A 56193-nucleotide genomic window follows, 5' to 3' on the forward strand; every position below is an offset into this window, starting at 1 on the left:
TAGAGATGGGCAGTTTTGCCATGGAACTCAGGCGCGACTTTGATTGTGACATGACTTGACACAGTTAGTGAATCTGCCGCTTTTGAAATGCGATAAACGGAAGTTTCAGAGATAAAGTGTCGCGTCTCTTCGGTGTATTTAAGTGCCCAAGATAGATATTTTTATACCATCAATTGTGGGCTTGTTTTTTCACTGCTCTGATACATCTTGATGGCTCTTATTTGTAAGAGGCTTTACGTATCATGGGGATTTAGTGTTTACCTTTACTAAATGATTATCCCATAAGCGTTGTGTCGCTCTTATAGGTTTTAAGACATCTCTATATAATTGAGATATACGACCATTACCGTCAGTTGTTAAGAAGCCTGTTTGATTTGCGGATATACCACTAATATCCGATCTGCTGACAGATTTTTGGAATTTAGAAAAGTTTGAATATATATGAACTTTACCACCTCTGGGGGCTGTAATCCCAATATTTCGGGCAGATATTGCGACACTGCCAATATAACTTTTTAAAGCGACTTGGTATTCAATAGGAGCTGATAAGAGTTCTATTTCGCGTGAATCATTCATGACACCTAAGAGGGGAACGATTTCCGTTTCATCACCTTCCCACTGCATGCCAAAAGCCACCTTACCATCGGTGCTGACATCTAAGTGGCGGATTGAGTTGTGGCGCAGCTCTTTATCAAGCTCCAGGTTTTCGATGATACTGCCATTGAAATTGATGATGGATAGGTTAGGGCACATCGTTTCTAGATTTAGTTTTTCACGCCCAGAATCTGGATGTGTTCGAATGCCGCCATTGGCAATCACTATCGTTTGATCGTCTGGCATTGTTTTTAATTCATGTGGGCCAATGCCGCCTGAATAGAATTCACCGATACGGCGATAATTTTCTGAACGTGCCCATAGGCCAACAACGCCTTTGCCTGTTTCTATATTATTCTCGCTTGTGCAAAGTATTTCGCCATTATTTATGAAAGCGCCGTGGCCATAAAAATGTCGTTCTGAAGGAGCATCTAATTTTTGTATCAATTGACCTGTTGCGCAATTGATAACCAAAGCAAAACGCCCTGGACGTCGAGCAAAGGCCACTGCTTCTGGCCTTATGGGATGTACCGCAGCGGCATGACCGCGCGCAGGGAGTGGAATTTGGAATATATCTTGCCCTTCGTTTGATAAGCCAAACAAAGAGAATGTACCGTCATGTAATTTAGCTGCTGCCAAATAAGAGGGACTTCCTGCATCTGCCCATGTTAGTTTAGGCGTTGTTGATGCTGCCAGTAATCCTGCAAGAAAAGTTCGCCTGTTGGTCATATCAATCACCATCTAATGCGTTGAAACCAGTGGTGACGCCTAAATGTAAACTGAGCTCTTCTGTTGCGGCTTCTTTGATATTCTTGACCATTTGTAAAAGGCTTTCAACTTCGAAACGAACTGAGTTTTCCGAGATTGACTGGAAGTTGTCATCTTGCATAGAAGAGATGAACTTTAACGCTGTGGCGAGCTCCTCTTGCGTAATTGGTGCTTCATTTTCAGTTAAAGCAATGACCAATTTATTAACGGCGCTCAAAGCGATCTCTATATTACGCAAAGGACGGTCGGAACGCCAAGCTTCTGCACGTTTTGGACGGGCCCGTTCAAATGTACCTAATGGGCGTTTCAGGCGTGCTGTTTGTGTAAACTCCAAAGCACCAATGATGGTTGTAAGATAAGATTGCGCAGCTTCTTTTTGGGATAGGAAAACGGTGTTGTTTTCTTGTCCTGCCGTTACAATGAAATCAGCAAAACTTGTTTGCCATAAAACATTCATCCGATTTGCTTTTTGTGCGATATCCTGCGTTATAGCCTGAGCCAAAACACAAGCTGTGCTGTCTGTTGGATAAGTGTTAAATTCAGGATCAAAGAGCAGTAATTCAAGAGCCATCAAGCCTTTGCCTGCTATGGACACTTCTGTAAATTGGGTGGGATCTTCAATGACAGATTTATCTTCTTGAAGAAGTCGTTTGAGTGTTTTTACTGTAAAGCCTTTTTTATCGGGCCAAAAGGTGATGGATAAAGAGCCACCAATGTCTTCTATCGGTCCAAACTGTATAGTGCTTGCAGAAACCCATGCGTCAAAAGTTTTATGGTAAGAGGCTTTTAGTGTTGAAGCTGTGCAATTGTTTGCTGCACTTTGTACAAGGTATTCTGCTTGTGTTTCAAATTCTTGGTAGAATGTTTTTGTTAAATCAACTGCGCGATATATATCCGCGTTTGCGGGAGCAGAGACTAAACATATCAATAAGGCTATGACGCGCATTATAAACTCTCCAAGAATTGAATTAGCGCATCTCGATCGGCTTTTGGTAAGTTCACAACATGTGTTTTTGCGGTTTCTGCTTCGCCGCCATGCCAAAGAATTGCTTCTAATAAATTACGTGCGCGTCCATCGTGCAAAAAACGCGTATGTCCGCTGACTTGCTGTGTCAGACCAATGCCCCAAAGGGGTGGTGTGCGCCATTCTTGGCCTGTCGCGCGTGCAGCTGTGGTATTGTCTGCTAAGCCTTCACCCATATCGTGCAAAAGCATATCTGTGTAAGGCCAGATTAACTGAAAACTTTGTTCATCTTGGTTGTCTAAACGGTTGGTTACAAACTTTGGTGTGTGACAGGCAATACAGCCAGATTTGTAAAACACTTCTTTGCCGCGCAAAATATTCGGTTCTTCGTGGTTGATACGAATAGGAACGCCAAGGTTACGAGCATAAAAGTTTACCAAATCCATTCCGTCATTTGATATTTCGACACCATCGTGCACGTCCGTATTGCCGTTAGGTGCCAACTGACATGCTTTTTGTGCATCTGTACAATCCCCCCATCCTTCGGGATGAAGTGGCGATGAAATTCCAATATCATTTAGAAATGCAGCGGATGATTGATCCATTATGGTGGCGTTATGCGCTTTAAGGCCGAAACGACCCAAAGCTAAATCGCCAAGTTGACGGGAATATACGATGTTAGCGCGGCCAGAAATTCCATCGCCATTTACATCATCTGGATCAGCATTTGCCATGATATCAGCTGTAGGGATAGCTTCTAATAAACCTAGTCCAATCATTTGTGGGGCAATGCGTGGAGCCACGACTGTGTCTGGATGCAATGCGCCATAAGCAAGATCTTCTAAGAGATATGTTGGCGCTTTCAGTGTTACAATCAAACCATCTGATAGTGTGATTTGTTGATCTGTATAACCTATCTTAAATCGCCCCTCGGCCGCATGACCTGGGATTGCAAAATCTTGGAATTGCCCGCCGTATGTAGGATCAGGCAAGGATTCTAGATAATCTTTAATTTCATCGACATATGGATTTTTATTACCAGGGCGGGCAAGACGCATAACCAGTGATACAGGGCTGTCATCTGCGTTTTCTGGTGGGTGCCCACGCCCATCTTTTAAATGGCAACGCTGACATGATCGGGCATTATAAAGTGGGCCTAATCCGTCGGATGCTAATGTAGATGACGGAGAAGATACCCATAGTTTGCGAAACAGAGCATTGCCCAGTTTGAAATTCAACTCACCTTCAAAGTCGATATTTCCAGATGGTAATGAGAATGCATTGTTGGTCTTGCTATACCGTACAGTTGCGGCACCTGCGGAAAAAGTTTCAAAGGCTTCTGCTTGTGAAAAATCATCTGTAGGCGTTGTGATTTTTTGAATACGTTCGATTTCTTCCGCTGTGCGTGGCACAATATTATCCAATGTTGGCTCTAATGCTAATGCAGCAGAGACTGACACACTGAGTGATAGAAATGTGATCATAAGTTTCATGGTGTAGCTTGATTCTAAGTTATTACCTGATAGATATACTCAGGAATTGACTTTTACGAGTCGTCATTATGAAGCATGGATCAAAAACATGTCAGCAGTTCTGAAATATAAATCGACTGAAGATCGTGAAATACAACAAACACCGTTTTCACCAGAAGCCATACAGTTTCTGAACAAATTGCGTATGTTGTCTATGCGGTGCCGCAGTTCGGCGCATGTTGATATATTCGAAGCTTGCCGCCTGTTGATCCGTGACGATGATGCAATGGCGGAACAATTTGCAGATGCGCTATTGCGTACGATGAAACAGGGACTAAGTCGGGCACCTGTATTTTACTCTCCAAATTCAAAAGATTTTTCATTTGATGAAACTTGGTTACTGCGCGCTTTGATGCGTGCAAAACACAATGACAGGGCCTCTGTTCGGTTTTTGGTGCAAAGTCGTATTGACCAACCGTATCGTAGATCGATCACGTTTTTAATCGGTAATGTGTCCGAGCAAATTAATCGAATTTAGAATCATTCTAAAAACTCTAGACAATCGTTTTCTCTTGGTTATATTAACATTAGGGAAGCCAGCCTAATTGCAAGCCACCCGCCCATTAGCGAAAGAGATTGTAATGACCCAGACAGCGGCAAACCTTGCCCCATCCCAAAAAGAAGCAATTGCAGATGCTTTAAATCAATGTGTTGCAGAAACTGCAGTAACGACAATGCTGGCACAGAACTTTCATTGGAATGTGACGGGAATGGCTTTTGGCCCATTGCATGATTTATTCCAAAAGATTTATGAAGATCACTTCATTGCCCAAGATGATTTGGCCGAACGTGTGAAAGCATTAGGTGAACATGCTGAAGGTACTTTGGCTGGTATGATCAAGCGTTCGAAGGTTTCGGAGTTTGAAGGCAAAGCATCTGACAAAGAAATGATCAAGATGATGCTAGATGCCCAAGAAACGGCTGCAGCAACTATTGCTGGGGCAGGAGGGTTAGCTGCGGAGGCTGGTGATACGTTGACAGAAGATTTGTGTATTGCCCGTGGTCAAACACATGAAAAATTCGCTTGGTTCCTAAGATCACATCTTGGCTAAAGGATTTTTAACGCCTTTCTTACGGCATTTTTTGGCATAAGCATCATGCCAATGATCGAATTTACCTAAACGTTCTTGTTGAAGCACCAGCATGTCTATGTAGGCTTGTTGGTGTTTTGGTTTTTTCAACTCTTTAAACAGTGATTTTTGCGCTTTGGTCATGGAGCAAGCAATACAATGCCCTTGGCGTTTGTATTTGCAGACATCAACACATGGTGATGGGATTTTTGCCATTTTTATCTGCCTGCTGGTTGTGCTCACATATTGTGATTTAACTTGCATAGAGAGTTTTGAAAAGTGCGGCAAGACGAAGCCCTGCCGCACATAAGGTTGGGATTATCCTCCGAAAGAGAATGCTTTATAAAGAGATAATGCAACTGAGTTTGATTTTTGATCAGCTTCTTCGAATTGGCTTAGACCAAATGATGCAACAAGGTCATTACCAAAGTCATAATCTACACCAACAGATGCAAGATAATCGCTGGCATCTGCAACGCCATCACGTGCTGTGTAGCTGCCAGAGAATGTCCATTTGTTCATTGTATATGACCCGCCCAATGTACCATATGTTACATCGTCTGCGGTTCCGTTGAAGTTTTCAAAGCGTGCAACTTCACCTAGGGCTGTAAAGTTACCAAAGCTATGTTGCAAACCAAATGAAGCACCTCTGTCATCATCAACATCACCTTCACCTGCTGATAATTGGCGGAAGCTTAGGTTATATTCTGTATCGCCAAAAGCACCTGCGAATTGCAATGCGAAATTGTCTAGCTTCTCAGTATTACCTGCGCCACCATCAGCCGTTGTTGTACGACCACGCTTTGTGATGATTGAACGACTTAGCAATGTTGTATCCAGATAGAATACCGCTGCTGAAATAGAGTGTTCGCCGCCAGCTAGATTGAAAGGAACTTCCACTGCAGCACCAATTGAATCACCCAATTCGTAGTCTTCAGCAACATCAGCACCGAAGAAACCGGGTGCTGCGTCCCATGCCAAACCAAAGGCTGGGCTGATTTTACCAGCTGCAACTGAGAAGTTATCATTTGCATAAGCAAGACCGATTTCGCTTACAAAAAGGCCGTGGTTATCAAAGAAAACATCATCAGTTGGATCTACAACAGTTTCCAATAGAACTTCTGAGAAGATCGAAAAACCACCACCCAATTCTACTTCGGCAACCAAAGTAACTTCGGCATTTACATCTGTAAATTCTGCTGTGGGGTCATCTGCAGAAAAAGTTGAAACAGCATTTGTTTCGATTTCCAAGTCTATGGTAAAGCCAGAACTGCCTTCTGCTTGTGCCAATTGCCCAACAGATATCAGAGCAGTTGCGGCAAGCGCACCTGTTAGTTTTGTCATTTTTTTGTCCTCGTCTTAAAAAGGGGCATGACGCCCCTTTGTTATGTTATAATATAACATTTATTGAAACACAGCATTCGGATTGTCCAGACTATCAGAGCCTTCGAACGCAATTTTTTCTAGCCCAAGCACATTTGTCACACGTTCAATGGATTTTGTTTGGGTCACCAATGCATTCACTGCATCTGTAATAAGTGCTTCACCTTCTTTATTGCCACGTTCCAACATTTGATCGTATGCAAACCCGTTATCCGCAGCTGCTTTTAAATCGCCCAGTTCAGTCATAGTAGCGACCAATTCAGCTTTAAGCACATTGTCTAACTCTGCATCAGTAGCAGCAACAAGACCTGATAACGATGCACCACTTACAACACTGCCGTCTACACGTGTGTATGTGCCCAAATATACATTCTGAACACCCAAACCATCATAGAAGTGGCTGTTATGTGTGTTGTCAGAAAAACAATCATGCTCTTCTTCTGGATCGTTCAATAACAAACCCAGCTTCATGCGCTCGCCAGCTTGCTCACCATATGAAAGTGACCCCATACCTGTGAGTATTGCAGAAATACCAGCACTTTCGTTTTCCATTACTTCAGCACGCGCAGCACCGCCATCTTGCCATTGTGCAACCATCCATTCCAAATCAGAAACCAACAAGTCAGTTGCCGCTTTCAGGTATTCGCCACGACGATCGCAGTTGTTATTTGTACAAGCCTCGCCTTGCGCATAATCGCTCCATGGGCGGTTGCCAGCACCTTCGCCGTGACCATTTAAATCTTGGCCCCAAAGAAGGAATTCAATTGCATGGTAACCCGTTGCAACATTGCTTTCGACTTCATCAGCCTCATGCAAAGCACCTTCCAATAATGCTGGTGTGATTGAAGATGCATCAATGTCTTTACCTGACAATGTGATCTTTGGGTTAGCAATCACATTCAAAACTGCATAAGCGTTTTCATCTGTTGCACCGCCATAGTCGGCATCTACATAATCGATCAAACCTTCGTCTAATGGCCATGCATTCACTTTGCCTTCCCAATCATCAACGATGGCATTACCGAAACGATAAACCTCTGTTTGTTGGTAAGGAACACGAGATGCTAACCATGCGGTTTTAGCATCATCCAAAGTTTGTGCAGATGGCGATGCTATCAAAGCATTTACAGCCGTTTGTAACGCTTGTGCTGTAGAGAGGCTATCTTCGAATTTAGCAGCTGCAATATTTGAATAATTATCCAATACATCAGCTTTATTTGCCAAAGCAGGAACAGCTGTTAATGCTGTTGTCATAAGGCCAATCACTAAAGTTTTCATGTGGTATCCTTTTTGGGAGTTTAGTGTTTTGATTTAGGTATTTTATGTGTGGGCATAAATTTCGTATGAAATTGACCAAGCATTTGATCGAATGCCAAACCGATTTCCTCGGCGGATTTTACGAGTTCTTGTGCTGTTTTAGATGGTACTAAATGCGAAGCTAATAAAAGCGCATCCTCGATGTCGCCTGCTGCGGCCGCAGCGATCATGTTTGCCACGGCGCTTTCATCACCACCGAAACACTGACAGCACGCCTGATGGCGCATGATTTTGCGGCGTGATTTATGAATAAGCAACAACATAAAAGATGAAAAGGTTGCACTATGGGTCGATCCAATGGAATGACCAAATGCTAGAATAAAATCATCATGGACTTGTTCGCGTGACGAACCGCCTTCGCACCACATTCGCAGATAGACAATTGCTGTCATCTCTAATGGTGGCAACTCATCTATATGTCCGACTGGGGCAGCACCCCGAGATTGTATGGGAGATATCATTTTGTAAGCAGCAACTTGTTTTGACGGGTTCTTCGAAGAAAATATACCTGCGACCCGAAAACAAGGCGTGCCGTATTGGCGCGTCCAAGAATATCATCAACGTCAAAAGTTGGGATGTTTTCCAACTCTTCCTTTTGATATTCATCGAGTTCTATTGTCGCAAGCTTATCCACGATATATCCGTATTGTTTAAATCTGACTAAAAGATTCGGGTATTGCTTACTTCAATAGTTATAATGAAGATAAATGCAATACTTGACTTTTTTTATTGGATTTATGGTGGCATGCTATAATTAGATAATGCGACGAATTTAATACAAGATAGGTATGAAAAAGCGTAATGATGTTTTCTTTAATAAATTAAGGCTTGTTCAACTGTTTGGGTTTGCGCGATACAAGTTTAGGATTTCATTTTACAGCATGATTTTAAATAGGAATGTTCAAAGTGGTTGACGTTATAAAAGTTTTTAATGGAGTTGCTACATTAGGTTCAATGAACCAAGCATTGCAAGATCCTTTGTCATTTTGGACCCCCGAAATGCGCCAAAATGACATCGCTGTTTTTAAATTTATGGGGCGTCGATTTGTAGTTGTTTTCACCCCGGATTTGGCTGCTCAAGTTCTACAAGATAAGGATAATCGATTTGGGCGGTCTGAAATCGCCAACCGAATGCTTGTTCCTGCTATGGGTGAAGGGTTGTTGACCTTGCATGGTGATCAATGGAAGCAACATCGTAAAGTTGTTGCGCGGGCATTTCGTCATGAAGCACTTTGCGAATTGATTCCAGGAATACACCAGTCGGCTACGGATCTCGTAAAACGACTGAATATGGCGGATGGGAAAGATGTCGATATCTTACCTGAAATGATGCACACCACTTTTGAGATCATTCAAGGGATGTTATTTGGTAAGGCCATAGTTCATTATGATCAGGACGAGGTATTAAATGATGTGTCGTCATATCTTGGAACATTGGGATTGCTCAATATCTTTGATTTTATGCCCGTTGTCAGTTTGTTTGCTGGCATACGGCATATGAAGGGTTATGCTGCCGCACGACGTTTTCGAAACCTTACACAAGATGCCGTTGACGTGATCCGAGCGCAGCCTGTGCAGGAACGTGAGCCGACACTTGCCTCTATGTTAATCGAGGCACAGGAAGATGGGTTTGAAAACCACCACATCATCGACAATATCGTAACTTTTGTTGGAGCTGGTCATGAAACGACATCTCTAGCATTAAGCTGGGTTCTACATTTGCTTTTAGAACGGCCAGAAACTTGGGCCGCTCTGCAAGACGAAGTAGAGGCCATTCCATCTGAGCAACGTGGAACCGTTGATAGTTTAAAACAACTTGATTTGCATGAGCGTGTGATCAAAGAAGCCATGCGACTTTACCCTCCTGTACCGCAAGTTGGCCGGACAGTAACAGATGCTTGTTGTTTGGGTGGTGTAGCGGTCTTACCTGGAGATCACATAACCGTTGCGATTGAGCCGATCCATCAGGACCCAAAGTATTGGGATAAACCTGATCAATTTAACCCAGATCGATTTTTGCAGGGTGCTGAAGGATGCCATCATCGTTATCAATTTTTACCATTTGGAGGCGGGCAACATACATGCGTAGGTATGCGACTTGCTTTGTGGGAAGCGCAAATAATATTATCAGGGTTGGTCGCAAATTTTGATCTTGCCTTACCTAAAAATCCAGTTCTAGTGGAAAAATCTGTGAGAGTTACTATGCGCCCAAGTCATGGGTTGCCACTTCGATTTATTCCGAAGAAACAACAGGCAACTTAATAGGGCAAGTTTTAGAGCGTCGAATTTTACAACCACGTCTAAAGTCAAATTTACTCGGACTGGATTTGTGTCTCAAATAGATCGCATTCAACTTGATTTTTATATTGTTATTTTCGAAGTGCGTTATTGCCCCGCGAGGTCTCTGTTATTGGTTTGTCAAAAATGAATTTTGGTTAGTGATTTGATCTTATTGAATATTTATGAGTGCGCGTTCCATGATTTTGGTATACGGTCATATACCGTTTTAATTTAAATATAAAACATCTGTTATTATTAGACAAATATAGTTTGATATGTTTTTGTGCGAAGAATCAGCGCCTAAGCTGATCGCTTTCATAATTTATAAGGATAAACGCGCATGGCACGTGTACAAGAACCCTCGTTTCGTAAATCAGTTGATATGATGTTTGAAAAAGCAGTTTCTTTGATGGATTTATCTCCTGGGTTAAGGGAAAAAATCCGCGTATGTAACTCTACATATACAGTTCGATTTGGTGTAAAATTACGTGGTGATATCCATACATTTACGGGGTATCGCTCTGTGCATTCTGAGCACAAAGAACCTGTAAAAGGTGGCATTCGCTTTGCAACATCTGTGAACCAAGATGAGGTAGAAGCTTTAGCAGCTTTGATGACCTATAAATGCGCATTGGTAGAGGCACCATTTGGTGGTTCAAAAGGTGGTTTACACATTGACCCAACGCAATGGGAAGAAGATGAGATGGAACGTATCACGCGCCGTTTTGCATATGAACTTATGAAGCGTGACTTGATTCATCCCTCTCAAAATGTTCCTGCACCCGACATGGGAACTGGTGAGCGAGAAATGGCCTGGATTGCAGATCAATTTCGTCGCATGAATACCACGGAATTAAATTCCGAAGCTTGTGTTACTGGTAAGCCATTGAACAAAGGTGGTATTGCTGGTCGCGTCGAAGCGACAGGTCGGGGTGTGCAATATGGTTTGCAAGAGTTTTTTCGTCATCCAGATGACATTAAAGCGGCAAATATGTCAGGTACGCTTGATGGTAAACGTGTGGTTGTTCAAGGGTTTGGTAACGTGGGGTATCATGCCGCAAAATTCTTGGCCGAAGAAGATGGTGCATTGATTACGGCCGTTATCGAGCGCGACGGGGCAGTTATTAATGATAAAGGAATAGACGTTGAAGAGCTTGTTGCACATATGCGGGCAACAGGTGGTGTGAAAAACTTCCCCGGCTGCGAATATGTTGAGAACGGTTCCGCAGTATTAGAAAAAGATTGCGATATTTTGATCCCTGCGGCTATGGAAGGTGTGATCAATCTGTCAAATGCCGAACGTATTTCAACACGTTTAATTATTGAGGCTGCGAATGGTCCAGTAACGGCAGGTGCTGATGATGTTTTGCGCGAAGCAGGTGTTGTCATTATTCCAGATATGTACGCAAATGCGGGTGGTGTGACGGTTTCTTATTTTGAATGGGTGAAAAACCTAAGCCATATCCGCTTTGGTCGTATGCAACGTCGTCAACAAGAGGGCAGTAATATTTTGCTGGTTAAAGAGATGGAACGCTTAGTTGGTAAACCCGTTTCAGAGGAGTTCAAAGCGAAGTTTTTCCAAGGTGCAGGCGAATTGGAACTGGTGCGTTCTGGGTTGGAAGATACGATGCGCACGTCTTATCAATCTATGCAATCTGTTTGGCATTCCCGCAATGATGTAGATAGTCTGCGCACAGCGGCATATCTGGTGTCTTTGGACCGTATTGCTGGCAGTTATAAAGCGTTAGGTTTGTAACTTTAGAATGGCGAGGAGCCATCCATCCGAGCTTTTAGATCTTGGTAGGATTTGATATTTTGGGCGGCGGTTTCGCCGCCCTCTATTACAAGCAGATGTAATAAGCTCTCGAGGATTGCAAGTACGCCAAGATAGCATGCGAATTCATGTGGGCTATCCATTTCAGCCGTTAGTACAGCATCTGGTTTCAATTCTGACAATGGAAGCTGAGAGTCTGTTATAACCAGTAATTTCATACCTTTTTTACGTGCGAACTTACAGGCATTAACCGTAATCTGGCTATATGGCATGACAGTTATTGCCAAAAGAATGTCTTGATCATTGGCAAAGTTTAGATCGTCAATTGGGTTCGCCATGTCACGTGGAATGAATTGTACATTTGGCAAAACTAATCTTGCGACATGCTGAAAATAATAAGCTAGAGCATAGCTTGCACGCGTTGCTGTAACATAAACGGTTCGCGCGTTCGTTAGTTCTGTAATAAAAGTTTCTGCGCGTTCTGGCGTCATTAATCGTAAACTATTACTTAATATCGATATTGAATTTTCAGCGGAACGGGCGAGGATTGAACCTGTTTCACCTTGTTCTGGAAGTTTGTCCAGCCAGTCTGAGGATATGTTAGTGGATGAGGCTGTGCGCAAAGCCTTCTTAAATGGATCTCTGAACTCTTCGAAGCCTTCGAAATTTAATTCGCGGGCAAGTCTGACTAGCGAATATGTGCTAACGCCAGATTTTTCTGCTGTCATTCTTATGGGATCAATACCAAAGTCTGTTGGATTATCGATTATATATTTTGCGGCGCGCTGTAATGTTGGCGCGAGTTTGCTGTAGTTTTGCTGCATTTTCTTAAGCAGCTGATTTAAATGCGTTGTTCCCATATAAAAGGTCTTAGTCTGTAATTGACTGATTTTCTAGTGTAGTTTCGTATTCCTAAAATTCGATAAGCTCATCACAGGGTTGTTAAGTCAGAAAATTAGGGGTTGATATTTGCCTACCAACTAGTAGGTTGCGGGGAAATATACATACCTAAATGGAGAAAACTATGAAGATTTATGATGTAGAGGCATTCCCAAACCCAGCACGTGTACGCATTGCTTTGGCTGAAAAGGGTGCAACAGACCAAGTAGAGTTTATTGATGTAGATGTGATGGGCGGTGAACATCGTTCAAAAGAATTCTGTGCAAAAAACCCTGATGCATCAGTTCCATGTTTGGAGCTTGAAGATGGTACATATCTATCACAATGTACAGCAATCACCGAGTATATTGATGGTCAATTCGAGGGTGTTTCTTTGTGTGGTAATACCCCAATAGAACGCGCTGTTGTGCATATGATGAACCGTCGTGCAGAAGCGAATTTATTGGATGCAGTTGGGGCGTATTTTCACCACGCAACAGCTGGTCTTGGCCCAGATTTAGAAACAAATCAGAATAAAGAATGGGGTTTGACACAACGTGAAAACGCAACTTCGACAATGAAATACCTAGACGGTGTACTTGCAAACAATGCATACTTGGCGGGTGATAATTTCTCTATGGCTGATATCACAGCCTTTGCTGGTTTGGCTTTTGCAGATTTCGCTGAAGTGGAAGTGCCTGAATCGTTGAAAAACTTGTCAGCATGGCGCGCGAAAGTTGCAGCACGTCCAAGCATTGCAGGATAAGGAGCGGAAAATGAACTTGAATGCAGACTTTGACAGTCGTGTCTTGATCCATTCGGATGAGGTGGAGTGGTTAGCTTCACCCATGCCAGGTGTGGATAGACGTATGTTGGACCGTATCGGTGATGAAGTTGCGCGAGCTTCGACTATCGTACGTTATGCACCAAACAGTAAGTTTTCCGCGCATACGCATACGGGTGGCGAAGAATTTATCGTTCTAGAAGGTGTCTTCCAAGATGAACATGGCGATTTTCCAGTGGGCAGTTACATCCGTAATCCGCCAACATCTAGCCATACACCTGGCTCTGATGAGGGCTGTGTGATTTTCGTGAAACTTTGGCAATTCGACATGGATGACCGCACGCAGATCATGATCGACATGAACAAAAACACATCTGTTGATGCCTCTGGTCGCGATGGTGTGTCTGTTATGCCTTTGTTTGCGGATGAAGATGAAACTGTTGTTATGGAAACATGGGATGCTGGCGCATCAGTAGATATGGATTTGCCAAAAGGTGGAGAGTTTCTTGTCCTGGATGGTGGTTTTAATGATGGAACAGACGATTTACGCAAACATTCGTGGTTGCGTTTGCCTGTCGGTGCAAAACTATCAGCGGTAGCTGGTGATCAAGGGGCGAAAGTCTGGATCAAGACGGGGCATTTGCCATTGGCAAAAGCGCCAGCGGTATAACCATGGTACAGAAACAACTCGCATTGATTTCTGGTGCAGGGCAGGGCTTAGGCCAGGCCTTGCTTCGCAAGTTTGATGCCGAAGGTATGCAGGCTGTTGGATTGGTACGCACACCTGAGGCAGGTACTAAATTTGATGTCCGTAAGTGTGATGTCAGCGATGCTGATGCTGCTGGTAAAATGATTGCAGATTTGATCCAAGAATTTGGCCCGCCAAAGATTGTTGTCCATAATCCAGCGGATCTGGTGATTCAACCGTTCCTTGATACAACACAAGAAGATTTCGAGGCATGTTGGCGATCCATGGTGCAAAGTGCGGTGATACTAGGGCAATCAGTTTTACAGCCCATGGTGCGCGGCGGTGGCGGTTCCTTTATTGTATCTGGGGCAACTGCAAGCTTGCGTGGTGGTGCTAAGTTCGGTGCCTTTGCATCGGCTAAGTTTGCTTTGCGTGGGTTAACGCAATCGCTTGCGCGGGAATTTCAGCCTGCGGGTATTCATGTTGTGCATACGATTTTGGATGGGATTATTGATACGGACCGTAGCCGTGATTTACATAGTCTTGATCCTGCAAAGATGATGAAATCCGAAGACCTTGCGGATGCCTATTGGTATCTTGCCAATCAACCCAAATCGACATGGTCGCATGAAGTGGATTTGCGTCCACAAACCGAAGGGTTTTAATTTATGGAACGCTCAACGGATGTGATCATCGTGGGCGGTGGTCTCTCTGGTCTTGCGCTTGCCGATCATTTGGAACAGGCAGGCATCGCTTATCTGATATTAGAAGCTCGCGATCGTTTGGGTGGCCGCATTAAGGTCGGTGAATATAACGACAGTTTTGTTGATCTTGGCCCATCATGGTTCTGGCCTGGGCAGTACCGTATTGCGGATGCTGTAAAGCGATTTGGGTTGAAACAGTTCAATCAATATGCCGCTGGAACACTCAGCTTTGAAGATCAAAATGGAGAGGTTCACCGCAATATGGGATATGCCTCTATGGAGGGGTCATATCGCGTGAAAGGTGGAATGACTTCTGTCATTAAAGCCTATGCAGGTGCTTTAGATGAAACCAAAATCATAACGGATGCCCCAGTGAAAACGGCACGTTTAACGAATGGTGTTGAAGTTGTTTTGGAAAATGGAACTGTAGTCAAAGGTCAAAAGCTTGTTTTGGCAATTCCACCACGTGTTGCATCGAATATTGTTTATGAACCTGCACTGTCTGTTCCAGAAATTCAGGCACTGCAAGCTATTCCAACATGGATGGGCGGTCAGGCAAAATTTGTGGCGGTATATGATGAACCTTTTTGGCGCAAAGAAGGGTTGTCTGGTGATGCGATGAGCCGTCATGGGCCAATGGTCGAAATACATGATGCGTCGGATATGCAGACAGAAACGGGGGCGTTGTTTGGCTTTGTCGGCGTGCCTGTACATGTGCGCAAAGGGCATAACGAAGACGTGGCGCAAGCAGCGCTTCAGCAATTGGGACGTTTGTTTGGGGAAAAAGCATTAAAGCCTGCCAAAGTCTTTTACCAAGATTGGGCAGAAGAACCTGAAACATCATCTGAGATGGATGCCAATCCTTTGGGTGGGCACCCAAGCTATGGTTTGCCTTATGCGCTGTCTAATTTATGGGATGGGCGGTTGATGCTGGGATCAACAGAAACAGCCAGCCAATTTGGTGGATTTATTGAAGGCGCATTAGAGCGGGCAGAACAACTTGCAAATGAAATCGTAGCAGATAGAAACGTATAAAGGCTCTATTAAGGATCACCATGGACACCAAAACAGCACTTTTAGATGCCGCAGAACAAGCCGCGCGGGCAAATGGTCATGATGGGTTCAGCTATGGTGATCTGAGCAAGGTAATTGGTATCAGTAAAGCCAGTATCCACCATCATTTCCCATCTAAAGCGAACTTGATAGAGATGCTGATGGGGCGGTACCAAGCGACAGTTGCGGATGAATTCAGTACGATTGATGCCTTGGCACAAAATGCAGGGCAACGTTTGCGCGGGTTTATCAACACATACCGTACGGCATTGAATGGCGGCGATTCATTGTGCTTATGTGTTGCGCTTTCGGTAGGGCGCGATGGGTTGGAAGACACAGTTAAAGGGCAACTTCATGGGTTTCGTGAAATGTGCCTTGCATGGTTAGAAGGTGTTTTCGAAAGTGGTGCTGCTGATGGAACAATTGCAGGTGTAACTGAACCCAAAAACGAAGCGGCAACATGTCTTGCTATTGTTGAGGGTGCGCAACTTGCTGCACGTGCAGAACATAATGAAACACGGTTTGAACAAGCTGTTGGTATGTTACTTGGGCGGATTGTTGATTAATCCCAATCAATATTGAATTTATCAACTAAGCCATTCACTTGAGCTGTATTCAGCAAGTTTGGCGACATGCCCTTGCACATCAATGTTAGCTTGGCAGTCTCTTCGAGTTCTTCCATTGCATATACGGCTGCATTTAAGTCTTTACCGGCTACAACTGGGCCGTGGTTCGCCAATAGCACTGCAGCGCGTTTCCCAAGTAGGCCGCGTACCGCATCACCCATAGCTGGATCGCCAGGCATAAAAAACGGCAGGAGTTTTACTTTGCCAAGTTTCATAACACCATAAGCTGTTATCGGAGGTAGGACGTTGTCTTCATCTACGTCTGGCAAGACAGACAAGGCTACAGAGTGACATGAGTGTAAATGAACGACCGCACCTGCAGATTTGCGGGTTTCATAAAATGCTTGATGAAGTGGCATTTCTTTGGTCGGGGCATCACCAGACATGTGCACACCATTTTCATCTAACAGGCTGATTTTTGCAGGATCAAGAAACCCCATTGAACTGCCCGTGGGTGATACAAGAAGTGTACCATTCGAAAGCCGCACAGAAATATTGCCAGATGATCCGCCTGTTAATCCGCGATCAAACATGGATTTTGCCCAGCGGGCGATATCTTCACGGGCTTTGGTTTCTTCTCTCATGATGATCCTGACAGAACGTTTAGGGCGGTTTCAAAGAAATTCTTATCGCCGAAGTTACCTGATTTTAAAGCAACCACCAAGTTGCGATTATCCACACGCAATGCGGGGACGCCTGCGGCAATTTTTGGGCCGATATGTAGTGTTTGGGCGCTAAGGCCTGTGACAACAGCACCAGAGGTTTCTCCACCCGCAGAAACGATCCTTGTGACGTTGTTGTCCGCCAATGCTTTGGCAAGATCAGCAAAAAACCCTTCGATCTTTTCTGCAACAGCTTCACGTCCAAATGTATCTTGAGCGGCTTTAACTGTTTCAGGATCCGCTGTGGAATAAACCAGCGGCGCCCCTTCTTGCGCTAACACCCAGTCACAAATGCTTTGTGCTGTGTGCTTGCCGCCCATTACGTCCTCTGCCGTCAATTCGAAGGCAGGGGCGATGGTTTTATATTGTGCGATTTGTTCGCGCGTGGCGATGGAACATGAACCAGATAGAACAACACCTTTGCCTGCAACACCCTGCCAAGGTGTTTCGCCCGCACTGTGTCCAAAATTCGCGGGCAGCCCCAAAGCAATACCAGAACCGCCGCACATCAATTTGCGATCTTTAAGGGCGGCACCGATTGTCAGCAGATCAGCATCATGGATTGCATCGACAATGAACATTGCCTGTTCTGCGGCAAGACTTTTGGCAACGGCATCAACACCTGCACTGACTGTTGTGGCTGGAATATGTGACACTGACCAAGTTGTTTGACGGCTGAGAACACGGCGCAAGTCAGCGTCGCGCATTGGCGTTAAAGGATGATCTTTCATCCCGCTGTCGCTGAGCAGTTGATCCATTACGAACAAGTGCCCCTGATACACACTGCGCCCGTTTTCAGGAAACGCTGGACAAACGGCAATGGCTGTTTCGCCCAATTTCGGTGCCAATGCTTCTAAGACCTGTCCGATATTGCCATCATCTGTTGAATCGAATGTTGAGCAGACTTTGTAAATGATCTGTGTGCAGCCTTGTTTTTGCAACCAATCACAAGCTTCCAGTGATTGTGCAATTGCTTCATCAACAGGGGCGGTACGGGATTTTAACGCGACCACACCTGCATCGATATCTGCGACACCTTCATAAGGTGTGCCGACGAATTGCGCCACGCGCATGCCGCCTTGGGCCAAGGTTAATGCAATGTCGGATGCGCCTGTGAAATCATCCGCAATAACGCCTATTTTCAAAGCTTAAACTCCTTAGATGGTCCTTGATCCAAACGGACCGCATAATCGGGGCCAGCTTGGGGGAATAACTCCATGACCAATGGATCATGACCTGGAATAATCAGGCTGCGATCCGACGCTAATTTATGTAATGTTTGAAACCCATCAAGCATGTTCTGTAAATCGACCACAATCGGGAAGGGTTTGTTTTCAAATACGTTTTCGTAGTAATGTGAGGCATCAGAGGCCAGGCAGAGCCAGCCTGCATCAGTGCGCACACGCACGGCTTGTAATCCGCGGGAATGCCCGCCAATGCAATGCACTGTCACACCATCGGCAACGACGCCATCACCATCGTGGAATATTGCACGTCCAGAATAAACCCGTTTAACGGCATCGCATATGTGATCTGCGGTAAATGGCATTCGCAAAGTGTCGTGGCACATGCATGGCCCTGTGGCATAGGCCATTTCTGCGGCTTGCAGATGTATTGTTGCGTTTGGAAATTGTGCAAATCCGCCTGCATGATCGTAATGCAGATGGGTGACGATTAAGGTGGTTATGTCTTCTGGTTTTAACCCAATACCTTGCAATGCTTCCGCAGGTTCACGCAAAATGGGGCGATCACGGCGCGTTGCTTCGGCTTTGTCATATCCCGTATCAACAAGGATCACCTCATCACCGCGTTTTAAGACCCATATAAAGTAATCCATCGCATGGGGCGCATCATGATTGTCGTCAAAAATGAAACTATCCGCACGGGTGCGGCTGTTGCGATCTGCGTATTTTAGGGCAAAGACCTGCCAATTCATTGTGCCACCTGTGTAAATGTCCGTACGGTTTTTGCGGCAACCATATCTGCCGTTTCTGCATTAAACCGTTTGAAGTGGTCTGAGGCAAGGTGAACGTCAAAAGCTGCCGCATCTGTGTAAAGCTCATAGAGCAGAACTTCGTTTGGTTGATCAGGGTCTGTTAAGACATCAAACTGATGGCAGTCTGGTTCTTCGTTTAAAGAAACCTGTGCGTTGTTGTGCATTAAAGGCATGAATGCTTCATATGCATCTGGCTTGATCGTGAATGTGACAACGACTGCATACATGTTTTACCCCTTTAGGCCTCAGCGATGGAATGATCGGCACTCTAAGATAATAAAGCCCCATATTATCAGTTTACAGCATAGTTGTGACATATCGCTTTATTATTGAATTAATTAATGTATACATTAATGAGAAAACGAGTCAATGAACAGCGTGTTGATCAGATCAATGCAAGGTTCATGCGCTTAGTCGGGGAATAGAATGTCTAACAAGTTTGAAATCGCGGTGTTTAACGGGGATGGTATCGGACCAGAAATCATGGAGCCTACTGTTGATGTATTAAAATCGCTGGCAGACCGATCAGGTGCTTATAGTTTCGGGTTTAATTATGCGGATGCAGGGGCTGCGCATTACGCGCAAACGGGTGAATCTTTACCCGCTAAATCTTTGCAAACTGCACGAGATGCGGATGCAATCTTGCTTTCTGCAATGGGTTTACCATCCGTACGTTATCCAGATGGTACAGAAATTTCACCGCAGATCGAAATTCGCAAAGAGTTGGATTTATTCGCGGGTGTACGCCCTGTGCGCATTACACCAAGTTCACGCACACCGCTGAAATTAGATGGTGGTCAAACGGTTGATTTTGTTTTGATCCGCGAAAGTACAGAAGGGTTGTTTCATACCCAGGGGTGCGGTGAAGTCCATGATGATTATGCACAAGAAACATTGCAAATCACACGTAAAACCAGCGAAAAATTATTTAAATTTGCATTCAATCTTGCCAATCATCGCAAAAACTCTGGTCAGGGACGTGGGCATGTAACCTGTGTTGATAAGGCAAATGTATTCCGGTCGTTTGCATTCTTCCGCTCTATTTTTGATGAAGAAGCTGCGAAACATTCAGAACTTACATCTGACCATGCTTATGTGGATGCAACGGCATTGTGGATGGTTGAAAAACCGTGGTCATTTGATGTGATGGTAACGGAAAACATGTTTGGCGACATCCTGTCTGATTTAGGTGCTGGCCTCATGGGTGGTTTGGGCATGGCCCCTTCTGCCGATATTGGGGAAAGTAATGCTGTGTTCCAACCCTGTCACGGCACGGCACCTGATATTGCAGGGCAGGGTGTTGCCAACCCATTTGCGATGATCTTATCCGCAGCTATGATGCTGGATTGGCTGGGTACGAATAATGATATCCCAGAAATGGTTGCTGACGGGCTTGCCCTGCGCGATGCGGTTGATAGTGTTATTGCTGCGGGCACCCAAGTGACACGCGACCTTGGCGGGACGTTGGGCACTAAAGCTGCCGCGCAAGCTGTATTGGAAACGATGGTATCACCCGAATGATAGAACCAGATGTTCGTGTTGCATGTTTAGGAGCAGGTTATTTTAGCCAGTTTCATTATGATGCATGGCGCCGCATTGATCGGGTTGCTTTGGTTGGCTCAGCTGACACGGATTACGAAAAAGCTGCTGAAACGGGTGCGCCAGCCTTTAGTGATTATGAAAAGATGCTATCGGTAACGCTTCCTGATGTATTGGATATCATCACCCCGCCACCAACGCATATAGATGCGATTAAAACTGCCATTGTTGCTGGTGTAAAAACAATCATCTGCCAGAAACCATTCTGTATGTCGCTGGATGAAGCCAAAGAAGCGGTACAATTGGCACATGATGCGGATGTTCAGATCATAGTTCATGAAAACTTTCGGTTTCAACCTTGGTACCGGCTGATTGCAGAACAGATCAAATCGGGCGTATTGGGTGAAGTCCAACAAGTTACATTCAGATTGCGTACTGGCGATGGTCAGGGGCCAGAGGCCTATTTAGACCGCCAACCGTATTTCCAAACAATGAAACAACTCTTAGTGCACGAAACGGCTGTACATTGGATAGACACGTTTCAATACCTGCTAGGACCTGTGCAATCTGTTTACGCGGATCTTCGGCGTTTGAACCCCGTGATTGCCGGCGAAGATGCTGGATATATTCTGTTCGATTTTGAAAACGGTGCGCGGGCTTTATTTGATGGCAACAGACATCTAGATCATGCTGCGAAAAACCACCGCATGACATTGGGCGAAGCCCTTGTTGAGGGGACAAAAGGTACGATTACTCTGGCGGGAGACGGCTCTGTTCAAAAGCGCAGCTTTGGTGACATTCAGGCCACAACTATATTGGAAACGCAAGATTGGGCAGGATTTGCAGGGGATTGTGTTTACGCATTGCAAAACCATGTGATTTCTGGCCTATTAAATGCCACACCGCTAGAAAACACTGCGGCCGAATATTTAAGTGTGATCGAAATAGAACAAGCGATATATCGCTCTGCACAGGAGCATCGCAAGTTGGAGTTATAAAACGTGTTGCAAGACGAGCCGTTCAAATCGAATACACGCCGCGCAGTCCATGATTTGCGCGAGTTGATTTTTTCAGGAGAGCTTGAAGCAGGCAGTGACCATTTGGAAAGTGAACTTGCCGAACGTTTAAGTATGTCGCGGACCCCAGTGCGCGAGGCGACATTGATGTTAGAAGCCCAAGGTTTGTTAGAAGTGCGCCCTAGAAAAGGTGTGCGTATTCTTGCCCTTTCAGCGGATGACATGGATGAGATTTACGAAGTTCTGACAGAACTTGAAAGTTTAGCTGCTGCTTTGGCTGCTGACGCGCAATATTGTAAAAAAGACCTGAATACTTTGGCAAAAAGTATCGATGATATGGAAGTTGCTGTAACCAACGAAGATCGGGTGGCTTGGGCTAAAGCGGACGGTGATTTTCACCACGAATTAGTGCGTCTTTCTAAAAATTCGCGGATCATGGCGATTGTTTCAAATTTCAATGATCAAGTGAGGCGTGCACGAATGACAACATTACACATTCGCCCATTGCCAAAAAAATCGAACGAAGAGCACCGCGCTTTATTTGAGGCAATTGTATCTGGTGATGCAAAAGCTGCGCGAGATATACATTGGAACCATCGCACGTCTGCACGTAAAATGTTAACAGAATTACTGAATGGACACGGATTAAAACGCATTTAAACGTACATTTTAGATAGATGTGGCATTAAATTCTATCCATCATCATTTGGTTATAAGGAAAATTACATATGAAATCCTTTAAGTTCCAAACAACGAGCTCTATTCTTTCGGAGGTTGGCTCAACAGGGAAAATCGGGCAATTGATGACCGATTTAGGGTGCCAAAAAGTTGCTTTTGTTACGGACTCTCTTATCTTAGAACTCGGGTTAGCAACAGCAGCCTTAGATAGTTTAAAAGCTGCTGGTATAACTGTTTACATTATTGATGATGTGGTTGCAGACCCTCCAGAGGCAATGATACGTGCGGCTGTTGAGCAAGCCAAATCAGAAGGCATCGATGGTGTTGTATCTGTGGGAGGCGGCTCTTCTATGGATACGGCAAAATTGATTTCTGTTTTGGCTCGGCCTGATCGCCCACAGGATTTAGATGAGATGTACGGTGTTGATATGGTTAAAGGTGGACGTTTACCTTTGATCCTTGCGCCAACGACGGCTGGTACTGGATCAGAAGTCACACCTATTTCTATAGTCACAACACGGACATCTGAAAAGAAAGGCGTTGTATCTGCCCAACTTTATCCAGATTGGGCTATTTTGGATGCAGAATTAACAATTGGGTTGCCTGCGCATGTGACTGCTGCGACGGGTATAGACGCGATGGTTCATGCGATTGAGGCCTATACGACAAAACACGCTAAGAATATCTTATCAGATACTTTGGCACGTCAGGCGCTTCAACTTTTAGGGGGAGCAATTCACAAGGCATGTACACAAGGTGAGGATCGCGAAGCGCGGTCTGATATGTTATTAGGTTCTATGCTTGCAGGGATGGCATTTGCAAACGCCCCCGTCGCTGCCGTCCATGCACTCGCGTATCCATTGGGAGGGCACTTTCACGTGCCGCATGGGTTGTCTAATGCTTTAGTATTGCCACATGTATTAGAATTTAACATGGAAGACGATTTAGCGGCATCGCAATATAGCGAAATTGCTCCAATTATTTTCCCCGAATTAAAAGATAAATCTAATGCTGAAATCTGCAGCTCTATGGTTCAAGGTTTCAAAGATTTAGGGCCAGACCTTGGTATGAAATCGACGTTACGTGAAGTTGGTGTTAACCATAATGATCTACCGATGTTGGCCGAAGATAGTATGAAACAAACGCGTCTATTGGTGAACAATCCACGCGAAATGACATATGATGCAGCTTTAGCAATTTATACGGCGGCTTTATAAAAATACTAAAGACCGAAATCAAATTACATTTAAGCCTTGTCATAATTGTAAGGCCAGGCGTTTTCTTTTGAACAATAGATATCTTAATAAATATATTGATCAGAGACTAAGCGCTATATAAGTAATATGAGTAAGTATTTAAAATCAGGAATGTAAATTGATTATTGGTATTGATCTGGGCACGACGAACTCACTTGTTTCAGTATTTGGAGAGAATGGCCCAGAGCTTATTCCAAATTCTTTGGGATCATACCTAACTCCTTCGGCAGTCTTTTTTGATAAGTCTGGTAATAGTATTGTCGGAGAGTCTGCAAAAAATCATCTTGTTACAAATGGTGATAGCTCAACATCAAAGTTCAAGCGATTGATGGGAACCAATCAACTTACGAATATTGCAAGAAAGAATATGCGCCCTGAAGATTTATCTGCGCTTGTATTGCGAAGTTTAAAAAGCGACGCAGAAGCTTATCTGGGGTGTGCAGTCGAAAAAGCAGTTATTTCAGTCCCTGCTTATTTCAACGATATTCAACGTAAAGCAACTGTTGCAGCGGCTGAGATTGCGGGCTTGTCGGTTGAGCGTCTCATAAATGAACCTACGGCAGCAGCTCTAGCGTATGGTTTGCATGATAAAGATGGTGAAGACACATTCCTTGTTGTTGATCTCGGTGGAGGGACATTTGATGTCTCTATCTTGGAAATGTTCTCAGGCGTTATGGAAGTACGTTCTTCTGCGGGAGATGCATTCCTTGGCGGAGAAGACTTCACAGATCGTATTGTCGAATATTTTTGCGAGAAAATGGATCTGGTAAGTGACAAAATGCTAGCAGAAGATCTATCGCGGTTAAGATTAGTGGCAGATCGCGCGAAGATTATGTTATGTGATGAGATGACCGCCAATGTATCCTATCGTAATGGTGAAGAAGAAGTAGCACTTTCAATTTCACGAGACAAATTGGAAAGCATTTCGAAAGACCTAATTAACAGAACCAAAATACCATTACAGCGGGCAATAAGTGATGCTGGACTTACAGCCAGTGAAATAGATCGGATCGTACTTGTTGGCGGTGCAACGCGTATGATCTTAGTGCGCAACCTTATAACGCGTTTATTTAAAAGGTTTCCCGAACATGAGCTTGATCCAGATACTGTCGTTGCGCTTGGCGCAGCAGTACAAGCTGGTTTGATAAGCAGGAACGCTGCTTTAGAAGATATGGTTATGACTGATGTCTGCCCTTTTACATTAGGTTATGAGACTTCGCGCCAAACCTTAGGTCACGAACAATTTGAACATGGAATATTTAGCCCGCTTATCGAACGCAACACAACAATACCTGTCAGCCGTAACCATATCGTAACTGCTATGCAAAAAGGCCAGAAAGAAATTGATATCCGGGTTTTCCAAGGTGAAGCGCCATATGTTCGAGATAATATTAAAATTGGATCATATAAAATTTCACTGCCTTATAACATGAAAGAGCATGAAGAGGTCGATATTCGCTTCACATATGACAGTTCTGGTGTGCTGGAAGTTATTTCCACTGTTGTTTCCACAGGTAAGGAAAGTAAGCTTATTATTGAAGGAAATCCTGGAACGTTAACTGGCAAAGAGATTGAGAAACGTTTTAAAGAGCTAGAGAAAATAAAAGTTCACCCGCGTGACGAAGCGCAAAATGAAGCCTTGATCGCTAGAATATCAGCTGCATATGAGAATGCTCTTGGTGAACGCCGTTCGGCAATTTCCAGTTTATTAAGTGAATTCGAACATGCTTTAGCTTCTTTTGACAAGAGACGTATTGAAGAGGTTCGTAGCGTGGTAGAAGAACGCTTGCAATATTTGGAAGCATCTAATGCCTTCGACTGATCCTTTCGCCATTCTTGGAGTGGAAGAAAAAGGTGCAACTTTGGCATCTATAAAAAAGGCGTATTCAGTAAAACTTAAAGTTACGCGTCCTGATGATGATCCTGAAGGCTTCATGGAATTACGCGAAGCTTATAATCACGCTAAGAACATCGTTAAATGGAATTCGCAAACCACTATAGATGATGGTCTTAATGAAGATTTGTCCGAAGATATAGAAGCCCCAAAGGTTGAAGTTAAACCAGAACAGATCAAATATTGGTACGATGAAAAGCTAGATTTTAATTTCAACTCTTCCCCTTCTGGCCAGTTAATTGAAAAAACAGTGCGTTGGATGTTGGAACGAAAAGGTGCAGAGCCCGATCAATTTTTTGATGAGCTTATGCTTGAGCCTGCATTTCAAAATAAACCTGATTTTATGGTTTTTTCAAACTTTTACCGTGAACATATTTTCTATTCTGCTGGTGGTGGTGATCACGATTATTATGAAGAAGAAAACTTTCTGGAAGATGTAGAGTATGAGCGCCCAGAATGGCTTTCAGATGAAGCAATTTTGCGCATAGATATGCTTTTTGATTTTCAAACTGCTATGCCTAAAAATGAATGGGAAGCGCGCCAATTAAATTGCATCAAAAAAATATTTGAACCTGTTTTATTGGCAAATTCAGTAATCGAGCAAAAGTCTGATCCGCATGATGTTTTGGCTTTTCGCGCCAAAGAACAAGAGCAGCTTCGAAAAGATAGTCATGGGTCATATTTTGACCGAAGTAAAAAGAAATGGATTGATAAGTCGCCTGTAACTGAGGCTATGAATGATATTAATGAACTCATAGAGATACCTTGGAGTAATGCTTCAGACACGACTTGGCGCGATATTTTAGAACGTGATAACTTGCAAATGTTGGATGAGTTTCAAGATTTAGATGCACGTCTAAGGAATTTTATTTGTAATAAGACGGGGATGTATGAGGATACAAGAAAGTTAAAATTACCGCCATGGTTAAGTAAATCTGTTGTTCTATTACTTGATGATACCTTTGGTTGGAATTATCAATCTGGCCGACATGAATGGGAATATGAACAATACCGTTGGTTACACAGTGTTATTGCGCAACATCGCGATAAACCAAAAACGCAAAACGTTTATAAGACGTGGCAGTACATTAACAGAAATAGCTATGAGTTTCTTGGATATCAGCCTATGCCGTGGTTGTTGAAACCAAGTAGTATGCTTTACACATATTGTGGTTATAGGTTGCTGCAAGCAATACTTAGGGTGTTGTGATGGGATTTATTTTTGGTGGATTACTAGTCATTTTCTTTTGGATAATGCGCGCAAGCATTCCACACATATGGCGTGCCTTGCGTAATACACATTGGCTTAAATTTCGGAAAGAAGATGTGTTTTTATCGTTAGGCGTATTTGCATTAATTTGTGGCGTTGAATATGTGAGCCCATCATTAGGGCTGACGGGTTTAGAGCGTCCAGAAAAGCCAGAAAACGTGTTCTACTCAGAGCAAAAAAAATGGGCAGATAAGGCTATAAGCAACGATGAGATTTCAAAGTTAGCACCATGGCTTGGAGCGTTTGGGCAAGTCACAAAAACGGAATATAAAGAACAGCTCTCAAAGCAGTTAATTGAAACTAATATTAAGATATCAAAGGAAAGTGAAAATATAAGGGCGCAGGAGAAAGTTGTTGATAAATTATCCCCTAAAAATGGCGGTGTAAATACGACAGACCCACAGACTAAATCGAAGACGCAATTATCGTATTATACTCATCAATCAATTTTAGCTGGTATGATAAGCCGGATTGATCGTCTTAATATTGATAAAAGTGATATTCTTGATCGACAAGAAAATATCGACAGCTTGTTTGGCGAAGCCTCGGAGCTTCAATATTATGAATTGCAAAAACGTGATTTAGAACAAGCTGTAGAGAGACAAAGTAAGTTAGTTACGGCGCAAAATAAGATAAGATTTAATGCTCAAACAGCTTTAAACAAATATCAAATTGCAAACCCTGGTAGCGCTAATGATCCAGATACAAGAGACGAGCGAGACAGACTAGAAGAAGTATCTACTGATGAGGGCCGAAAGTATTACGGCTTAAATTCTAAATTAAGAGTTATTAAAAGTTCACTTAGTGGTGCGCGTAGAATGTCAGAAGGCACTATTTCTAGCGATATCTTTCCTGTATTAGACAAGCCAATAGAGATACTCGACATAAAACAAACAAAAAGATTTAGGGAAGATACTAAAGTTGGCCCTACAGTCGAGTGGAACTTTTCTAATAATAAATTGTTCAATGCATTTCAAAATAAATTGCGAAACTACCATGATCATGAACAAGCAATTAAATGCCATGTTCTAGTAGACGAAGAAAATGGAAACTTAAATGCGAGCCGCGGTTGCGAAATTATTCTTCCTATAAATATTAACTATGATCTGACCAAACCACAGTGTAATGCAATCTATTCAAAGACGAACCTTCCTTATAGAGTGGATCAGAAGCCTAAACGAGGCGAGGCGGCGGTTACCCACTGTATCGAACGTTGGAAATTCCCAACGTTACGTCTTGTTATAAAGAACAATCAGTTGACAGTTTACGAACCAGCATCTGATGCCGCGCCGTTAGATCATGTTCATAAGCATGGTTCGCCTATCAGTCGTTGGGAAATATATTGGGGCGGCGAATTTAAGCGCCTTGATCGTGAGTTCACGGGTATTTGGCCTTCTAATAAGCAAGAGTTTTCAATCAGACTTAGACATTTGCCTAAAGACGATAGCTTTGCATCTGATGTGAATGCAGAGGCAAAACTTGGTGGTGTAAGAATTTGGGAGGATTTTGATACTTCACATAATGGTAGAGAAAAAACATCACGCGTTGTGGGGGGAGATTTTTACGATGCGCATCTTTTTGAAAAAACTGGAACAAAAATTGGCATGAAGCTTCCATTCGTTCGTGATGTTAATGTGCATCTTTATGATGATACACAAGATGTCTCAAAAAGCTCTAAAGTCATTACTAATAGCTATGCCAATAGACTTCGCAGACGTATGAGAACGTTTGATCAGGTAAGTTTTACGGAGTATCAGAGAGCGCAAGAAGAGGCCGCAATCCTATTAGACACTTCAAAAACAGGTTGCCATTTCCCAGTGGGCCTAAACCGTAATGTATCAACCTCTAGACATGTGATTGCAAAATCCGAGATCAAATCTCTAATGGAACTTGTTGATACTAATGATGAAGGGATCGATTGCCGAAAATACCACGCTATCCGCACGGTATTGGATAGTCTTATCTTATTTTATGAAGGCAAATTGTATAATGTAAGCACAAATTAACGAGCCTAGTATACGCATATCTGACTATGGATCAGATAGTCTCTATAGGTTCTTTAGTGGTTTATTATCAAAAGTTTTTGGTGGAGCCTAGGAGGATCGAACTCCTGACCTCTTCGCTGCCAGCGAAGCGCTCTCCCAGCTGAGCTAAGGCCCCAAATCAGCGTATATTCATACGCTGGGGATATTTATGAAACACCGCTTGATTACACAAGCGGAATTTCACTTAACTGTCGTCTTCTGGACCCGCAACGTCTGCGATTTCTTCCAATGGTACAGTATCATCATCGTCGTCTTCTAGAACGTCATCACCTAGATCTACATCGATATCTGCATCATCTTCGTCCAATACATCTACGTCATCCGCTAGATCATCCTCTGTTGCGGCTGCAACATTGGCTTTATCTGCTTTGTCCGTCATAGACGTTTTAGATTTGTCATTTGAGAAAAATGACAACTCATACTCCTTGCCAGTGTATGGGCTGACAATTGGATCTTTTTGTAAGTCGTAAAAACGTTGGCCAGTCTCTGGACAAACGCGCTTTACACCCCAAGCTTCTTCGGGCATTTTTAGTCCCCTTTACAGGTCATAATGGAATCCGTGTTGCCAACTGCCACATCATTTCAGACTTGTCAAAGGCAGAAAGCAAGAAACTTGTCGATCCAGCGAAAAAGGTGGTTTGAACCCGTCCACAAAGGGCCTACATTAAGGATAATGGTAGAGCAAATTGAAATTGGCGACCCAGCGATTGCTGTGGCGATTAAACGTTCCGCGCGGGCACGTCGTTATTCTTTACGTATATCTAATAAAGACGGCTCGATCAGTTTGACCGTTCCTAAATATGCCGTGATGAGTGAAGCACTTAATTTTGCACGTGAGCATGAGGGTTGGATGCGTAAGCATTTGGCCAAGCAATTAAAGCCATTGTCCTTGCAAATTGGTGGATCGGTTTTATTTGATGGTGAATACCGTCGGATCGAGCCAGGAACTGGGCGAATTGTGCGATTTGATGGCGAAGTTTTGCAAGTTCCCGGGTCCGCTGAAATGGTACCAACAAAACTAAAGGCATATTTCAAAGCTATGGCGCGGGAACGCATGGTTTCGGCCTCCATTCATTACGCTGACTTACTGGGTAAACCAATTGGACGCATCACAATGCGCGATACACGGTCACGCTGGGGCTCTTGTACGTCTGATGGTAATCTCATGTACTCGTGGCGGTTGATCATGGCACCTAAGGCTGTTCAGGCTTATGTGGCGGCACATGAAGCCTGTCATTTGATTGAAATGAACCATTCAGATGCGTATTGGGCTTTGGTCGCAAATGTATTTCCAGATTATAAAACCCATCGGTCTTGGTTGAAAAAGAACGGCAGTCTGTTGCATCGTTATATGTTCTAAACCTTGACGAATGGGTTTTTTGTGATCACAAAAGCTTATGTCTAGTACCGAACGTATTCCCGATAAATCCATTCCACATCATGAACGTGTGTACCGTAAATTACGTGGCGAAATTATGCATGGTGAAATTCAAGCAGGTCAGGCTCTGACCATTCGCGGCATCGCAGACAAATATGAGGCCAGCATGACACCTGCACGCGAAGCTGTGCGCCGTTTGTCGGCAGAAGGTGCTGTTTCTGTGTCCTCTACGGGCCGTGTGACGGCACCTGTGTTGTCTACTGAGCGTATAGAAGAGTTGGCGTCTATACGTGCGCTTATAGAGCCAGAAATGGCCAGCAGGGCGCAGCCAAGGGCGCATATGGCGTTGATTGAGCGGCTTTATACCATAAACAGCCTAATTTCCGAGGCGATCGTCAAGAATGAACCTGTGACTTATGTGCGCCGCAACCTTGAATTCCACCGTACTTTATATCTGCGCGCCCAAGCACCTGCGATGTTGGCAATGGTGGAAACGGTTTGGCTACAGTTGGGGCCGACGATGACGATGCTTTATTCAAAATTGCAACGCCGTGAAGCATCCGACCATCACCGCCAAGTGATTGCAGCATTACGTGCGGGTGATGAACCCACCTTGCGATTGGCAATTCGTGCGGATGTCACACAAGGGTTACGGATGCTGGTGCGGTAGCTTCTGTATCTTCTATACTTGGGAAGGCTTGTAGTAGCGTTGCATAACGAATTCTGGCATCTGTAATTGAGCTATAAGAGCCAACCAAGTCTCTGATAGGGCCGCCCAAGCGTTCCAATCCTGAAACAAATGCCAATATCACACCAATTTCTGCATGCCCTTGGATCACAAGGTAGCCACCATAAGAAATAACCCCAAAAGGCCCCAAAGCGATTAACAGATTGTTGATGGTTTTCATCACATTTTTATTCAAAATGTACCGCGTACGAATGCGTAAAATATCTTCAACTAAACTTACAAAACTTTTGGGTGCAGCAGAGCGTAAAAGTTCGTCTTCTGGATTGTCTACAATGAACGATCCAAGGTCCCGCATGCGCAGGGCTTTTTCCTGTGCTAATAGGTTCATTTTCTTTTGGAAATACGGAACGATTATGAATTGCGGTGAATATAATCCTAAAGCAATTGATGCGACCAAAGGTTCGACCCAAAACATATACCCTAGAACAAACACCAATGTGCCAATTTCAAACAAAGGGCCAGAAATTGCAGAGCCTGCAAAACCACCAAGTTTTTCAACCTCAGATGACATCATAGAGACAACAGCACCTTCATCTACTTCATCAACATCAGCAGGGTTCTGATCTTTGGGTAATTGTGGTGCTGCCGTGTATGTATAATGGAAGACCGAACCACGTAATGAGCGTACGATATTTGCCGAAATCAATTCGCGTTGGGCGCGCATGGCAAATTTGAAACCAGCAGCAACGAGCATGGCCAAGATATAAAAACCGCCAAGTTTCAGTAACATGTCTGTATCTTTTTGTGCGACGGCATCATCCAAGATACGTCTTTGCAGTTCTAAGGGAACAGGTGCCAAAGGCAAAAGGATCAGTGTTAAAGCGATTACAACGATTTGCTGTCGGTACGATTTATTAAAAATATAGCGATAAACGGATGTAGGCATTCTGGTCATAAAGCAACGCATACATTATTATGTTCATGCAGCAACTTTGATTTAATGCGCTAACGCCTTTGTGAAGACTGTTTATGATCTAGTTAAGATTTCATGCGTATAAAGGGTACTAAATGATCAGATTCCCCTTAGCTGGTCATGGCCATTAATACCTTTATTAGGCCATAAGAAAACGCCCTAATGTTGTTATACATTAGGGCGTTTTTGTATTCTCAAACAGACACTTAAGCGTGTATGGCGCCATCACCACAAGCCAATGCGGCTTCGCGCATGGCTTCTGAGAATGTTGGGTGCGCATGGCATGTCAATGCCACGTCTTGCGCGCTTGCACCGAATTCCATTGCCACACAGATCTCGTGGATCAAATCACCAGCGCCCGGGCCGATCAGATGACACCCTAAGATGCGGTCTGTTTTTGCGTCAGCCAACAATTTTACAAAGCCATCACCTTGGAAAATGGCTTTGGCACGGGCGTTACCCATAAAGCTGAACTTGCCGATTTTATAATCGACACCAGCTTCTTTTAACTCTTCTTCGGTCTTCCCAACGTTAGCGACCTCTGGGGCTGTGTATATCACACCAGGTATTACATTATAGTTAACGTGACCGTGCTTACCTGCAATCACCTCTGCAACAGCCATACCTTCATCTTCGGCTTTGTGCGCCAGCATTGGGCCGTCAATCACATCACCGATGGCGTAAACACCAGCTACATTCGTACGCCAGTGATCGTCAGTTTCAATCTGGCCGCGTTTTGAAATGGTGCCGCCAAGCGCTTCGAACCCTAAGCCATCAGTGAATGGTTTGCGGCCAGTGGCCACCAGTACAACATCAGCATCAATGGTCGCATCGCTATCATCTTTGCGCAGTTTGTAGTTCACTTTGGCTTTGCCTTTGGATGTGTCCACTGATTGAACTGCGGCACCCATGATGAATTTAAACCCTTGTTTTTTCAACATTCTTTGGAATGTCTTGGAAATCTCTGCATCCATGCCTGGTGTTATATGATCCAAGAATTCTACAACCGTCACTTCGGAACCAAGACGGGCATATACGCTGCCCATTTCAAGACCGATGACACCTGCACCGATCACGACCATGGATTTTGGAATTTTTGGCAATGCTAATGCACCTGTAGAGGTCACAACGGTTTTTTCGTCGACTTCTACACCCGGTAGGGATGATGGTTCAGAGCCTGTTGCGATCACGATATTTTTGGCTTTATGCGCTGTGCCATCAACGGTGACTTCACCCGCTGCTGTGATTGTACCGTAGCCTTTGATCCAGTCTATCTTATTCTTTTTAAACAAGAATTCGATACCTTTGGTGTTGCCTTCAACAACGCCATCTTTGTATTCTTGCATCTTGCCAAAATCGACTGATGGAGACTTACCCATGAGGCCCATTTTGGTGAAATTATGTGTGGCTTCATGGTATGAATGCGATGCGTGCAGCAATGCTTTTGACGGGATACAGCCCACGTTTAAACAGGTGCCGCCCAGTGTTTCACGGCCTTCGACACAGGCTGTTTTTAGACCTAATTGCGCGCAGCGAATAGCGCAGACATAGCCGCCTGGGCCGCCGCCAATTACGATAACATCATAGTCTGACATGGGGGTTAACCTTTCGTGTTTTCGCCAAAATGGCGTGTATGATTGGCGTGCACAACCTGTGCACTAAGCGTATGACATGCGGTGCATGTCTGTGTGTTAAGAATTGCGATCATAAGAGCGCCGTAATCATCATTATTGTTGTGGCCAAGAGGCCCACTGTCCAAATATGGGAGCGCCAAGGCACCCACCCAAAGACATAAGCTGGAATATAAAGTACCCGCGCTGCGACATAGATCCATGCACAGATTTGCGTAACGAGGTTGGAGGCATCCCCCAGAGTGACAACCACAACGGCGATTGTGAACAGGATTAACCCTTCGAAGTGATTGTTCATGGCACGTTGAATGCGACCTGCACGACCTGTCAATTCACTGCCTTCATCACGTGGGCTATAAGCAGCATCGTGGCCAACCTGTTTGATAGCATGTGGGACATATAAAAATATCTGAACGACTTGTAAGATGCCAGCAAGGGCGAGTGCTGTGATTTCTGGTGTCATGAAAGGGTTACCTTTCTGTTGTCTGCAGTTTGCAATGCAACGCTGACATTGGTTTCATCTGATGGGATGATCTCAGGCTTGTCTGTTAACCCCAAAGTGTCAAGCAATTGAGTTAGCTTTTCAGCCTGAGGGGTTTTTATACTGATTGAGTTCAACCTAAGCCCAAGGTCAATCATGCCGCTAGCAGGATGCGGACCTTCGGTATCCCATTGCAACAGCAACGGGGCGGCGCCATCCATTGGGATTGCACCATCATCGCGGACTGTGAAACGCCATTTCAGATGATCGCGTTCTAAGCTTAACGCGCGACCTAAATCGACACCGATATTTGCGGCTTTTGCAATGCAGCCTTCGATATCATCGGTGCGTAGCAGCCATGCAACTTGTGGCTTTGTTGTGTTGTCTAAATTGAACCAGCGCGGGCGACCGATTGCGGGGGCATCTGGATTTATCGCGATGATTTCTGCGAATGTGTCAGTTCCAAGGGCTGTTAGGTGGTTGTGCGTAGACATTAACGGGTGTTCGCCACCTTTGGGCATGTCCAAACCAGTCACGGATTGGAAATATGCAGTGCCTTCTGCAAGAGAAGGAGCTGTGATGCCTATGTGGTCGAAGGTGATCATTCTTCCATATCCTCCCAAGATGAGGCCGCATCAACAGGGTTGGGTAAGCGGCTTTCTAACCATTTCATTATTGTTCCAGGCGGTTGGTCTGAAACAGGGCATTCAATAACCCAGCTCAAGAAGTCCCTTGGGCCACCATTCATGTATGGTGGCGGGGAAACTGGTTTGAATACTGTTGGTAAGCGTTCCGAAAGAGACAACTCATTCAGGACGTGTGCATATTCTTGAACAACATTCCATGCCAAAGGATGGTCTATATCAATGGATAACTTCACCCACCATCCATTAACGTCAGCAATGTCTCCAGCGGATATGAAATTTGCTGAAGGTGTTTTATTTATGAAATCGGAGAGAGTTTTGAATTTTGGGTGTAGAGTAGCTTCTTGCTGAATCACCATATTTTCCATTTTTTCTAAGGCACGCAACTCATCTTGTTCAGATGAATTGCGTTTGCCAAATATTTTAGGAATTTTCATTCTAGGTAAACTCTACAGATCCATCAACAAACGACGCGGATCTTCCAGTGCTTCTTTCACACGGACTAGGAAGGTCACAGCGCCTTTGCCGTCTACGATGCGGTGATCATAGCTGAGTGCCAGATACATCATTGGGCGGATGACGATTTCATCGTTTACCACAACTGGGCGCTTTTGGATCGTGTGCATGCCCAAGATACCCGATTGTGGTGGGTTCAGGATTGGCGATGACATCAATGATCCGTATACACCACCGTTAGAGATGGTGAAGCTGCCGCCCTGCATCTCTGCCATGGACAGTTTTCCGTCACGGGCGCGGGCGCCTTTTTCAGCAATCGCTTTTTCGATGTCTGAGAAAGACAACTGATCTGCATCACGGATAACAGGAACAACCAAGCCTGTTGGTGTACCCGCAGCGATGCCCATATTCACATAGCTTTTGTAAACGATGTCTGTGCCGTCGATTTCAGCGTTCACTTCTGGCACTTCTTTAAGCGCGTGACAGCAAGCTTTAGTGAAGAAAGACATAAAGCCCATTTTCACGCCGTGCTTTTTCAAGAACACGTCTTTGTATTCTGTGCGCAAGGCCATCACTTCTGACATATCGACCTCGTTATACGTGGTCAGCATGGCGGCTGTGTTTTGGCTTTCCTTCAAGCGACGTGCAATTGTTTGACGTAGACGTGTCATTTTCACACGTTCTTCGCGCGCTGCTTGTTCAGGCGCTGGGGCCGCACGTGGGGCGGCTACTGGAGCAGCAGGTGCTGATGTAATCGGTGCAGATGCTGACGTTGCAATTGCAGCTTGAACATCTTCTTTCATCACACGGCCGTCGCGACCTGTGCCTGTGACTTGGTCAGCTGACATGTTGTTTTCTGCCATAAGCTTTTCTGCAGATGGTGCATTTTTTGCACCTTCTGAAGAAACAGCGGCGGCTGGGGCTGCTGCTGAGGCAGGAGCGGCCGAGGCAGCGGATGCCGAGCCAGAAATCACACCAAGTTGGCCGCCTGCGGCAACGGTTGCACCGTCTTCGGCTAGGATTTCTGTAATCACACCTGTGGCAGGCGATGGTACTTCGACGGAAACTTTGTCTGTTTCCAACTCACACAGCATTTCGTCGGCTGTGACACTGTCGCCAACTTTTTTAAACCATGTGCCAACTGTGGCTTCGGTAACGCTTTCGCCCAGTGTTGGCACCATGATTTTCACAGCTTCATCGCCGCCAGATGCAGGTGCCGCTGTAGCCGCTGGTTTTTCTTCTGCTGCTGGGGCAGGGGCTGCGTCGCCTTCGGTGATATTGGCCAATAAGGCGTCAACGCCCACTGTTTCACCTTCGGCCGCTACGATTTCTGTCAATGTACCTGCGAATGGGGATGGCACCTCTACTGTCACTTTGTCTGTTTCGAGCTCACAGATCATTTCGTCCTGAGCCACTGTATCGCCGACTTTTTTGAACCAAGTGGCAACGGTTGCCTCGGAAACACTTTCGCCTAGGGTTGGAACACGTACTTCAGTCATCTTATTTCCCTCCAAGGGTAAGCGCATCGTTTACGAGCGCGTCTTGTTGTATTTTATGTGCACTTGCCAGACCTGTTGCTGGGGCTGCTGCTGCTTTGCGTCCAACGAATGCTGGGCGATTGTTTTTATGGCCAAGTTCCACAAGAACTTGTTCTATATGTGGATTGATATGAGACCAGTAGCCTTGGTTGTGGGGTTCTTCTTGGCACCAAACAACGTCTGCGTTTTTGAAACGTTTCAATTCTTCGGTCATAGCCACCATTGGCACTGGATACAGCTGTTCGACACGTAGGATGTAGATGTCATCAATGCCACGTGCATCGCGCTCTGCGAGAAGGTCAAAGTATACTTTACCAGAGCACATCACCACACGTTTGATTTTGCTGTCAGCAACGAGTTTTGTATCGGAGTTGCCAAGTTGCGCATCATCCCACAGAACACGGTGAAAACTACTGTCTTTTGTGAAGTCATCAATCGTGCTGACGGCCATTTTGTGACGTAGCAAAGATTTTGGCGACATGATCACGAGCGGCTTGCGGTATGTCCGTTTCATTTGACGGCGTAGGATGTGGAAGTAGTTTGCAGGTGTGGTCACATTCGCGATCACCCAATTGTCTTCTGCACACATTTGCAAGAAACGTTCCGGGCGCGCAGAGCTGTGTTCTGGGCCTTGGCCCTCCATGCCGTGTGGCAGCAACATAACCAGTCCTGACATGCGCAACCATTTGCTTTCACCAGAGCTGATGAATTGGTCGATCATGATTTGCGCGCCATTGGTGAAGTCACCAAACTGGGCCTCCCAAAGTGTCAGTGCGTTTGGTTCTGCAAGTGAGTAGCCATATTCATACCCAAGAACTGCATATTCAGACAGCATGCTGTCGATCACTTCATATGGTGCTTGTTCGTCTTGGATATTATTAAGGGGGTAGTATTTTTCTCCTGTGTTTTGATCTAAGATACCAGAATGGCGATGGCTGAATGTGCCGCGTGTACAGTCTTGGCCTGAGAGGCGAACTGGAAAACCTTCGACTTGAAGTGCGCCAAATGCCAATGCTTCTGCCGTAGACCAATCAATGCCTTTACCGCTTTTGATCATTTCTGCTTTGGCGTCTAAAATCCGCGAAATGGTTTTATGCGGCGCCCAATCGCTTGGCAGTTTGGTAAGAGCCTCGCCAACCTCTTTAAAGCGTTTCTTTGATATAAAGGTTTTGCCGCGCTGGTATTCTGGGTCTTTGCTTTCCAGATGTTTCCAACGACCGTCTAACCAATCTGCTTTGTTCGGTTTGTAATTTTTACCCGCTTCGAATTCTTCGTTCAATTGCGCTTGGAATGACGCTTTTAAGTCTTCGATTTCACCTTCTGGGATCAAACCATCTTTCACCAAACGTTCTGTATAGATCGCAAGCGATGTTTTTTGTTTTTTGATCTGTTTGTACATTTGTGGCTGCGTAAACATCGGCTCGTCGCCTTCGTTGTGACCAAAGCGGCGGTAACAGAAGATATCCAAAACAACATCTTTGCGGAATTTCTGACGGTATTCTGTTGCGATTTTTGCAGCATGTACAACCGCTTCTGGATCGTCACCGTTTACGTGAAAAATCGGTGCTTCCACCATCAAAGAGATGTCCGTTGGATATGGGGATGAACGGCTGTCATGTGGCGATGTTGTGAAACCGATTTGGTTGTTCACAACGATATGGATTGTGCCGCCTGTGATGTGGCCCTTCAGGCCAGACAAACCGAAACATTCTGCAACCACACCTTGGCCTGCGAATGCCGCGTCGCCATGCAGAAGGATTGGCATAACGGCACCACGATCACGGCCCTGTTGGTCGCCTTTGGCGCGTGCTTTGCCCAAAACCACTGGGTTAACGGCTTCTAGGTGGGATGGGTTTGCTGTTAGGGACAGATGAACGGAATTGCCATCAAATTCACGGTCAGATGAGGCACCTAGGTGGTATTTTACATCACCTGAACCCTCAACTTCGTCAGGTTTGTACGAACCACCGAAGAATTCGTTAAAGATGGCGCGGAATGGTTTGCCCATCACGTTTGACAGAACGTTCAAACGTCCACGGTGTGGCATGCCAACGATGATGTCTTTCACACCCAACGCGCCGCCGCGTTTAATCATTTGTTCCATCGCTGGGATCAAAGCTTCGCCGCCATCTAGGCCAAAACGTTTTGTGCCTGAGTATTTGACGTGGCAGAATTTTTCAAAACCTTCAGCTTCGACCATTTTTTGCAAAATGGCTTTGCGGCCTTCTTTGGTAAAGAAATGCTCTTTGTCATAGGATTCAATACGCTCTTTCAACCAAGAGGCTTCTTCTGGGTTGGAAATGTGCATGTATTGCAGGGCAAATGTACCACAATATGTTTTGCGCAGCTTTTCCACGATCTCGCGCATAGAAGCCATTTTCATGCCCAGAACATTGTCTAGGAAAATAGGGCGGTCCATGTCGCTGTCGTTAAAGCCATAGAATTTTGGATCAAGCTCTGGATGCGGGTCTTGTTTTTTCAGCCCTAACGGATCAAGGTTTGCAGCCAAATGGCCACGAATACGATAGGCACGGATGACCATCAAGGCGCGGATCGAATCCAGAACTGCGCGCTGCACCTGATCTTCGGTTAGAACAGCGCCAACGCTTTTGGCTTTTTCAGTGATCGCTTTTTTAGGATCTTCGGCCCATTGACCATCAAGTGCTGCGGTAAGGTCATCGTTTGGAACAGGCGGCCAATCAGGACGTCCCCATGATGGGCCATCTGCAACTCTTGTGACATCGTCGGCTTCGTCGTTTAAGGCACGAAAAAAGGCTGCCCAACTTTCATCAACCGAACTTGGGTTCTTCACATAACTGGCATGAAGTTGTTCTACATATTCCGCATTATGCCCTTGCAGAAAGGATGACGCGTGAAATTCGTCGTTCGATGATTGGTCTGTCATTCTATTGATCCTTATCCGTGTTAATATTCTTGAACTTTTGGTATGTAGTAAAATTTGGAGAATACCCCATAAGCTCTACAAATTTTGCGGAGTTAATTTTCAAAACTGCCGTATTTATATTTTCATTCTTTGCTGAAGTAAGAGATGCTATATCTTCGAAAACCTCAAATAAATCAGAAGGTACAATGTCATTGGTAAGGTTGGAATAAACTGCATTAGTATTTCCAAACCATTCGCAAGTAGCATAGCTTTTTTCTCTGGATACAATCACCCATGATGATGCATCTGAGTTGTGATAGTAAATTATGCCTGACTTTGATGTGTCAGCATTGATAGCATCAGGCCCGCCCATGTAATGCAGGATATTTTTTAAATCCCTATCAACTAAGTAGTCTCTACCTTGTATAAGGTATTCTCGTTGTTGTTCTGGGGTTCCATTAGGTAGGCCTTCAATTGCAATTGAATTGATAATTTTATAGTCACCCCATACCTTCCCAAAGGCAGGCATGAATGGTAGCTCCATTTGCTTCCATCCACTTTTTTTAAGATTATCAGATATCTCACTTATATCAGATATTTTTGTGCCACATTTATCAAAAGCCTGCGGTAACTCAGCATAAGCGCTATTTGTCATTTGGGTTAATCCTAAAGTGACAAGTAGGATGTGCTTAAGATGGATGTTGGCATTCATGTTCATTTAGCCGATTGCTTTCAATACAGCTTCACCCAAGCCGGCTGGGCTGTCGGATACAACGATGCCTGCAGAACGCATGGCTTCGATTTTGCTGCCAGCGTCGCCTTTGCCGCCTGCAACGATCGCACCAGCGTGACCCATACGGCGGCCTGGAGGGGCTGTTACACCTGCGATGAAACCAGCAACTGGTTTTTTGCGGCCTTTTTTAGCTTCGTCCATTAAGAATTGAGCGGCGTCTTCTTCGGCAGAACCGCCGATTTCACCGATCATGATGATGGATTGCGTTTCATCATCTGCAAGGTACAATTCCAAGATATCAATGAACTCTGTGCCCTTGATTGGGTCGCCGCCAATACCAACAGCGCTTGATTGACCAAGGCCCGCATTTGTTGTTTGGAACACGGCTTCATATGTCAAAGTACCTGAACGCGATAGAACACCAACAGAACCTTTTTTGAAGATGGAACCCGGCATGATGCCGATTTTACATTCATCTGGCGTCATCAAACCTGGGCAGTTGCCACCGATTAAACGGGAGTTTGATTTATCCAACTTGTCTTTCACACGGACCATATCCATCACTGGGATACCTTCGGTGATACATGTGATCAGTTCGATACCTGCATCAATCGCTTCTTCAATCGCTGCGGCGGCACCTGCTGGTGGTACATATATCACGGATGCGGTTGCGCCCGTAGCATCTTTGCCTTCTGCAACCGAAGCAAAGATTGGCAATTCTTGACCGCTGGCCGCAGCCCATTTTGTGCCACCTTTTTTAGGGTGTGTGCCGCCAACCATTTGCGTGCCGTGATAAGCCAGCGCTTGTTCTGTGTGGAAGGTGCCTGTTTTACCAGTCAAACCTTGAACGAGAATTTTTGTGTCTTTGTTGATAAGAATGGACATGTGATTAACCTTTCACCGCTTTAACGATTTTTTCTGCGGCATCATCCAGATCATCCGCTGCGATTACATCGAGCGGGCTGTTGTTGATAATGTCTTTGCCTTCTTGCACTTTCGTACCTTCGAGGCGCACAACCAATGGCACTTGTAGGCCAACTTCTTTGACAGCTTGTACAACGCCTTCTGCGATCACGTCGCACCGCATGATGCCACCGAAGATGTTTACAAGGATACCTTTTACATTTGGGTCAGATGTGATGATTTTAAATGCTGCTGTTACTTTTTCAGCAGTCGCACCGCCACCAACGTCCAAGAAGTTAGCAGGTTCGGCACCTTTTAGTTTGATGATGTCCATCGTTGCCATCGCAAGACCAGCGCCGTTCACCATACAGCCGATTTCACCATCAAGTGCGATATAGCTTAGGTCATATTTAGAAGCCTCAAGCTCTTTAGCGTCTTCTTCGGTTTCGTCGCGCAATTCCAAGATGTCTGGTTGGCGAAACAATGCATTTCCGTCAAAGCCCATTTTGGCATCTAGGCATTTCAGATCACCGCCTGGCACTACGATCAATGGGTTGATTTCAAGCATGTCCATGTCTTTTTCAACGAACATGCGGTAAAGATTTGATGTTAGTTCAACACATTGATCAACTGTTTTACCTGTCAATTTCAAAGCATCTGCAACCGCTTTACCGTTTTCAGGGGTGAAGCCTGTTGATGGATCGATTGTTAATGTGATGATTTTCTCGGGTGTTTCTGCGGCAACCGCTTCGATATCCATTCCGCCTTCGGTTGAGGCTACAAATGCGATGCGAGATGTGGCGCGGTCCAATAGAACGGCCAGGTATAGTTCTGTTTCAATGTCTGAACCGTCTTCGATGTAGATGCGGTTGACTTGTTTACCTACTGGACCTGTTTGGTGTGTGACCAATGTTTTGCCCAACATTTTTTCAGCTTCTTCTGCGGCTTCTTCTACTGAACGTGCGAGACGTACGCCGCCAGCTTCACCAGCTTCGGCTTCTTTAAAAGATCCTTTGCCGCGACCACCTGCGTGAATTTGTGCTTTTACAACCCAAAGTGGGCCATCCATTTCTGCGGCTTTTGCTTTTGCTTCACCTGCTTTCATTACGATACGGCCATCGGAGACTGATGCGCCATATGACTTTAACAGTTGTTTGGCTTGATATTCATGAATGTTCATGGATTCTTCCCTTGGGTTAACTAATCCAAATCACCGTTGCAGAAGAATCAGAAGGGTAGAAGGGAAAAATAGCGTTTATCGATATTATTAGGCTTTTATTTAATTTTGTGATCACACGTATATTTTTTGTGATCACAAATCGAGATGCTCATAGTCTAAAAGCTTAAAACCGCAGTGAATCGGCTATTTCATGCGGTTGAAGGTTGAGATTGTCTAAATAATCTCATCTTCGTCAAACAATGGATCATCGGTCAATTCGGCATTAATATTCTCAAGTGTCTCTTCCGACTTCTGGACTGATTTTACCCGAGCAAGGTGAAAGACTGCATCGCCTTCGTTCACCACAGGCATAACTGCGCGACCGACAATAATGCCGTCGAATGGGGCTATGATGTCTTCTTCGGCCTCGCCAAATGGATCAGAAACGGATGCCATGACTTCGCCTTCGGTCACAACGTCACCATCTGCGCGGAATGTCCGCAATAACCCACCTGCGGGCGCGCGAAGCCATGAACTGGATATACAATGCTGGGACTGTGATTTGGATTTGGTAACGCCTTTGGCTGGGATCATTTTAAGATGTCTTAAAACACGCAATATCCCCGTAACGCCTGCACGCACTGATATTTCATCAAACCGCAGACCTTCACCAGCCTCAAAGAGCAAAACATCCTTACCGATTGCTTTGGCTTCGGCACGCATTGATCCTTCGCGTAGATTGGATTCCAGAATAACAGGTGCACCGAACACTTCTGCCAATTCTGTTAGCTTTGCATTGTCTGGTGAAATGCGGATTTGAGGCAGGTTTGTGCGGTGGATTGCTGCGGAATGCAGATCGATACCAAGATCACAGCGCTGCACGATTTCGGTTAGGAATATATTGGCCAAACGTGAGGCCAAGGACCCACCTGAACTGCCTGGAAAAGATCGGTTCAGATCCCGCCTGTCAGGCAAGTATCTGGAATGGTTGATAAACCCGAATGCATTTACAATTGGAATGACAATCAATGTGCCGCGTATTTTTTTGACGTTTGGGGTGTGTAGTAAACGTCTTACGATTTCCACGCCGATGACTTCGTCACCATGTACGCCTGCACTGACAAATACAGTGGGGCCGTCGAATTTACCGTGGATAACTTGCACAGACATCGAAACAGGGGTGTGATTTGAGAGAACACTTACGGGTAAATGTACAGTTTTACGCGTGCCTGCAGGTATGATGCAGCCACCAATCTCAAACGCTTTGCGTGGGGGCATTAAGTCTTATCCTTTGCCTTTTGTGCGTGTTGCACCTGGCTTGGCGTGTTTTTCTATGTATTCGATGATTTTGCCCGCAACATCAAGACCTGTTGCCATTTCCACACCTTCAAGTCCTGGTGAAGAGTTCACTTCCATGACCACAGGGCCATGGTTGGCGCGCAGCATATCCACACCACATACATTTAGGCCCATTGATTTGGCTGCTCTTGTAGCAGTTAAACGCTCTTCTGGGGAAAGTTTGATCAGCTTAGCAGAGCCACCACGGTGCAGGTTTGATCTGAAATCACCTTCGGCACCTGTGCGTTTCATGGCTGCAATGACTTTGCCACCCACAACGATTGCACGAATGTCAGTGCCGCCAGCTTCTTTGATAAACTCTTGCAAAAGGATGTTCACTTTTGCACCACGGAAGGCTTCGACCACGGATGTGGCTGATCGTTTGGTATCTGCCAAAACCACACCAATACCTTGTGTACCTTCAAGCAGTTTAATCACCACGGGCGCACCACCAGCCAATTCCAACACGGCTTCGGTTTGTTTTGGATCATGGGCAAATGTTGTGACGGGCAGACCAATGCCATCACGTGCCATAAGTTGCATGGAACGGAGCTTGTCGCGCGAACGACCAATCGCAACACTTTCATTCAGGGGATAAACGCCCATCATTTCGAATTGTCGTAAAACTGCAAGTCCGTAGAATGTAACGGATGCACCGATACGCGGGATAACGGCATCAAAGCCAGTCAGTTTTTCACCATCGTTATAATAAATCTCGGGTCGGCGTGATGCGATGTTCATGTAACATCGTAAAGTATTGAAGATATGAAATTCATGGCCCCTTTCCTCTGCTGCTTCTTTAAGTCTCCGATGAGAATAAAGGTTAGGATTACGGGCCATCATTGCGATCTTCATTAATACTTCTTCCTGTCCTTGGACGTGTATGACTATTTCCCAGCCATGTATGTTTTGCGTGTGTGGACGGCGATATTGTGCTGTTTTAGGGCTGTGCGTCCAATTATCATAGGAAAGCGCATATTGCTGCGATCTGCAAGCGATATAGATATTGGCCATGTTTTGCCCATAAACAGCAAGTTTGTTTCGATAATGAGCCGCTTTTCTGAAACACCGCCAGTGTTTTTAATATCGCGTATATCACTCACAGGTGCCTCTAGGGGAATGGTCACGCCATCTCTTTCCATCCAAGTGTTGAACTTGACCCAAGAGCTACCTTGTTTTTGAAACACTTCTATATCAGTTGCATGAAGGGCAGACGTCCGTGCGCCTGTATCAATCTTTGCTTTCATTTTGTGCAAGGCGATGTCAGGAAGGTCGATATATTCCATCCAACCTATAACAGTTGGTTCTTTTTTTGATTTTGGTTGCGAGGGCATAATTTACCTATCTGCACGATTATTCGTTTTATGAATGAGATTAAGCAATTGTTTGGGGCCGTAGTCAATTTCTATGGCTCAAGAAAATACAAACATTGTATTTTATGGGGCTAAACGAAAAAAACGCGGCACTGACTGTACCGCGTTTTGAAATGCTTAGAGTTGGGATTGGCTTAGTCTGCCAATGAACCGTCAATTGCAATACATGCTTCCATAAGGCCGCGCACTGCTTCAACTGATTTGTCGAACATAGCTTGTTCGTCTTTGCCCAACTTGATGTCTGCAATGCGTTCGATACCTTCGGCACCGATCACTGTTGGAACACCAACGTACATGTCTGACTGACCAAATTCACCGCTTACTGCTGCTGCACATGGTAGAAGACGCTTTTGGTCTTTTAAATAGGCCTCAGCCATTTCAATGCCTGATGCTGCTGGTGCATAGTAAGCTGACCCTGTTTTCAATAAGCCAACGATTTCTGCACCACCGTCGCGTGTACGCTGAACGATTGTGTCTAGTTTCTCTTGTGTCGTCCAACCCATGTCTACAAGGTCAGGCAATGGGATACCTGCAACTGTTGAATAACGCTCTAGCGGTACCATTGTGTCGCCGTGGCCACCCAATACGAATGCTGTTACGTCTTTTACAGATACGTTGAATTCTTCTGCAAGGAAGTGACGGAAACGTGCTGAGTCCAATACGCCTGCCATGCCACATACTTTGTTCTTTGGAAGACCAGAGAATTTTTGCAAAGCCCAAACCATCGCATCCAATGGGTTTGTGATACAGATAACAAAAGCGTCTGGTGCGTGTTTCGCAATGCCTTCGCCAACTGATTTCATAACTTTAAGGTTGATGCCCAACAGATCATCACGGCTCATGCCTGGTTTACGGGCTACACCAGCTGTTACGATACAAACGTCTGCACCTGCGATGTCTGCGTAATCTGTTGTGCCAGACATAGTCGCGTCGCACTTTTCAACTGGGCCAGATTCAGCGATATCCAAGGCTTTACCTTGTGGGATGCCGTCTGCGATGTCGAACAAAACAACGTCGCCCAATTCTTTTAAAGCTGCCAAGTGTGCCAGTGTGCCACCGATCATACCTGAACCGATAAGTGCGATTTTCGCTCTTGCCATGATCCATCTCTCCTATGAGTTTTCGTCGGAGGCTGGGTACCGCCAATAGATGGAAAGAGCAAGTCACATTCGGGGGAATTTAGCCCAAACGCGACGTTTTGCTGGTTTATGCGCCATGTCCAGATGGCTTTTTGAGACTTTCATAGGCACTGCCCGATGCAATCATACAGCTGGTTCCCTCTGGAGTTGTAATAAGAATCGTCCAAGTTCCTGTTTGCAGGTGTGCAAAAGTTTCTAAAATATGACCATTGGGCATAAGACCCGTGCTTTGCGGACTTTCCCCATATCTGTTATTCAATTCGGCAATCACTTCGCCGCGTTTGGCACAGGATGTTTGATTGGCGTAAGCTGTGCTGACAAGAAAGATCACGCTGAGCAATCCAAAAGACAGTCCGAACATCATGCGTTGCATATAAGTTGGCATTTGAAACCTTTCTGATGTTGTTTTGATTGGTTTCAATGATTTCGCCAAAATTGGTAAAATCTTATTAACCATACGTGCGCAGCGGCGTTATGTCTGTTGCAATATAGATGTCGATAGAGTGGTATTGGGGCACCAACCAACCGTTAAAGGATATAATCATGTATACAGTTTTGCTGCTTTTGGGTGTCTTTCTTTGGATAGATGCGCATTGGGTAAAACTGTTGGTGCCCAGCTTGCGTGATGGAATGGATGAACGCTTTGGTAAAGGCCCTGCACGCGGTATTATCGCAGGGGCGGTGGTTTTATCGGTCATCCTGATGGTGATTGGATATCGCGGATCAGATGTAACCCCTGTTTACACGCCATTTGCGGGGGCAGGGCATTTGAACAACCTGTTGATGATTGCTGCTGTAATTTGCCTTGGCATGGGATCATCCAAAGGACGGATGCGGTCATGGCTACGCCATCCGATGCTAACGGGCGTTGCTATTTGGGCAACTGCGCATTTGTTGGTGAATGGGGATATTGCATCCTTGATCTTGTTCGGTGGACTGGGTTTGTGGGCTGTTGCATCGATGGTCCTGATTAACAAACGCGAAGGCGCTTGGGTGCGCCCCGCAGCTGGGCCAATCGCAGGGGACGTGAAACTGCTGGTCATTTCAGCCGTTGTATTTACGGTGATTGTCACTATTCATGTGCTTTTAGGATACAATCCATTTCTGGGGAATTACGCATGAAAGCTTACCGTTGCATAACCGAAGACGACACATCAGAATTCTGCCACCGTGTGACCAAAGCCTTATCCGAAGGCTGGGAACTGCACGGCAGCCCATCCTATGCGTTCGACACTAAACGCGGCGTGATGCGTGTGGCACAGGCTGTGACCAAGGAAGCGGATTTCGAATATTCACGTGATCTGAAACTGGGTGAGTTGTAAAGCGAGTTTAAAGCTCTGTGGTTGGTGGGGTTCTTACAAATTTAACGAATGGGCCGAATGTCTGCTATGGGGGGCAAAGCGAACGTTTGACTACACCATAAAATAGACAAAGTTATCCTGCTTAATTTAGAAGGTTTATATTTTATATAGGTTATTATTTATGAAGTTATTAAAAATCGTCTCCAGCTTTCTTGCATTTTGCACCCCGCTGAAAGCGGAACAAGATCCCGCACTTAATGACAAAATCGAACGGCTTAACAAAGAACTTACGGTTAGCGTTCAAGACTATGCAAATTCTGGACAAGTGGACAAATTAGCAAGTTTATTATCCTTTATGAAAACTTATGATAAATATTGCAGAACACCCGAAACTCATCTGCTTGGTAAGCATCATAATGTCACGTTACAGCATTTAGAAAACTTCAATAAACGTACAAGCTGTTCCCAAAATTACGTAAGTACAGTTTTTACTAAAGACAATAATTACGAAGACGTATTCGTGGATAGAGACAAGGCATGTAGTGATACTAATATAGAAGAATCTAATCTAAAATATCTAGCCAATAAGTTGCTAATTGAAATGGCTACATTTGAAAATGCGCAAAGCGCCTTAAAAACAATATCTGAACCTCCTACCGTAGCCAAAGGTAGTTTCATTTGGAGCTGCGAGATCGAGTAGAGGCTGAGTAAACCCAATGTCGTATAAGGGCCCATACTGGACATTAGAGTTATTAAAAACTTAACGAATAGGGCGAATGACATAAGCTTGCCGAATGCATGCTTAACGCTAAGTGTTTTGCTGACCCCACTGCCATTAGAAACAACAGGTATTTACGGATGACGTTCGTTGCACAAAAGCAAAAATCAAAGCACCAACATTACCCAGTTCTTACTCGGCTCAGAAAAAAAGCAGTAAAGTCCTTATTAATAGTAGCCATAGCCCTTTCAACGCCTGCAATTTCTTTTGCAGAAACAACTGTTGTTGCTGTCTTAGGGGACAGTCTGACAAAAGGGTTCGGTTTACGGAAACAGAAAGGATTTGTCCCCGTCCTTCAAAATTGGCTCACAGAGCAGGGCGAAGATGTATTCCTTATTAATGAAGGTCGATCGGGTCGCACAACCACAGGCGGGCTGACACGTATTCAAGCGGTGCTCACACCAAATATAGATGCCCTTATTATCGAACTTGGTGGTAATGATATGCTGCGCAAAGCTGATCCAAGTATTATACGTAATAATCTTAGTCGCATGATCAGAATTGCAAAGAACCGCGACATTCCAATCCTGCTTGTTGGGGTGAAGGCAAACAAGAGATATCCAGTAGAATTCAGAAGTTCTTTTAATAGAAACTATCCTGATTTAGCCAAAGAGTTCGATATTTTATTGTACCCAAACTTTTTCGCTGCTCTTTATAGAGATAGGGAACAAACCCGCATAAATTATCGTTTCATGCTCTTGGATCGGATCCACCCAAATTCCAGGGGCGTTGTGAAAGTCGTCAACGACATTGGCCCATTGGTGCAAAAGCTGATAGCCCGTAGTAAATTGAAATAATAATTTTTTATTTCAACGGGTTGATTTGATGTCCCAACTGGGACATCTCCAGAAAGTCAGTTTTTCAAACCATATTTCGAGCCGTCCCAGACACCGTAATCGGGCTGCCCGCCTCATCTGAAAACTCAGCCGTAATATCTGATGGCAGCCCCATATCCTCACCTTGGGTGATTTGAATCCTACCCTGATGCGGCCAGCCTATATCACGCAGATATCCCGAAAACGCTGCCGTCGCAGCCCCTGTTGCCGGGTCTTCAAAAACACCGCCGCTGGCAAAAGCATTGCGGCTGTGGAATGTTTGATCGTCTTCGATATAGACCAGCATGATCGTAACAAGATCGCGTTCATTCATGAATGTCCGACCTTCATTCAGATCGTAATTCAATGCAGCCAAATCTTTGCGGTTTTTCAGAGCCAGCACATAATGATCGGCCCCACCATGGGCGCGGGCGGGGGGAATGCGAAGGTCAAGCTGATCTGCGGTATATCCAAGCAAGGCAAGGGTGGCTGTAATCTCGTTATCCGACAAAGCTTTGCTATGTGTGGGCGGTGATACTAAGGCGGCACTATATAAATTGTCTTGGGCCGCACCGCGAACACTTATGTTGGCGTCATTTAAGGTAAGGTTATACGTGCCATCCCCATAAGCTTGGGCAAGGGCCGCACCCAACGCGATGGTCGCGTGACCGCAGAAGGGAACCTCGGATTCTGGTGAGAAATAACGCGCACGCCACGCACCATCTTTTGGCATCGCAAAAACGGTTTCTGAATAGCCAACCTCTGCCGCACTTGCTTGCATGGTTTCTGCAGAAGGAAGTTCATCGCAAATAACAACGCCCGCTGGATTGCCGCCGATATTGCCGTGTGAAAAAGCTGAGATGCGTTGAATATCCATTGGTGTCTCCTGACTGTTTATCGAAAAATAAAACGGCTTCAGGGGCAAAAGTCTATTGTATTTGCCATGACTTTTTGTGCGCTTTTCTATTCAAAAATGTGATTATAGGAAAAAAACTAACCAGCTGCGGCGTTTTATTGTGCGAAATCGGCAATATTTTGACGTGTTCCCCCGTGACTCTCTCGATATATAGTATAAATGAATACCAGCTATAAAAGCCAACAATAAGGGAAATCAAAAATGGCCGACGTGAACCGGGGCAATCGCCCGCTCTCACCCCATATCAGCATTTACCGCCGTCAAATCAACATGGTCACATCAATTGTAAACCGTATCACAGGTGTCGGTATGGCACTTGCTGCTGTTTTAATCGTGTGGTGGTTGCTGGCAGCTTCAACAAGTGCAGGGTACTTTGACTTTGTGAACGGTTTGCTGACCTCTTGGTTAGGCCTTCTGATTATGTTTGGATCCCTGTGGGCGCTTTGGTTCCATTTCTTAGGCGGTATTCGTCACTTGGTTATGGACTTCGGTAAAGGCTATGAATTGAAGTCTGTGGATTTCTGGGGCTGGGCCATTGTTGTGCTGAGCTTTGTATTAACGGCGGCAAGCATCATGTGCTTGGCAGCAGGCTAGGGGAGCGGCGTTATGAGTTATAAAACAGATATGGGCCGTGTGATCGGTCTGGGTTCCGCAAAAGAAGGTTCGCATGATTGGTGGATCAGCCGTGTAACATCCGTTGCATTGATCCCTTTGATGTTGTGTTTCTTGTGGAAAGTTGCCCCGCTTATCGGTGGCACACATGCAGAGGTTTTGACAGCGTTTCAAAACCCATTCACTGCAATTACAACTATTCTATTTATCATGATCAGCTTCATCCACCTTGCAGGTGGTTTGCAAGAAGTGATCGTGGACTATGTACACGGTAAAGCTACGTTAGTGGTTCTACTGGTTTCAACAAAACTTCTATGCTGGGGCATAGGGTTCGCGGGCGCTTTTGCGGTTGCCAAAATGGCCTTTGGCGCCTGATCGGAGAATTTGAAAATGACTGCTTACGAATATATCGATCACGAATATGACGTTGTTGTTGTCGGTGCGGGTGGCGCGGGTTTGCGCGCAACTTTGGGCATGGCAGAACAAGGTTTGAAAACGGCTTGTGTAACTAAGGTTTTCCCAACACGTTCGCACACTGTTGCGGCCCAAGGTGGGATTGCAGCATCGCTTGCAAATATGGATGTTGGTACAACACCAAATGACCACTGGCAGTGGCACCTTTACGATACAGTAAAGGGTTCTGACTGGCTGGGTGATACAGATGCTATGGAATATCTGGTGCGTGAAGCGCCAAAGGCTGTTTACGAGCTGGAACACTACGGTGTGCCATTCTCTCGTACAGAAGAGGGTAAGATTTACCAGCGCCCATTCGGTGGTCACACAACAGAATTTGGCGAAGGCCCATCCGTGCAACGTACATGTGCAGCGGCTGACCGTACAGGTCACGCGATTTTGCACACGCTTTATGGTCAATCGCTTAAGAACAATGCGGAATTCTATATCGAATATTTCGCAACAGATTTGATTATGACCGAAGATGGTCGTTGCCAAGGTATCATCGCTTGGAAATTGGACGATGGTACGATCCACCGCTTCAATGCGAAAATGGTTGTATTGGCGACTGGTGGCTATGGTCGTTCATACTTCTCTGCTACATCTGCACACACATGTACAGGTGACGGCGGCGGTATGGTTGCGCGCCAAGGTTTGGCACTGCAAGACATGGAATTCGTTCAGTTCCACCCAACTGGTATTTATGGCTCTGGCTGTTTGATTACAGAGGGTGCACGTGGTGAGGGTGGTTATTTGACCAATTCCGAAGGCGAACGTTTCATGGAACGTTATGCGCCAACATATAAAGACTTGGCATCGCGTGATGTTGTATCGCGCTGTATGACAATGGAAATTCGCGAAGGTCGCGGTATGGGTGAAGAGGGGGATCATATCCACCTACACCTAAACCACTTGCCACCAGAAACATTGGCAGAGCGTTTGCCAGGTATTTCTGAATCTGCGAAAATATTTGCGGGTGTGGATGTGAACAAAGAGCCAATCCCAGTATTGCCGACAGTGCATTACAATATGGGTGGTATCCCAACGAATTATTGGGGTGAGGTGCTTGATCCAACTGCAAAAGATCACGACCGTATTTTGCCAGGCTTGATGGCTGTGGGTGAAGCGGGGTGTGCGTCTGTTCATGGTGCGAACCGTTTGGGTTCTAACAGCTTGATCGATTTGGTTGTGTTTGGTCGTGCGGCTGCGATTAAAGCGGCAGAAGTGGTTGATCCGAAAACACCGAACGAGCCAATCAATGAGAAGTCAGTTGAGAAATCAATGGCACGCTTTGATGGCCTGCGTCATGCAGATGGTGCGGTTACAACGGCTGATTTGCGTCTTGAGATGCAAAAAACAATGCAGGCTGATGCGGCTGTGTTCCGCACAGACAAAACATTGGCCGAAGGCTGCGTGAAGATGGAAGCCATCGCTAAGAAGATGACTGATCTGAAAGTGACAGACCGTTCAATGATCTGGAACTCTGATCTGATGGAAACATTAGAGCTGACAAACCTGATGCCAAACGCATTGGCAACAATCGTTGGTGCGGAAGCACGTAAAGAAAGCCGTGGTGCGCATGCACACGAAGATTACCCAGATCGTGATGATAAAAAATGGCGTAAACACAGCTTGATGCGTGTGAAAGATCATAAGGTTAAATTGTCATACCGTGACGTACACCTTGATCCATTAACGAAACAAGAAGATGGCGGCATCGACTTGAAGAAAATCGCACCGAAAGCACGCGTATATTAATGCAAATCTTACGCGCAACATATCTGAGCATTGCTGCCGTGGCCCTGATGGGCTGTTCGGTGGGCGAAGAGGTTGCGCGTGATAAGGCCCGCGATGCGATTGATCCGATTGTGGCAAAGCAATTTCCAGGTGTGCCTGTAAAACCTGTCACAGACTGTGTGATTGATAATGCATCCTTGCAGGAACTTTTGGCTGTGACGGCTGCGGCAAGCACTGGCAATCAGGTGAAAGCTGCCGAGATTGTTGTTGAGGTTGCAAGTCGTCCTGACACTGTGAAATGTATTGCCGTAAAAGGCTTGCCAGCATTGCTGCAGGGGTTGGCATGATGCGGAGTGTTTGCATTGGTGTTGCCGCAACGGTTGGCTTAACTGGGTGCACAAAGCCTGAGCCGATCACTGTTGAACGTGCTATGGCTATTTGTACGGAACGTGCGCGTGATGCTGTAAAGCCAAACGTCAATGTTGGCGTTGGTGTGGGCATTGGTAAACGTGTCCGCACAGGTGTTGGCATTGGTATAGAATTATCGTCGGACTATTTAAAAGGCCGCGATCCCGAAGAAGTTTATGAAGAATGTGTTGTCGCCAAGTCTGGCGAAAAACCGACCCAGCCGTTAACATTGTAACGGCATAAGGCAAAGGATAAGAAAATGGTAGAATTAGCCCTTCCAAAAAACTCCCGTATGACAACGGGTAAGACATGGCCAAAACCAGAAGGTGCGACCAATGTCCGTAAGTTTAAAATCTATCGTTTTGACCCTGACACAGGTGAAAATCCTCGTTTGGACGTTTATTTCCTAGACATGGATAAATGCGGCCCGATGATTTTGGACGCATTGATTAAGATTAAGAATGAAATTGATCCAACTTTGACTTTCCGCCGCTCCTGCCGCGAAGGTATTTGTGGCTCTTGTGCGATGAACATCGATGGCATCAACACTCTGGCCTGTATTTATGGTTTGGACGAAGTGAAGGGTGACGTGAAAATCTATCCATTGCCGCATATGCCAGTGGTAAAGGATTTGATCCCTGACCTGACGCACTTCTATGCCCAACACGCAAGTATCATGCCGTGGTTGGAAACGAAGACGAACAAACCAGCGAAAGAATGGCGTCAGTCTATTGAAGACCGTAAGAAATTGGATGGCCTGTATGAATGCGTTATGTGCGCATGCTGTTCAACATCTTGCCCATCATACTGGTGGAATGGCGATCGTTACCTTGGGCCAGCAGCGTTGTTGCATGCATACCGCTGGATCATTGATAGCCGTGATGAGGCAACGGGCGAGCGTTTGGACGAATTGCAAGATCCGTTCAAGTTGTACCGCTGTCACACGATTATGAACTGTGCAAAAACATGCCCTAAGGGTTTGAACCCAGCGTTGGCTATTGCAGAGATCAAAAAGAAAATGGTTGAGCGTACGCTTTAATCCAAAACTATATACAGAATTCGAGGGCGCTTTTATGCGCCCTTTTTTGTTTTCGTTACGTTAGGTTTCACTTCTGTACGCTTAACGTTAGGGTTAGGTTATGCCTGATATTTTGGGAGATTTCGCATGGCCACCACTCAAGACACATTTGACGTAATCATCGTAGGCGCTGGGCTTGCAGGTATGGTTGCAGCTTATGAGGCAACACAACGTGGTAAATCTGTGCTGATGTTGGATCAAGAAGGTCGCCAATCTTTGGGTGGTCAGGCATTCTGGTCTTTGGGTGGTTTGTTTATGGTGGATACACCAGAACAACGCCGCTTGGGTATCAAAGACAGCCGTGCGTTGGCAGCAAGTGATTGGTATGGCTCGGCACAGTTCGACCGCCCAGAAGATGAAAACCCAAAGAAATTTGCCGAAGCCTATTTGGATTTTGCGGCGGATGAAATGCATTCTTGGTTGCATGGGTTAGGTATGCGCTGGTTCCCTGTTGTTGGTTGGGCTGAGCGTGGTGGTGAACATGCATCTGGTCACGGTAATTCGGTCCCGCGTTTCCATATTACTTGGGGCACAGGGACGGGTGTTGTGGATGTATTTGAGCGCCTTGTTCTTGCTGCTGAAAAGGCTGGGAAACTTACATTTGCATTCCGTCACCGTGTCACGGGGTTAGATGTGGACGGGGATACGGTTAAAGGCGTGTCTGGTGATATCCTTGAAGAGGATGATGCGGATCGCGGTAAAAGCACGAACCGTACTGTTAAGGGCGGCTTCTCTTATTCTGCGGATGCGATTGTGCTGACGACAGGCGGCATTGGCGGCAACCATGATTTGGTGCGCAGCTACTGGCCAGAGGATCGTTTGGGCAAAGCGCCGAAAAAAATGGTGGCGGGTGTGCCAGATTATGTTGACGGCAAAATGCACGGTATTGCTGAAGCGGCAGGTGCAGAGATTATCAATGGCGACCGCATGTGGCATTACACCGAAGGTTTGGACAATTGGGACCCGATTTGGCCAAACCACGGTATTCGCGTACTGCCGGGACCAAGTTCCATGTGGTTCGATGGTAATGGCGACCGTATGGAAGCACCGTATTTGCCTGGTTTTGATTCATTGGGCACGTTGAAACGCATTCTGTCTGCTGGTCATGAACACAGTTGGTTTATTCTGACACAAAAGATTATTGAAAAAGAGTTTGCTTTATCTGGATCAGAACAGAACCCAGATTTAACATCTGCGAAGTGGAAAGAAGTTCTGAAATCTCGCCTTGGTAAAGGGGCGACACCTGCTGTTGAGGCATTCAAAGAACATGGTGCGGATTTCATCGTTAAGGACACTTTGGAAGAAATTGTTGAGGCGATGAATGCGCTTACACCAAAGGCACCAGTGTCATTCGATCATATAAAATCACAGATCGAAGCACGTGATTTGCAGATTACGAATAAGTATTCGAAAGATGCACAGGTCACGGCGATCCGTGGGGCGCGGAACTATCTTGGCGATAAACTCATCCGTACTGCGAAGCCGCATAAGATTTTGGACACTGATAATGGCCCATTGATTGCAGTGCGTTTGAACGTTTTGACACGTAAGTCATTGGGTGGTTTACACACGAACCTTGACGGTCAGGTGTTACGTCCAGATGGGAACGTGTTCAAAGGGCTATACGCAGCGGGTGAAGTTTCTGGCTTTGGTGGCGGTGGTTACCACGGCTATAACGCCCTAGAAGGCACATTCCTTGGTGGATGTATCTTTTCGGGTCGCCAAGCTGGGCGTGCTGTTTAATCCTTTTCTTTGTCTTCAGACGTTTGTGACATCTGTAACAACCATCCTATGCCAGCCAATGTCAGGCCAAGGACGATAAATACGGTTGCACGTGCTAAACCTTGCATACCTGCAGTATCAAATAGGAATACTTTTGCGGCTGTAAGCGCGGCAAGTCCCATGCCTACTTTGCGTAAGATTGGGCTTTTGCGTGTGATGGCCAAAACGATTGTGGTTACAGTGGCTGTTAATAGGATAACTGTATAAGTATAAAGTTCGCCCA

General features: G+C 45.3%; 60 protein-coding genes and 1 tRNA gene (1 of these 61 only partly in view). 29 read left to right on the plus strand and 32 right to left on the minus strand.

Annotation, left to right across the window (positions count from 1 at the left end; all coding sequences use genetic code 11):
* Nucleotides 1-240: 240 nt before the first annotated feature.
* The 3 genes from F9L33_RS00005 to F9L33_RS00015 are packed head-to-tail and all read right to left on the minus strand — an operon-like array spanning nt 241 to nt 3819.
* Nucleotides 241-1323, minus strand: a complete 1083-nt coding sequence (locus F9L33_RS00005; RefSeq protein WP_152140666.1) for a DUF1513 domain-containing protein — start codon at nt 1321-1323, stop codon at nt 241-243.
* 1 nt (nt 1324) lies between these two features.
* The gene (locus tag F9L33_RS00010) at nt 1325-2308 is read right to left on the minus strand and encodes an imelysin family protein (RefSeq protein WP_152140668.1); all 984 of its coding nucleotides are present in this window, start codon (nt 2306-2308) and stop codon (nt 1325-1327) included.
* The gene (locus tag F9L33_RS00015; RefSeq protein WP_152140670.1) at nt 2308-3819 is read right to left on the minus strand and encodes a di-heme oxidoredictase family protein; all 1512 of its coding nucleotides are present in this window, start codon (nt 3817-3819) and stop codon (nt 2308-2310) included. The genes F9L33_RS00010 and F9L33_RS00015 overlap by 1 nt, the downstream gene beginning before the upstream one ends.
* 88 nt (nt 3820-3907) lie before the next feature.
* On the opposite strand from F9L33_RS00015, the gene F9L33_RS00020 reads away from it, so the two are divergent.
* Both F9L33_RS00020 and F9L33_RS00025 read left to right on the plus strand, forming a co-directional pair.
* On the plus strand, nt 3908-4336 hold the full coding sequence (locus F9L33_RS00020; protein ID WP_152140672.1) for a hypothetical protein: 429 nt from the start codon (nt 3908-3910) through the stop codon (nt 4334-4336).
* 103 nt (nt 4337-4439) lie between these two features.
* Nucleotides 4440-4910 (plus strand): Dps family protein, encoded by a 471-nt coding sequence (locus F9L33_RS00025; RefSeq protein ID WP_152140674.1) that lies wholly within the window; start codon nt 4440-4442, stop codon nt 4908-4910.
* On the opposite strand, the gene F9L33_RS00030 is transcribed toward F9L33_RS00025, so the two are convergent.
* The 5 genes from F9L33_RS00030 to hemP all read right to left on the minus strand — a co-directional run bounded on the left by F9L33_RS00030 (nt 4896) and on the right by hemP (nt 8262).
* A complete protein-coding gene (locus F9L33_RS00030) occupies nt 4896-5144 on the minus strand; it encodes a DUF1289 domain-containing protein (RefSeq protein ID WP_152140676.1) in 249 nt (82 codons plus the stop codon). The two genes, F9L33_RS00025 and F9L33_RS00030, sit on opposite strands and share 15 nt — an antisense overlap.
* A 102-nt stretch (nt 5145-5246) precedes the next feature.
* The gene (locus tag F9L33_RS00035) at nt 5247-6272 is read right to left on the minus strand and encodes a porin (protein ID WP_152140677.1); all 1026 of its coding nucleotides are present in this window, start codon (nt 6270-6272) and stop codon (nt 5247-5249) included.
* A gap of 60 nt (nt 6273-6332) precedes the next feature.
* Nucleotides 6333-7589 carry an imelysin family protein gene (locus tag F9L33_RS00040; protein ID WP_152140679.1) on the minus strand — a complete coding sequence of 419 codons (1257 nt, stop codon included), beginning with the start codon at nt 7587-7589 and terminating at the stop codon, nt 6333-6335.
* Between the two features lie 20 nt (nt 7590-7609).
* Nucleotides 7610-8089 carry a hypothetical protein gene (locus F9L33_RS00045; RefSeq protein ID WP_152140681.1) on the minus strand — a complete coding sequence of 160 codons (480 nt, stop codon included), beginning with the start codon at nt 8087-8089 and terminating at the stop codon, nt 7610-7612.
* On the minus strand, nt 8086-8262 hold the full coding sequence (hemP, locus tag F9L33_RS00050; protein ID WP_193221917.1) for a hemin uptake protein HemP: 177 nt from the start codon (nt 8260-8262) through the stop codon (nt 8086-8088). Before hemP ends, F9L33_RS00045 begins: the two co-directional genes overlap by 4 nt.
* A 272-nt stretch (nt 8263-8534) precedes the next feature.
* Here hemP and F9L33_RS00055 point away from each other — a divergent pair, with 272 nt between their 5' ends.
* Nucleotides 8535-9890 (plus strand): cytochrome P450, encoded by a 1356-nt coding sequence (locus tag F9L33_RS00055; protein WP_193221918.1) that lies wholly within the window; start codon nt 8535-8537, stop codon nt 9888-9890.
* A 358-nt stretch (nt 9891-10248) separates the two neighbouring features.
* Nucleotides 10249-11664, plus strand: coding sequence for a Glu/Leu/Phe/Val dehydrogenase (locus tag F9L33_RS00060; protein WP_152140688.1), 1416 nt, complete (start codon nt 10249-10251; stop codon nt 11662-11664).
* Nucleotides 11665-11666: 2 nt separating this feature from the next.
* On the opposite strand, the gene F9L33_RS00065 is transcribed toward F9L33_RS00060, so the two are convergent.
* Nucleotides 11667-12542: a MurR/RpiR family transcriptional regulator gene (locus tag F9L33_RS00065; protein ID WP_152140690.1), complete on the minus strand. Its 876-nt coding sequence runs from the start codon at nt 12540-12542 to the stop codon at nt 11667-11669.
* 164 nt (nt 12543-12706) lie between these two features.
* On the opposite strand from F9L33_RS00065, the gene F9L33_RS00070 reads away from it, so the two are divergent.
* The 5 genes from F9L33_RS00070 to F9L33_RS00090 are packed head-to-tail and all read left to right on the plus strand — an operon-like array spanning nt 12707 to nt 16356.
* Nucleotides 12707-13327, plus strand: coding sequence for a glutathione S-transferase (locus F9L33_RS00070; RefSeq protein ID WP_152140692.1), 621 nt, complete (start codon nt 12707-12709; stop codon nt 13325-13327).
* A gap of 10 nt (nt 13328-13337) precedes the next feature.
* A complete protein-coding gene (locus tag F9L33_RS00075) occupies nt 13338-14015 on the plus strand; it encodes a cupin domain-containing protein (RefSeq protein ID WP_152140694.1) in 678 nt (225 codons plus the stop codon).
* A gap of 2 nt (nt 14016-14017) precedes the next feature.
* On the plus strand, nt 14018-14698 hold the full coding sequence (locus F9L33_RS00080; RefSeq protein ID WP_152140696.1) for an SDR family NAD(P)-dependent oxidoreductase: 681 nt from the start codon (nt 14018-14020) through the stop codon (nt 14696-14698).
* 3 nt (nt 14699-14701) lie between these two features.
* Nucleotides 14702-15772, plus strand: a complete 1071-nt coding sequence (locus tag F9L33_RS00085) for an FAD-dependent oxidoreductase (protein ID WP_152140698.1) — start codon at nt 14702-14704, stop codon at nt 15770-15772.
* A gap of 20 nt (nt 15773-15792) precedes the next feature.
* Nucleotides 15793-16356: a TetR/AcrR family transcriptional regulator gene (locus F9L33_RS00090; RefSeq protein ID WP_152140700.1), complete on the plus strand. Its 564-nt coding sequence runs from the start codon at nt 15793-15795 to the stop codon at nt 16354-16356.
* Here F9L33_RS00090 and otnC read toward each other — a convergent pair.
* Genes otnC through F9L33_RS00110 form a run of 4 tightly spaced genes read right to left on the minus strand, consistent with a single transcriptional unit; the run spans nt 16353 to nt 19301 of the window.
* Nucleotides 16353-17000: a 3-oxo-tetronate 4-phosphate decarboxylase gene (gene otnC / locus F9L33_RS00095; RefSeq protein WP_152140702.1), complete on the minus strand. Its 648-nt coding sequence runs from the start codon at nt 16998-17000 to the stop codon at nt 16353-16355. The genes F9L33_RS00090 and otnC overlap by 4 nt on opposite strands.
* Entirely contained in the window at nt 16997-18223 is a 1227-nt protein-coding gene (gene otnK / locus F9L33_RS00100) for a 3-oxo-tetronate kinase (protein WP_152140704.1), read from the minus strand. Before otnK ends, otnC begins: the two co-directional genes overlap by 4 nt.
* On the minus strand, nt 18220-19014 hold the full coding sequence (locus F9L33_RS00105; RefSeq protein WP_152140706.1) for an N-acyl homoserine lactonase family protein: 795 nt from the start codon (nt 19012-19014) through the stop codon (nt 18220-18222). Before F9L33_RS00105 ends, otnK begins: the two co-directional genes overlap by 4 nt.
* Nucleotides 19011-19301 (minus strand): putative quinol monooxygenase, encoded by a 291-nt coding sequence (locus tag F9L33_RS00110; protein ID WP_152140708.1) that lies wholly within the window; start codon nt 19299-19301, stop codon nt 19011-19013. The genes F9L33_RS00105 and F9L33_RS00110 overlap by 4 nt, the downstream gene beginning before the upstream one ends.
* A 199-nt stretch (nt 19302-19500) precedes the next feature.
* On the opposite strand from F9L33_RS00110, the gene F9L33_RS00115 reads away from it, so the two are divergent.
* From F9L33_RS00115 to F9L33_RS00145, 7 genes are all read left to right on the plus strand, one after another.
* Nucleotides 19501-20595, plus strand: coding sequence for an isocitrate/isopropylmalate dehydrogenase family protein (locus F9L33_RS00115; RefSeq protein WP_152140710.1), 1095 nt, complete (start codon nt 19501-19503; stop codon nt 20593-20595).
* Entirely contained in the window at nt 20592-21611 is a 1020-nt protein-coding gene (locus F9L33_RS00120; protein WP_152140712.1) for a Gfo/Idh/MocA family protein, read from the plus strand. The genes F9L33_RS00115 and F9L33_RS00120 overlap by 4 nt, the downstream gene beginning before the upstream one ends.
* A gap of 3 nt (nt 21612-21614) precedes the next feature.
* A complete protein-coding gene (locus tag F9L33_RS00125; protein WP_226803858.1) occupies nt 21615-22289 on the plus strand; it encodes a GntR family transcriptional regulator in 675 nt (224 codons plus the stop codon).
* A 68-nt stretch (nt 22290-22357) separates the two neighbouring features.
* The gene (locus F9L33_RS00130) at nt 22358-23524 is read left to right on the plus strand and encodes an iron-containing alcohol dehydrogenase (protein ID WP_152140714.1); all 1167 of its coding nucleotides are present in this window, start codon (nt 22358-22360) and stop codon (nt 23522-23524) included.
* A 157-nt stretch (nt 23525-23681) separates the two neighbouring features.
* Entirely contained in the window at nt 23682-25385 is a 1704-nt protein-coding gene (locus tag F9L33_RS00135) for an Hsp70 family protein (protein ID WP_152140715.1), read from the plus strand.
* Nucleotides 25372-26667 (plus strand): J domain-containing protein, encoded by a 1296-nt coding sequence (locus F9L33_RS00140; protein ID WP_152140716.1) that lies wholly within the window; start codon nt 25372-25374, stop codon nt 26665-26667. The genes F9L33_RS00135 and F9L33_RS00140 overlap by 14 nt, the downstream gene beginning before the upstream one ends.
* Nucleotides 26667-28733, plus strand: coding sequence for a hypothetical protein (locus F9L33_RS00145; protein WP_152140717.1), 2067 nt, complete (start codon nt 26667-26669; stop codon nt 28731-28733). The genes F9L33_RS00140 and F9L33_RS00145 overlap by 1 nt, the downstream gene beginning before the upstream one ends.
* 78 nt (nt 28734-28811) lie before the next feature.
* Here F9L33_RS00145 and F9L33_RS00150 read toward each other — a convergent pair.
* Both F9L33_RS00150 and F9L33_RS00155 read right to left on the minus strand, forming a co-directional pair.
* Nucleotides 28812-28887, minus strand: a tRNA-Ala gene (locus tag F9L33_RS00150).
* 69 nt (nt 28888-28956) lie between these two features.
* Nucleotides 28957-29298: a TIGR02300 family protein gene (locus F9L33_RS00155; protein ID WP_152140718.1), complete on the minus strand. Its 342-nt coding sequence runs from the start codon at nt 29296-29298 to the stop codon at nt 28957-28959.
* Between the two features lie 147 nt (nt 29299-29445).
* Here F9L33_RS00155 and F9L33_RS00160 point away from each other — a divergent pair, with 147 nt between their 5' ends.
* Both F9L33_RS00160 and F9L33_RS00165 read left to right on the plus strand, forming a co-directional pair.
* Nucleotides 29446-30132: a M48 family metallopeptidase gene (locus F9L33_RS00160; RefSeq protein WP_152140719.1), complete on the plus strand. Its 687-nt coding sequence runs from the start codon at nt 29446-29448 to the stop codon at nt 30130-30132.
* A 37-nt stretch (nt 30133-30169) separates the two neighbouring features.
* Entirely contained in the window at nt 30170-30820 is a 651-nt protein-coding gene (locus F9L33_RS00165) for a GntR family transcriptional regulator (protein ID WP_152140720.1), read from the plus strand.
* On the opposite strand, the gene F9L33_RS00170 is transcribed toward F9L33_RS00165, so the two are convergent.
* The 15 genes from F9L33_RS00170 to F9L33_RS00240 all read right to left on the minus strand — a co-directional run bounded on the left by F9L33_RS00170 (nt 30789) and on the right by F9L33_RS00240 (nt 46547).
* A complete protein-coding gene (locus F9L33_RS00170; RefSeq protein WP_193221919.1) occupies nt 30789-31793 on the minus strand; it encodes an ABC transporter ATP-binding protein in 1005 nt (334 codons plus the stop codon). The two genes, F9L33_RS00165 and F9L33_RS00170, sit on opposite strands and share 32 nt — an antisense overlap.
* 224 nt (nt 31794-32017) lie before the next feature.
* Nucleotides 32018-33406 carry a dihydrolipoyl dehydrogenase gene (lpdA, locus tag F9L33_RS00175; RefSeq protein WP_152140722.1) on the minus strand — a complete coding sequence of 463 codons (1389 nt, stop codon included), beginning with the start codon at nt 33404-33406 and terminating at the stop codon, nt 32018-32020.
* Nucleotides 33407-33515: 109 nt separating this feature from the next.
* A complete protein-coding gene (locus tag F9L33_RS00180; protein WP_152140723.1) occupies nt 33516-33905 on the minus strand; it encodes an MAPEG family protein in 390 nt (129 codons plus the stop codon).
* Nucleotides 33902-34528 carry a VOC family protein gene (locus F9L33_RS00185; protein ID WP_152140724.1) on the minus strand — a complete coding sequence of 209 codons (627 nt, stop codon included), beginning with the start codon at nt 34526-34528 and terminating at the stop codon, nt 33902-33904. Before F9L33_RS00185 ends, F9L33_RS00180 begins: the two co-directional genes overlap by 4 nt.
* A complete protein-coding gene (locus F9L33_RS00190) occupies nt 34525-35004 on the minus strand; it encodes a hypothetical protein (protein ID WP_152140725.1) in 480 nt (159 codons plus the stop codon). The genes F9L33_RS00185 and F9L33_RS00190 overlap by 4 nt, the downstream gene beginning before the upstream one ends.
* 12 nt (nt 35005-35016) lie before the next feature.
* Complete coding sequence (gene odhB, locus F9L33_RS00195) at nt 35017-36522, minus strand: 2-oxoglutarate dehydrogenase complex dihydrolipoyllysine-residue succinyltransferase (protein WP_152140726.1); 1506 nt, start codon at nt 36520-36522, stop codon at nt 35017-35019.
* A 1-nt stretch (nt 36523) separates the two neighbouring features.
* The gene (locus F9L33_RS00200) at nt 36524-39466 is read right to left on the minus strand and encodes a 2-oxoglutarate dehydrogenase E1 component (protein WP_152140727.1); all 2943 of its coding nucleotides are present in this window, start codon (nt 39464-39466) and stop codon (nt 36524-36526) included.
* A 1-nt stretch (nt 39467) separates the two neighbouring features.
* The gene (locus tag F9L33_RS00205) at nt 39468-40100 is read right to left on the minus strand and encodes a hypothetical protein (protein WP_152140728.1); all 633 of its coding nucleotides are present in this window, start codon (nt 40098-40100) and stop codon (nt 39468-39470) included.
* A gap of 63 nt (nt 40101-40163) precedes the next feature.
* On the minus strand, nt 40164-41063 hold the full coding sequence (gene sucD, locus F9L33_RS00210; protein WP_152140729.1) for a succinate--CoA ligase subunit alpha: 900 nt from the start codon (nt 41061-41063) through the stop codon (nt 40164-40166).
* A 4-nt stretch (nt 41064-41067) separates the two neighbouring features.
* Nucleotides 41068-42261, minus strand: a complete 1194-nt coding sequence (gene sucC, locus F9L33_RS00215) for an ADP-forming succinate--CoA ligase subunit beta (protein WP_152140730.1) — start codon at nt 42259-42261, stop codon at nt 41068-41070.
* 213 nt (nt 42262-42474) lie between these two features.
* The gene (locus F9L33_RS00220; protein ID WP_152140731.1) at nt 42475-43518 is read right to left on the minus strand and encodes a succinylglutamate desuccinylase/aspartoacylase family protein; all 1044 of its coding nucleotides are present in this window, start codon (nt 43516-43518) and stop codon (nt 42475-42477) included.
* 6 nt (nt 43519-43524) lie between these two features.
* Nucleotides 43525-44433, minus strand: coding sequence for a 30S ribosomal protein S6--L-glutamate ligase (gene rimK, locus F9L33_RS00225; RefSeq protein ID WP_152140732.1), 909 nt, complete (start codon nt 44431-44433; stop codon nt 43525-43527).
* A gap of 32 nt (nt 44434-44465) precedes the next feature.
* A complete protein-coding gene (locus F9L33_RS00230) occupies nt 44466-44912 on the minus strand; it encodes a RimK/LysX family protein (RefSeq protein ID WP_152140733.1) in 447 nt (148 codons plus the stop codon).
* A 173-nt stretch (nt 44913-45085) separates the two neighbouring features.
* Entirely contained in the window at nt 45086-46051 is a 966-nt protein-coding gene (gene mdh, locus F9L33_RS00235) for a malate dehydrogenase (protein WP_152140734.1), read from the minus strand.
* 106 nt (nt 46052-46157) lie between these two features.
* Nucleotides 46158-46547 carry a hypothetical protein gene (locus F9L33_RS00240; RefSeq protein ID WP_226803860.1) on the minus strand — a complete coding sequence of 130 codons (390 nt, stop codon included), beginning with the start codon at nt 46545-46547 and terminating at the stop codon, nt 46158-46160.
* An 86-nt stretch (nt 46548-46633) separates the two neighbouring features.
* Between F9L33_RS00240 and F9L33_RS00245 the strand changes: the two genes are divergently transcribed.
* From F9L33_RS00245 to F9L33_RS00260, 4 genes are all read left to right on the plus strand, one after another.
* The gene (locus F9L33_RS00245; RefSeq protein WP_152140735.1) at nt 46634-47212 is read left to right on the plus strand and encodes an NnrU family protein; all 579 of its coding nucleotides are present in this window, start codon (nt 46634-46636) and stop codon (nt 47210-47212) included.
* Complete coding sequence (locus F9L33_RS00250) at nt 47209-47412, plus strand: DUF1737 domain-containing protein (RefSeq protein ID WP_152140736.1); 204 nt, start codon at nt 47209-47211, stop codon at nt 47410-47412. Before F9L33_RS00245 ends, F9L33_RS00250 begins: the two co-directional genes overlap by 4 nt.
* A 160-nt stretch (nt 47413-47572) precedes the next feature.
* Entirely contained in the window at nt 47573-48091 is a 519-nt protein-coding gene (locus tag F9L33_RS00255) for a hypothetical protein (protein ID WP_152140737.1), read from the plus strand.
* A 158-nt stretch (nt 48092-48249) separates the two neighbouring features.
* Nucleotides 48250-48966: an arylesterase gene (locus F9L33_RS00260; RefSeq protein WP_193221920.1), complete on the plus strand. Its 717-nt coding sequence runs from the start codon at nt 48250-48252 to the stop codon at nt 48964-48966.
* A 64-nt stretch (nt 48967-49030) separates the two neighbouring features.
* On the opposite strand, the gene F9L33_RS00265 is transcribed toward F9L33_RS00260, so the two are convergent.
* Entirely contained in the window at nt 49031-49861 is an 831-nt protein-coding gene (locus F9L33_RS00265; protein ID WP_152140739.1) for a PhzF family phenazine biosynthesis protein, read from the minus strand.
* Nucleotides 49862-50101: 240 nt separating this feature from the next.
* On the opposite strand from F9L33_RS00265, the gene sdhC reads away from it, so the two are divergent.
* From sdhC to F9L33_RS00300, 7 genes are all read left to right on the plus strand, one after another.
* Entirely contained in the window at nt 50102-50494 is a 393-nt protein-coding gene (gene sdhC, locus F9L33_RS00270; RefSeq protein WP_152140740.1) for a succinate dehydrogenase, cytochrome b556 subunit, read from the plus strand.
* Nucleotides 50495-50506: 12 nt separating this feature from the next.
* Entirely contained in the window at nt 50507-50887 is a 381-nt protein-coding gene (gene sdhD / locus F9L33_RS00275; RefSeq protein WP_152140741.1) for a succinate dehydrogenase, hydrophobic membrane anchor protein, read from the plus strand.
* A gap of 15 nt (nt 50888-50902) precedes the next feature.
* Nucleotides 50903-52723 (plus strand): succinate dehydrogenase flavoprotein subunit, encoded by a 1821-nt coding sequence (gene sdhA, locus F9L33_RS00280; RefSeq protein WP_152140742.1) that lies wholly within the window; start codon nt 50903-50905, stop codon nt 52721-52723.
* The gene (locus tag F9L33_RS00285; RefSeq protein WP_152140743.1) at nt 52723-53049 is read left to right on the plus strand and encodes a hypothetical protein; all 327 of its coding nucleotides are present in this window, start codon (nt 52723-52725) and stop codon (nt 53047-53049) included. Before sdhA ends, F9L33_RS00285 begins: the two co-directional genes overlap by 1 nt.
* Nucleotides 53046-53345 carry a hypothetical protein gene (locus F9L33_RS00290; protein ID WP_226803862.1) on the plus strand — a complete coding sequence of 100 codons (300 nt, stop codon included), beginning with the start codon at nt 53046-53048 and terminating at the stop codon, nt 53343-53345. Before F9L33_RS00285 ends, F9L33_RS00290 begins: the two co-directional genes overlap by 4 nt.
* A gap of 24 nt (nt 53346-53369) precedes the next feature.
* A complete protein-coding gene (locus F9L33_RS00295; protein WP_152140744.1) occupies nt 53370-54149 on the plus strand; it encodes a succinate dehydrogenase iron-sulfur subunit in 780 nt (259 codons plus the stop codon).
* 126 nt (nt 54150-54275) lie between these two features.
* Nucleotides 54276-55931: an FAD-binding dehydrogenase gene (locus F9L33_RS00300; RefSeq protein ID WP_152140745.1), complete on the plus strand. Its 1656-nt coding sequence runs from the start codon at nt 54276-54278 to the stop codon at nt 55929-55931.
* On the opposite strand, the gene F9L33_RS00305 is transcribed toward F9L33_RS00300, so the two are convergent.
* Nucleotides 55928-56193 carry the end of a DUF2339 domain-containing protein gene (locus F9L33_RS00305; RefSeq protein WP_152140746.1) on the minus strand. 2407 nt of this gene lie beyond the right edge of the window, so the window shows 266 of its 2673 coding nt (coding positions 2408-2673); the start codon falls outside the window, past its right edge; the stop codon is at nt 55928-55930. The genes F9L33_RS00300 and F9L33_RS00305 overlap by 4 nt on opposite strands.

The sequence above is a fragment of the Amylibacter sp. SFDW26 genome, from assembly GCF_009184395.1.
Lineage (GTDB): Bacteria > Pseudomonadota > Alphaproteobacteria > Rhodobacterales > Rhodobacteraceae > Amylibacter.

What these genes read in the sequence shown, in the direction of transcription:
- F9L33_RS00245 (WP_152140735.1), top strand. Translation starts at nt 46,634, where the DNA reads ATGTATACAGTTTTGCTGCTTTTGGGTGTCTTTCTTTGGATAGATGCG.
- F9L33_RS00105 (WP_152140706.1), bottom strand. Translation starts at nt 19,014, where the DNA reads ATGAATTGGCAGGTCTTTGCCCTAAAATACGCAGATCGCAACAGCCGC.
- otnC (WP_152140702.1), bottom strand. Translation starts at nt 17,000, where the DNA reads ATGAGAGAAGAAACCAAAGCCCGTGAAGATATCGCCCGCTGGGCAAAA.
- F9L33_RS00165 (WP_152140720.1), top strand. Translation starts at nt 30,170, where the DNA reads ATGTCTAGTACCGAACGTATTCCCGATAAATCCATTCCACATCATGAA.
- F9L33_RS00190 (WP_152140725.1), bottom strand. Translation starts at nt 35,004, where the DNA reads ATGAAAATTCCTAAAATATTTGGCAAACGCAATTCATCTGAACAAGAT.
- F9L33_RS00300 (WP_152140745.1), top strand. Translation starts at nt 54,276, where the DNA reads ATGGCCACCACTCAAGACACATTTGACGTAATCATCGTAGGCGCTGGG.
- F9L33_RS00205 (WP_152140728.1), bottom strand. Translation starts at nt 40,100, where the DNA reads ATGACAAATAGCGCTTATGCTGAGTTACCGCAGGCTTTTGATAAATGT.
- rimK (WP_152140732.1), bottom strand. Translation starts at nt 44,433, where the DNA reads ATGAAGATCGCAATGATGGCCCGTAATCCTAACCTTTATTCTCATCGG.
- F9L33_RS00155 (WP_152140718.1), bottom strand. Translation starts at nt 29,298, where the DNA reads ATGCCCGAAGAAGCTTGGGGTGTAAAGCGCGTTTGTCCAGAGACTGGC.
- F9L33_RS00140 (WP_152140716.1), top strand. Translation starts at nt 25,372, where the DNA reads ATGCCTTCGACTGATCCTTTCGCCATTCTTGGAGTGGAAGAAAAAGGT.
- F9L33_RS00010 (WP_152140668.1), bottom strand. Translation starts at nt 2,308, where the DNA reads ATGCGCGTCATAGCCTTATTGATATGTTTAGTCTCTGCTCCCGCAAAC.
- F9L33_RS00265 (WP_152140739.1), bottom strand. Translation starts at nt 49,861, where the DNA reads ATGGATATTCAACGCATCTCAGCTTTTTCACACGGCAATATCGGCGGC.
- F9L33_RS00070 (WP_152140692.1), top strand. Translation starts at nt 12,707, where the DNA reads ATGAAGATTTATGATGTAGAGGCATTCCCAAACCCAGCACGTGTACGC.
- sucC (WP_152140730.1), bottom strand. Translation starts at nt 42,261, where the DNA reads ATGAACATTCATGAATATCAAGCCAAACAACTGTTAAAGTCATATGGC.
- F9L33_RS00185 (WP_152140724.1), bottom strand. Translation starts at nt 34,528, where the DNA reads ATGATCACCTTCGACCACATAGGCATCACAGCTCCTTCTCTTGCAGAA.
- F9L33_RS00020 (WP_152140672.1), top strand. Translation starts at nt 3,908, where the DNA reads ATGTCAGCAGTTCTGAAATATAAATCGACTGAAGATCGTGAAATACAA.
- F9L33_RS00025 (WP_152140674.1), top strand. Translation starts at nt 4,440, where the DNA reads ATGACCCAGACAGCGGCAAACCTTGCCCCATCCCAAAAAGAAGCAATT.
- F9L33_RS00085 (WP_152140698.1), top strand. Translation starts at nt 14,702, where the DNA reads ATGGAACGCTCAACGGATGTGATCATCGTGGGCGGTGGTCTCTCTGGT.
- F9L33_RS00230 (WP_152140733.1), bottom strand. Translation starts at nt 44,912, where the DNA reads ATGCCCTCGCAACCAAAATCAAAAAAAGAACCAACTGTTATAGGTTGG.
- F9L33_RS00065 (WP_152140690.1), bottom strand. Translation starts at nt 12,542, where the DNA reads ATGGGAACAACGCATTTAAATCAGCTGCTTAAGAAAATGCAGCAAAAC.
- F9L33_RS00220 (WP_152140731.1), bottom strand. Translation starts at nt 43,518, where the DNA reads ATGCCCCCACGCAAAGCGTTTGAGATTGGTGGCTGCATCATACCTGCA.
- sdhD (WP_152140741.1), top strand. Translation starts at nt 50,507, where the DNA reads ATGAGTTATAAAACAGATATGGGCCGTGTGATCGGTCTGGGTTCCGCA.
- F9L33_RS00260 (WP_193221920.1), top strand. Translation starts at nt 48,250, where the DNA reads ATGACGTTCGTTGCACAAAAGCAAAAATCAAAGCACCAACATTACCCA.
- F9L33_RS00110 (WP_152140708.1), bottom strand. Translation starts at nt 19,301, where the DNA reads ATGTATGCAGTCGTTGTCACATTCACGATCAAGCCAGATGCATATGAA.
- F9L33_RS00040 (WP_152140679.1), bottom strand. Translation starts at nt 7,589, where the DNA reads ATGAAAACTTTAGTGATTGGCCTTATGACAACAGCATTAACAGCTGTT.
- F9L33_RS00130 (WP_152140714.1), top strand. Translation starts at nt 22,358, where the DNA reads ATGAAATCCTTTAAGTTCCAAACAACGAGCTCTATTCTTTCGGAGGTT.
- F9L33_RS00080 (WP_152140696.1), top strand. Translation starts at nt 14,018, where the DNA reads ATGGTACAGAAACAACTCGCATTGATTTCTGGTGCAGGGCAGGGCTTA.
- F9L33_RS00030 (WP_152140676.1), bottom strand. Translation starts at nt 5,144, where the DNA reads ATGGCAAAAATCCCATCACCATGTGTTGATGTCTGCAAATACAAACGC.
- F9L33_RS00060 (WP_152140688.1), top strand. Translation starts at nt 10,249, where the DNA reads ATGGCACGTGTACAAGAACCCTCGTTTCGTAAATCAGTTGATATGATG.
- F9L33_RS00170 (WP_193221919.1), bottom strand. Translation starts at nt 31,793, where the DNA reads ATGACCAGAATGCCTACATCCGTTTATCGCTATATTTTTAATAAATCG.
- F9L33_RS00005 (WP_152140666.1), bottom strand. Translation starts at nt 1,323, where the DNA reads ATGACCAACAGGCGAACTTTTCTTGCAGGATTACTGGCAGCATCAACA.
- F9L33_RS00240 (WP_226803860.1), bottom strand. Translation starts at nt 46,547, where the DNA reads ATGGTTAATAAGATTTTACCAATTTTGGCGAAATCATTGAAACCAATC.
- mdh (WP_152140734.1), bottom strand. Translation starts at nt 46,051, where the DNA reads ATGGCAAGAGCGAAAATCGCACTTATCGGTTCAGGTATGATCGGTGGC.
- F9L33_RS00180 (WP_152140723.1), bottom strand. Translation starts at nt 33,905, where the DNA reads ATGACACCAGAAATCACAGCACTCGCCCTTGCTGGCATCTTACAAGTC.
- F9L33_RS00090 (WP_152140700.1), top strand. Translation starts at nt 15,793, where the DNA reads ATGGACACCAAAACAGCACTTTTAGATGCCGCAGAACAAGCCGCGCGG.
- F9L33_RS00285 (WP_152140743.1), top strand. Translation starts at nt 52,723, where the DNA reads ATGCAAATCTTACGCGCAACATATCTGAGCATTGCTGCCGTGGCCCTG.
- F9L33_RS00035 (WP_152140677.1), bottom strand. Translation starts at nt 6,272, where the DNA reads ATGACAAAACTAACAGGTGCGCTTGCCGCAACTGCTCTGATATCTGTT.
- sdhA (WP_152140742.1), top strand. Translation starts at nt 50,903, where the DNA reads ATGACTGCTTACGAATATATCGATCACGAATATGACGTTGTTGTTGTC.
- F9L33_RS00295 (WP_152140744.1), top strand. Translation starts at nt 53,370, where the DNA reads ATGGTAGAATTAGCCCTTCCAAAAAACTCCCGTATGACAACGGGTAAG.
- F9L33_RS00015 (WP_152140670.1), bottom strand. Translation starts at nt 3,819, where the DNA reads ATGAAACTTATGATCACATTTCTATCACTCAGTGTGTCAGTCTCTGCT.
- F9L33_RS00115 (WP_152140710.1), top strand. Translation starts at nt 19,501, where the DNA reads ATGTCTAACAAGTTTGAAATCGCGGTGTTTAACGGGGATGGTATCGGA.
- F9L33_RS00160 (WP_152140719.1), top strand. Translation starts at nt 29,446, where the DNA reads ATGGTAGAGCAAATTGAAATTGGCGACCCAGCGATTGCTGTGGCGATT.
- lpdA (WP_152140722.1), bottom strand. Translation starts at nt 33,406, where the DNA reads ATGTCAGACTATGATGTTATCGTAATTGGCGGCGGCCCAGGCGGCTAT.
- F9L33_RS00145 (WP_152140717.1), top strand. Translation starts at nt 26,667, where the DNA reads ATGGGATTTATTTTTGGTGGATTACTAGTCATTTTCTTTTGGATAATG.
- odhB (WP_152140726.1), bottom strand. Translation starts at nt 36,522, where the DNA reads ATGACTGAAGTACGTGTTCCAACCCTAGGCGAAAGTGTTTCCGAGGCA.
- F9L33_RS00290 (WP_226803862.1), top strand. Translation starts at nt 53,046, where the DNA reads ATGATGCGGAGTGTTTGCATTGGTGTTGCCGCAACGGTTGGCTTAACT.
- F9L33_RS00255 (WP_152140737.1), top strand. Translation starts at nt 47,573, where the DNA reads ATGAAGTTATTAAAAATCGTCTCCAGCTTTCTTGCATTTTGCACCCCG.
- F9L33_RS00120 (WP_152140712.1), top strand. Translation starts at nt 20,592, where the DNA reads ATGATAGAACCAGATGTTCGTGTTGCATGTTTAGGAGCAGGTTATTTT.
- F9L33_RS00075 (WP_152140694.1), top strand. Translation starts at nt 13,338, where the DNA reads ATGAACTTGAATGCAGACTTTGACAGTCGTGTCTTGATCCATTCGGAT.
- sdhC (WP_152140740.1), top strand. Translation starts at nt 50,102, where the DNA reads ATGGCCGACGTGAACCGGGGCAATCGCCCGCTCTCACCCCATATCAGC.
- F9L33_RS00200 (WP_152140727.1), bottom strand. Translation starts at nt 39,466, where the DNA reads ATGACAGACCAATCATCGAACGACGAATTTCACGCGTCATCCTTTCTG.
- F9L33_RS00045 (WP_152140681.1), bottom strand. Translation starts at nt 8,089, where the DNA reads ATGATATCTCCCATACAATCTCGGGGTGCTGCCCCAGTCGGACATATA.
- sucD (WP_152140729.1), bottom strand. Translation starts at nt 41,063, where the DNA reads ATGTCCATTCTTATCAACAAAGACACAAAAATTCTCGTTCAAGGTTTG.
- F9L33_RS00250 (WP_152140736.1), top strand. Translation starts at nt 47,209, where the DNA reads ATGAAAGCTTACCGTTGCATAACCGAAGACGACACATCAGAATTCTGC.